Raw genomic sequence first — 56572 nt, 5'->3', positions numbered from 1 at the left:
ATTTCGGGAGACAGTCTGTTCTCTGTTAAACTTTAAATCTTTCAATTAATACTTGCAACTCTTCAGCCATTTGAGAAAGCGTACCAGCCGCAGAACCAATTTCCTCCATTGAAGCTAGTTGCTCTTCTGCTGACGCTGCAACGTTTTGTGTACTTGTTGCATTATTCTGTGCTGTCATTGCAATTTGGCTTACAGAAATAGATACTTCATTCGCACCTTTTGACATTCCATTTGCCGTTTCAACCATCGTCTTAATTTGATCGGCTATTTCATTTGTAGATTTTAAAATTTCTGCAAAATTTTTCTTCGTTTCATTTGCGATAACTAGTCCGGAATGAACTTCTTCATTTACATGATTCATAGATTTTACTGTCTTACTCATATCATCTTGTATTTCACCTATTAATTTACCAATTTCACTGGAAGATACGCTAGATTGCTCTGCCAATTTACGTACTTCATCTGCAACAATTGCAAATCCTCTTCCGTGTTCACCAGCTCTCGCAGCTTCAATTGCAGCATTTAAAGCTAGTAAATTTGTTTGATCTGCAATATTTTGGATCACTTCTAATATATCACCAATTTGCTTTGATTTATTATTTAACAACTGTATAACTGCATCTGATTGCGAAACAGATTCTACAATAGACTGCATTTGATTTACTGTTTTCCCTACTAACTTTCCACCATCTTCTGCTTTTTCACGAGTATGAGTAGAAGCCGTATTAATAGATGAGGAACTATTTGCTATATGCTGAATACCTTCTGTTACACTAAACAATAACATAGCACCATTCTCCACGCTTGATGTTTGCGTTGTTGCCCCACTTGAGATTTCATCCATTGCCATTGTAATTTGCTCCGTTGCCTCACTCGCTTGTCTTACGCTTGCAGTTAACTCTTCTGATGCCGCTGCAACATGCCCAGCTGAATCATTAATTCTTCCAATTAACGTTCGTAACGAATTTGTCATCTCATTAAAACCTTTTGCAAGTTGACCAATTTCATCATTAGAGTGAATCTCAATTGTTTGCGTTAAATCTCCCTCACTTATCTCTTTAGACGTGACAACTAATCTCTTTAAAGGTTTTGTAATAGAAAGTGTCACGAAATAAATAAGTGCTCCTCCGACAACTAGTGAAATACTCATAACAATTAACATATTATAAAATACAGGTTGAGCAGCTTCAATTACTTCATTAGAGTACATCGTTCCAGCAATTTTCCAACCCGTTTTTACGTTTGTAGCAAATACCATTTTCTTTTCACTATTGTCATATGTGTATGAAAAAGTACCGTGATTATCTTCATAAATTTTCTTCGCCCAAGAATCAGCTGCTCTCTCCCCCGATTTTTCTTGGGGATGTGCAATTATTTTTTGTTTTCCGTCTAAAATGAACGCATATCCTTTTTTACCAATATTGATTAACTTTGTTGTTTTCAATAAATTATCTAAGCTTAAATCTACCCCAACAACGCCACTTTTATCTTCTGTTTGTTTTGCAATCGTTACGACAAAATGTCCATTTCCTTGCGCCTTATACGGTTCAGTAATTACAATACCACCTTGTTTTGCAACTGCATCTTTATACCAAGAACGCTCTGTTGGGTCATAATCTGCTGCCATTTGTATATTTGGTTCTTGTACAAACTTTTTATCATTCCCAGCAACATATACTTGTTCAACATCTTTATTTAAATTGGTATATTGTGATAACGTTTCCCTTAGCTCATCTTGATTATCTCCTTGATACATATTACCTTGAATTATCCGTGCAAAACTATTCACATCATTAAATTTCGCTTCAATCATTTGATTAATCAAATTATCTAATATCTTTATATTATCTTGAGCACTGCTCATTATTTGTGTTTCAAAATTCTTTTTAGCCGTTTGATAAGACATGCCTCCAATAATAGAAACAGCCGCAATTAAAATAACCAAAAATGAAATCAATAGCTTTTTGGCTACTTTCATATTACGAAACCAATTTAATAGTTTCCCCATTCCGTACCTCCTACTTGTAAAATTCAATTGATTAAATTGTTAATTCATCCCAATCTCTAGTTACTATTTTTATATCCTATTACGATGAACACTTTGTAAAGTTTAAACAATTAATTTCTCTTTGTCCATATATACGAATAATATTATTATAAAATTTACAAATACAAAAAAAACCAAAGGAACAATCCTTTGGTTTTTCACATTTTTTTATACTGTTTAGAAAGTTTTTTCCACTTATCACGCTCTGCCCTTGCAAGAATCGCATCTTGTTTTCTTATAAAATACGCCAATTCTCTTTGCAACTTTTTATAACTTTGCAAACGCTCTATCGTAATAAGTCCGTTATTTATTGCATGATGTACCGCACATCCTGGTTCATTCTCATGTTTACAATCCCGGAAACGGCATGTTGTTGCTAGTTCTTCAATATCAGAAAATGTTGTTTGAATTGCATCGCTTCCTTCCCAAAGCTGTAACTCCCTCATACCAGGAGTATCAATTACGAGAGCACCACTTGGCAATTGAAATAACTCTCTATGAGTTGTCGTATGTCTTCCTTTACTATCTTCTTCACGAATATCTCCCGTTTTTGCTACTTCAAGTCCTATAAGTGCATTTAACAAAGTGGACTTTCCAACCCCAGATGATCCGACTAAAGCAATTGTTTTTCCTGAAGCAACAAATTGTCGCAACGACTGAATACCTATATGTTCTAAACTATCAACAACGAAGATCGGAACACCAATTGCAACAGCTTCCGTTTCTACAATTTTCTGTTCCACATCATTACATAAACCACTCTTCGTTAAAACAATAACAGGCATTGCACCACTTTCATATGCTAATAATAAATAACGTTCCATCCTTCTTACGTTAAAATCATGGTTAAGTGCATTTACTAAAAATAGATAGTCTACATTTGCTGCTATAATCTGTTCTTCCGTTCGGTTACCAGCTTCTTGTCTTGAGAAAGAGCTTCTTCGCGGAAAAATACGATGAATAATCGCTTTCTTTTCATTCTCTATTTTCTTTATATATACCCAATCACCAACTGCTGGATAATCTCCCTTCGTTAACGCTTCATGACGAAACTTTCCAGACAGTTCTGCCATATATTCACCATCGTTACAAATCATGCGATATATATGCTTGTGTTCAAGTAAAATACGACCTACTTCAAAGTTCTCTACAGCTTGTTCTTCAAAAAAAGAATCCCAGCCGAACGATTCTAAAATATTTTGATTCAAATTGACATCCTCCCTAGTTTAAGCAGAGTGGAAGGATAGTGCGCTCATTTATATCGTATCTCCCTTTCCATCCACCTCTGTATTTTGTTTATGATTCATATAAGTCAAATTCACCATAATACATCACCCCGATCTTATTTTAATTACTCTCATTATATGGAATATCTCATTAAAAAGCTACTTTATTTAATGTAATTTTCAAACAATTTATCAACATTCTAATTTGTCCACGATGACTAATCTCATCTTCTAGTACATAAAACCAAATATAGTGTTGGTTAATAGTAAAAGCGCTTCATATAATATAACTAAAATGTATCGGAATCTTCCGTTATAATTAAATTGAATGCGTAATATACCCAAACAAACTTTCTCAATATGGTTATATGAAATATGAAAAGGAATCAATATGTAAAAATCGAATCTTATTCACTAAAAGGAGTGGATTCGATGGAAATGTATCAATGGCTAACTGCTGTTCTCGTTGGTGGCATTACCGGCTTCGTTTCCCATCTAATCAATAACCAAGGTAAGTTATTGCTTCCACGCCGTTTGAAAACTTTTTTTCATTTTGGTTTTTTAACTGATATTTTTACCGGCTGCCTAGCTGCACTTCTCGGACTCGTTTTATTCGATGCCACCTTAATAAAAGAAATAATCAAGGTGTCCATTGTGACTGCTATTTCTGGCCAAACGTTCTTACTTCACCAGGCTCTTGGTGGTGAGCAGGCTAAAAATACGCAAATTGGAAAAGCTGATGAGAAGATTCAAGAAATTGACAAATTATTGCGACGTTAGTATATACTTTCTTTTTAAATTATTGTTATAATGAAAAATAAATATTTTCTATTGCGTCGTTTGTCAGAAGAAAGGGTGTTTCGTATGACAAAAAAGAAAATAGAAGATTTCTTAACAAACTCCGAAAAAGAGGAACTGCTAGAAAACTATAAATGTTTACGAGAAGCCCGCACAAAAAGCGAAGCGAACTATTTCGGCGAATCAGTAAACCACCTATTAAATAAAGCAAAACAACGAATTATTAAAGAAGCAGGCATACATGATGAAAATGCAGCAACTGTACAATCAAAGAGAAAAGCACTGTTTTAGTTAATGTAACTAAAACAGTGCTTTTTATTTACCAGAATTTTCACCATAATCATTTTTCACATTAGTTTCACATCTATTTCACAAATACTTATATTTCAATATGGTAAACTAAGTACATCCTTTTCCAAGGAACGATATGCCGATATATAAATCCCTATCTCTATAGGGATTTTTTATTTGTTCGAAATTCCCGTTTTAACTCTCCTCCAAGTGAACGGACCATTTTTTCTAATCGCTACGCTCGTAAAATACGTCAATTAATATTTTTTATACTATATGCTATTTATAGAGTATAAAAAAGGGAGTTTAGCATCTCCCCCTCTTTCTGACTATACTTCTAATATCGATTCAATCTGTTTCATGTCCTGTTCATTCAATGAAACATCCATCGCTCTTACACTTTCTCTTATTTGCTCTGCCCGCTTTCCTCCAGGAATAACAGTATCAATTCCTTGTTTGTTTAATAACCACGCTAAAGCTAAATGCGATACTTCGATATTCTTTTCTTCAGCTAACCCTTTTAACTCTTCCACTTTCTTAAAGTTATTCTTATATGTATTTTCTTCAAATAGATTTACACTTTTGCGCCAATCACCTTCATTTAATTTAAAATCTTCTGTATATTTACCACCTAGTATTCCAAAGGCAAGAGGTCCATACGGAATAAATGAAATACCAGCTTCTATACAATACGGCAATAGTTCTTCCCCAGCAGTACGATCTAACATGTTGTAAGGCGATTGTACTACATCTATATAACCATGTTGATTCGCTTCTTTTAATTGTTCTATGTTTACGTTTGATATTCCAATTGAACGAATTTTACCTTCTTCTTTTAGACGAGTAAGCTCACCGATTGAATCTATGTAACTTGTTTCAGAATTTGTAAAGTGTAAATAATATAAATCAATATAGTCAGTCTGTAATCTTCTTAAACTATTTTCCACAGCATTTCTTAAATAGCTTGGTTCATTATTAATATACGTTTCTCCATTTAATAACGGCTGAATTCCACCTTTTGTAGCAAGTACAAAATCGTGGCGTTTTCCCTTCAATACCTCACCTACTAATTCTTCTGATCTACCAAAACCGTATGAATCCGCTGTATCAAAAAATGTTATTCCTTGCTGAATAGCTTCTTTTATTAATCGTTTTCCTTCTTCCTCATTCACATCAGCATATAAATTATGTCCCCCTACAGCATTCGTTCCTAACCCCAACTTAGAAATATTTAGTCCTGCCTTTTGCAATTTTGTATACTTCATTTATTCTCCCCCTATATTTCTATTGTTCGAATATAATCGAACAATAGAAATATACCATTTTATATGTTATAGTGCAAATAACTTAACTTATACAAGCAGGTGAAAAAATGCGTACACTCTATCATCCAAATCGAGAAGAAATTCAATTCTCTTCTGTCTTATATGCACTTAGTGATCAAATTCGTTTACAAATTGTAAATATGTTATTAGAGAAAAATGAACAATCTTGTGGTTCGTTAAACATTCCAATTGCGAAATCAACTTTATCTCACCATTTTAAAGTTTTACGTGAGTCAGGTGTTATGTATACACGTCTTGAAGGAACACAACGTTTTATTTCAATTCGCGAAGAAGATTTAAATACTAGATTCCCTGGTTTGTTACAAGTTGTATTACATGCGACAGAGCCATACTAAAAAACTTCCCATATTCATATGAGAAGTTTTTTAGTATGGCTATTCTTTTAATAAATCTATTAATCCGTTCCCTTCAGATGTACGCTCATACCCTAAAGGTACAGTTCTTTTTATTAGTTGTGCATATATTTCTGGCTCTGATAACTTTCTACCATATTCTCTCTCGCACTGCTTAATAAGAAGTGCTAATGCTCCAGCAATATGTGGTGTCGCCATTGAAGTTCCACTTAATACAGCATATTTCCCCTCTGGATACGTAGATAATATTTCATCACCTGGCGCTACTAAATCAATTTCTTGATTTGAATTACTAAAACAAGCAATTTTCCGCTCTAAATTGACTGCACCAACTTCAATTACCTCAGAGTAAGCACCTGGGAAGTCAAGTTCCTCTGTGTCATCATCACAATCCCCATTATTTCCAGCAGCACATACAACGAGAACATCTTGCCTTACCGCATTTTGAATTGCTTCATGTAATTCCGGAACGTCTTGCGGACCACCAAGTGACATTGAAATGATTCTCACTCTCTCTTTATTCGGCCCTCTCCAATTTACAGCATACTGAATAGCCTCAATAATTTGCTCATAACTTCCAGAACCATCTCCCGCTAAAACTTTTAATACTAACATTTTAGCATGTGGTGCCACACCTAACACACCGACACCATTTTCAGTCGCTGCAATCGTTCCAGCTACATGAGTACCGTGTCCGTTATTATCAAGATAAATATTTGGATTACCTTCATAATCTTTCGTGAAATTCTTTCCACCAATAATACGATCTTTTAAATCTATATGGTTGATATCACACCCTGTATCTAAAACGGCAACGACAATATCTTTTCCTTTCGCACTCTTCTCCCATACTTGTGGAGCGTGAATTAGTTGTACACCTGGTGGAATTTCATTTACTTGTTCAACCACCTTGTTTACGGTAAAAGGAATCAACTGTATACCTTTTTGTTTATTCGCTGTACTATTGTTCATCGTAATCCCTCCTGAAAATGTATTATTTTCATTTCAGACCACTTTTGAATACGTTTAAACGTAACATTCGTTTTATCCGTTCTCTTCTCCTTTATTTCAAATATTTCTCAATATTACTTACTAACTTTTTACTACTTTTTATTTCTCTTGTGATTCAACTACTAGCAAAAATAAAAGGACCAATTTATGGTCCTTTCATAGTCTTTTAAAAGAATACAATTTGATCTTTTAAAATAATATAATTGAAGACTAAACCTCACTCTTGTTTAAAAATTTCTCTATCTCTTTTATTACATGTTTCGCTCCATCTATACTAACAGTAATGTTTCCATTTGCTAATGAAATGTTCTGGTCTGAAACATCACCTGTTATTTGACAAGCATTGTAAGGTTGATATTTTTGTAAAATGACTTTGTCTTCTTCTACGAAAATTTCAAGTGGTGATTTGATTTGTATCCCTAATACATCTCGTAATTCTTTAGGAATAACAATTCTTCCTAGTTCGTCTACTTTTCGAATAACTCCTGTTGCTTTCATATTACTCCCCCCTTACTCTCTATTAATTTTCCCACCTCGCTATTTCCATTTTATCACCATTTGGTAATGCTTGTCTCTTTTTATAAATTTTTGTACTCAAGTCAAAAAAACACAGTTATCGCATACGTAATCTCTCTTTCAATTGTTTTAAATAACGAGATCTTATAAGTAAGAAGTATGCAACTTGGATCCCTATGAAAATACTTAATACAATCGCATTTTCTTTAAACAGTGAGTACTCAAACATATGCCCTAGCGCAGTTAACGCCACTGCTCCATGTAATGTTGCAACGCCGATTGGTACGAAGAATAAAAGTGCTAAACGGATTGTGACTACTTTCGATAATTCCCCGCCCGTTAACCCCACTTTTCGAATCATTTCGAACAAGCGAGTATCGTCCTCTAAATCGGAGAATAAACGAAAATAAAGAAAGCTTCCTGCACAAATGAAAAATACAATTCCGATAAAGAAACCTACAAATAAAATAGGTCCTGCAATTTGTAAACTTTGGTTTTGTTCGTACTCTTCTGCACTAAACATTATATGTTCTTCATAAGGCTTCATCTGATTAGTGAGTTCTTTACCAACCTCAATTTCATCTTTCGTTCCTTCTGTTTTGTATACATAATCTCTTGCCTCTTTAAATTCATCTTGTAATGCATCATACTGTTTGTTAGAGATTACATAAACGTTTCCTCTCAGTATTTTACTTAATGAAGAAGTATTAACTTTTTTCACTTTTAAAGATTCATTCATATTTGGTAATGTAATTTCATTTCTTTCTTTCATCGGAGGTCCTGGTATATCGACTGACAAAAATAAAGCTTCTTTATTTGATACCGTATTAATGGTTTCTCCTGTTAACTTTGCATATTCCTTATAGTCTGATTCCTTTATAAAGGTGGCGCTTCTTAACGACTGCTCCTCCGTTTTTTTCGTTGAAATATTCGTTTTTGAAGCTGCTATATTATATTTCTTTAATCCTTCGTCAATCATTTGTATATGCTGTGATTCATTACTATTTCCTTGCTTAGAATGATAGTGAAACGCAATCGGTCTCTCCATAATTTCTTTCGTCATTGAAGCAAAGCCAACTAATGTACCTATTGCTGAAAATGCTACAGTTGAAATAATCGTCACAATAAAGAACATTCTTGCATTATCTCTCATCCGGTACGCTAAATCTGATAAAGTAATAATATTTGTCTGTGTCCAGTAGAAACGTTTACTTTTTTTACATAGTCGAATAATAAATACGCTCAACTGCTTGTACAGTAAATATGTGCCAATGATGACTACCGTTGTAACTGGAATCATCATAAAAAATACCATCGCACCGTGTGACATAAGCGCTCCTGTATATCCCGCACTAAGCAGTATGACTGCTAATATAGAAGAAATAATGGATGCTTTCGGTTCCGGCTTCGCTTCTGCTGACCCTCTAAACAATTTCATAATTTTATTCTTCCGAATCATTCCTGCACTAAACAATGAAATGATCATAAATAATACGAAAAACATAATACTCGTTACAACAATGGCTTTCATTGGTATGTAATAGGCTAAGGAAATATCTAGCTTTAATATCATCGGGGCTACAAATATTAATATTCCGGAAAATAACATTCCTGCAAAAATCCCAAAAATAATTGCCCCTATCCCAATCATAATATTTTCAAAAAAGATAAGACGCTTTAATTGATATTTCGTCATACCTAACATCATTAATATTCCTAGTTCACGCTTTCTCGTTTTTAAAAACATTCCCATTGAATATAAAATAAAGAAGAATGTAAATAAGTAAATAATAGACTGTGCAAAAGACATACTTACGAAGACGTACTGACCCAATTCTCCTGCACTTAATGCGGGATGAAACGCAAAAAATGAATACACAAAAAAGGCCATAATAGCAAATGCGCTACTCAAAAAATAGGCTGAATATGTCCGTCTATTTCGCGTTACATTCCGGTATGCTAGTTCTCTAATGTTCATATTACTTCTCCGCCCTTCTACTAACTATGTTCTTATATTAGTAAAGTACGGAAATACCTTCCATCGATTCAAATGACAAAAACCTTACAGTTTTGAAAGGTTTAAAAAATTGCTTATACGTTGCACTTTCATTATAATGACTACATTCATATTCATACACGCATCCTATTGTATATTCGTTAGTTTTGCGAAATAATAAAGGATAGAAGTATGTACCAATATATACATAAAAATTTTAACAGCTTTAATATGAATAGGAGGAAAATATAATGACATTACAAGAACAGATTATGAAAGCATTACATGTTCAGCCTGTAATTGATGCGAAAGTAGAAATTCGTAAACGCGTCGATTTCTTAAAAGATTATGTAAAAAAAACAGGTGCAAAAGGATTTGTACTTGGAATTAGTGGCGGACAAGACTCTACATTAGCAGGACGCTTAGCACAGCTTGCAGTTGAAGAAATTCGTAACGAAGGTGGTAACGCAACATTTATCGCTGTACGTCTTCCTTACAAAGTGCAAAAAGATGAAGATGATGCGCAATTAGCATTACAATTTATTCAAGCTGATCAATCAACTGCCTTTGATATTGCTTCAACAGTTGATGCCTTTTCAAATCAATACGAAAACTTATTAGGTGAATCGTTAACTGATTTCAATAAAGGTAATGTGAAAGCGCGTATTCGCATGGTTACACAGTATGCAATCGGTGGACAAAACGGCCTTCTTGTTATCGGAACAGATCATGCTGCAGAAGCTGTAACAGGATTCTTTACAAAATTCGGGGATGGTGGTGCAGATTTATTACCATTAACAGGATTAACGAAGCGCCAAGGACGTGCTTTACTACAAGAATTAGGTGCAGACGAGCGACTTTATTTAAAAATGCCAACAGCTGATTTATTAGATGAAAAACCAGGTCAAGCTGATGAAACAGAGTTAGGTATTACATATGATCAATTAGATGACTATCTAGAAGGTAAAGTAGTTCCAGCTGACGTTGCTGAAAAAATCGAAAAACGTTACACAGTGAGCGAACATAAAAGACAAGTACCAGCGTCAATGTTTGATGATTGGTGGAAATAAAACATAAAAAAGAAGCTAATCTCATTTAGCTTCTTTTTATGTTTTAACGATATACCCCGATTCTTTTCTCCAGTAAATCTTGTAAGCAATCTTCATGTTGTTTATTGAACAATGGGGGCATTTCGTCCAACGGGAAAAACTTCAAATCCAACGTTTCATCACCGTCTATTTTTTTCTCTCCTCCGGCAATTGAGCATGTAAAGACTATCACAATTGACTGGGCTTTGTCTCCATTTGGATATGTTTGAAAATATTTTGTATATACTCCAACAAGCTCATTTATTTCTACATCATAACCTGTTTCTTCTTTTATTTCTCGAATCGCCGTTTCTGCGGCAGATTCTCCGATTTCCATTGCACCACCAGGAAACCCCCAAGCGTTAAAGTCACCTCTTTTTTGCAGTAATACTTCTCCCTCTTTATTAAATACACAACCACCCGCAAAGTTTAAAAAAACATAATCATGCCCTACTTTTTCACGTAATTCTTTTATATAATTAGCCATCCTCTTCCCCATTTCATACATCTTTTATCGCTACTTCTTATCTTTTTCAAGCAATTCAATAATTCGATCTAGCTTCTGGTTCATATTCATCACATGCTGTTTCTTTGCGGCGTTGTTTTGCAATAATCTTTTTATAAACAAAGTAAATGATAGGAAAAACAAAACGATAATTCCAATTACTAAACAAGTATATATCAATGTAAATATATTATTCTCGAACAAATTCATTTAGATTCCACATCCTTCCACTTTTATTTTATCACATAATTCTGTTTTTTGAAGTAATGCATAATAAAAGAGCATCTTTTACAGATGCTCTTTTTCATTCCTTAATACGTAAATGTAATTGTCGCTAATGAATAACCTGTCATTGCACTATAAGGCGCCACTTGATAAGATACACGCTTGGCACCTTTTGGCCAATTTATCTCATTTAACACTTTCTTTATATCTTGCATTGTTCCATCCATAGACTGCTTATATCGTACTTCTACCTTTTCTGGCTTAGAAGCGAATTGTTGCTGTAATTTTTTCTTAAATTCACTGTAATTTTCTGCCCCATATTGTGCAGACAAATATTTTAAATTTGTTTCTTTTAACATTTGTTCATATGCAGCAGTCTTTGAACTACCCGTATTTATTTTGTTTGTTAATTCACTAAAGTAACTTGTAGTTGCTGCTGGATATTTACTACGATCCCATTCATGATCTTTACTTAATTGCTCATCAGACATATTAAAATATGAATATGTTACGTGCCCAGCTTTATCAGGTACTGGATCATCGAATGTCGTATCAAGGTGGTACCACTTATTTTCAATGTTCACTAAATTCCAGGCGTGAGCTTGTCCATTTCCTGTACCTGTTACAATATGATTTTGAATACCCGCTTCTTTTAGTAACTCATATGTTAATAATGCATATCCTTGGCAAACGGCAGAACGATTCGCTAACGCTTCATATGCTGTATATGCTTGATAAGACGTGTCATACGATACATGTTTTACAACGTAATCATGAATAACTTTCACTTTCTCATGATCATCCATTCCCGGTTTTACAATTGATCCTATAATCGATTTCACCTGAGATTTTACATATTGCGTTTGTTCCTTCGATTCACGATATTTCACTTGCAGTGTAAACGTATAGTTTCCTGGTAGCCCTTTAATAGAGTATTTAGTAGAGGCTACATTATATTTTATATACTCATCTGCATCTACAATTTTATTAAACTCGCCATACAATTGGTCCATAATATTTCTAGCATTTTTATTTTTTGTTTTATATGTGATTTTAATATTTTCTTCTCGATTATCAATTTGTTTTTTTAATTCTTTTCTAAAATCATTTAACAACTTTGCATCTGATTGTGCAGTCGCTACAGTTGAATTCGTAGCTGCATATGATACAGATGACGCGTGTAAGCCTCCCATTACGATAGTTGAACAAAGTAGGGTAGCTGCCACATACTTACTTGTCTTTCCCATTTTGTCACTCCTTACATTCTATAACTATACGAAAAAGTATCGTATAGTTTCAGAGTATACAATACTTTTTCGTATAGGTCATATGAGATTATGCATATTTAACATTATAAAAAGGTTGTTCTTTTTACAAGAACAACCTTTTTCATTAACAAGTTTGTAATACGCAGCATGCATTTTCAAAACGTTGTTTTTTCAAATCTTCATTTCCAATACAGAAATAAAGCATTCCTAAATCTCCCCACATCATATTACAATTTTTAGTATCTGAATCAATTTGGAATAAAAGTGTCATTTGTTGTGGGTCTATCCCCATATAGTCTCCTGTTTCATGTAATACTTCTTCTTGTACAGAGAATGGCTCCCCAAACATTTGGTGATTATCGTAGTTGTCTGGAATTAACTCTTCAAGTAATTGCAAGAAACGATCTGAATCAGCCTCATCTTCAATGAAAAGCTCTGGCAATTTATACGTTAATTCAAATGAAATTGCACATTGGTTAAATTCCCCCTGAACTTCATCTACTCTTCGTAAATGCTCTACAGGGATATCATAATAAAGTACACGCCCGGCCTCGTTTGGATTTACATCTTCTTCAAAATAATTTTCAATACTAAAGAAGTATAACATTCCTGCCTTAGGAAGATTGTGCTCCATACCAACATTTTGTAAATCATTTAAATTAAATTGAGCGATAAACTGTAACGGATTTCCTTTATATGTTGGATATTCAAATGAATCCGGTAAATCCGGAACTCCCCCCATTTTCGAACTACCTATCGCAACTGTTTCCTCCTGCTTTGGCACAACTTTTACACAAGGAAATACAGTATTAATAAGTTCCTCTTTTAAATGTGTCAGTCCATATTTATCAATTAATACTTCAATTTGTTTATTCATAAATTCTCCTTATATTCACATACTTATTTGTATCATTGCACAAAAATTATACTCCATTCTTTGTAAAAACAACAAGCCTTCAAAAAACGGGCTCTTCCTCCATACGCGAACAAGTTTAAAAAAGCATAGTATACATTGTTCCTACAAACATGATAGTTCATTATTTCTTCCAGTACATTTTCCCCTCGTTCATTTTCATTTTTAATTTAAGGAGGAATTCCACATGGGTTACGGATATAGTTGCGGCGGTTACGGCGGTTACGGTTACGGCGGTAGTTGTGGTGGATGTGGTTATGGAGGTTTCGCTTTATTAATCGTTTTATTTATCCTTCTAATCATCATCGGAGCTAGCTGTTGGGGCGGCTTTGTAGGCTGCTAGTAAACTTAAAAACTATTGTAAAAAAGCACGTACAATACGTGCTTTTTTGCCATTTTCAAATCTTTTATTCGAAAGGAAGTATGATTGATGAAGATTGATGGTGTTTTTGAAGGAGGCGGTGTACGCGGAATTGCGCATGTAGGGGCAATTTGTGCGTTAGCTGAAAAAGGCTATGAATGGGAGCGTGTAGCTGGAACATCAGCTGGTTCCATTATCGCTGCGCTCCTAGCAGCAGGATATTCTTGTTCAGAGTTAAAAACGATTATAACTGATATTGATTATAATAAATTTACGAAGAGAACCTTTATTGACAGAATCCCGTTTATCGGAAAGGGGTTAAGCGCATGGACTACTCTTGGTATTTACTCTAATATCTTTATAGAAGAATGGATTGAAGAATTACTTCGAAAAAAAGGCGTTCACTTATTTACAGATTTACCTGATTTAAATAAGCTTAAAATTATCGCTTCTGATATAAGTAACGGTAAAATGGTCATCTTTCCTGATGACTTACCAAACTACGGATTTTTAAATTATCGCTTCTCTATTGCTAAAGCTGTAAGAATGAGCAGTACAATCCCCTTCTTCTTTGAACCAGTAAAATGGAGAACCCCAAAATGGAAGCAACCTTGTTATATGGTTGATGGAGGGATTTTAAGCAATTACCCAATTTGGATTTTTGACTCCCCTACCTCTCCTCGCTGGCCAACTTTTGGGTTTCATTTTGTAAAAGATGAAATTCAAGCTGATCCTGCCCACTATACCGAGCCTATCTCCATGTTCAAAGGACTATTTAAAACAATGATGCAAGCTCATGATTTACGTCATTTAGACAAGGAGTCAAAAGCAAGAACAATTACAATTCCAACAGGGTCCATTACAAGTACAAACTTTGAGTTAACAAAGGAAGAAAAAGAGTGGCTTTACAATTCTGGTTATAACGCCGCGAATAAATTTTTACAATCTTGGAACTTCAGTCAATATATTGATGAATATAGAAACGGAAATCAGGATCGAAAAACAAATCGGTATTTCCGTCAACTTGACTCATAATACTATTATTTTTCATACGCGAACACGTAACGCTTTCAAAAAAAATAAGCCTAGTAATATTATATATTACTAGGCTTATTTACTTCCTACATAATTATTATACGTTGCTTAAGGATATGTTAGCCCTTCAGCTTCCTCCGCAGTAATAACGGTGTATCGATTTCCCGTTCGTAATCCTAACAATTCTGCTTTTTCAATTGCTTCCTGCTTCGTATCCGCATAAGCAGCTAAATATTTATCTCCATTAATAATTTGGCAAATTACATATTGTTTCATTATTTTCTCCTCTTACTTTTTCATTAGTTGTGCAAGCTTCTTTATACCTACTTCAATTTCTTCTAACGTTGCGTATGAATATGATAGACGCAAAAATTGGTTTGCACTTCTATCATACAAAGTACCCGGATTTAATAAAATCTTTTCTTTCAAAGCTTTGTCAAATAAACTACGATTTGAAATCGGAACACTCATATGTAACCAAATATAAAAACCACCTGCCGGTTCATACCATGTCGCTATTTCACTACAATACTTCTTTAACATACTCACCATAAAGTCCCTACGTTTTTTAAGCTCACCTCTTACAAACTGTAAATGTTCTTCATACAATCCATCTTTAAACCACTCTGTGGCAATTTGCTGAGATATAGAACTCGATCCATAATCTGTTTGCATTTTTATGTCTGCCAATCTTTGAATGACTGGCTCAGGTCCAACAATCCATCCAATTCTTAATCCAGGACTAATTACTTTAGACATGCTTCCAATATGTAGTACGATTCCATTTTTATCATATGCTTTTAAAGGTTTCGAAATAGGGGCATCAAACCATAAGTCTTGATACACTGCGTCCTCTATAATAGGCAATCCAATTTCATTGCATATCTCCATCACTTCTGTCCGCTTCTTCGTATCCATGCTAAAATTCGTTGGATTATGAAAAGACGGAATTGTATATAAAATAGAAGCATTAAATTGCTTCTTATATTTCGCAATATATGACACATCTAGCCCACTCTCATCCAATGGCATTCCAATTAAACGTATTCCTGCTGATTGAAAAACATTGAGAGAGTATAAATATGATGGTTTTTCTAATAAAATGGATGCTCCTTTCGGAAGAAGCCCAATAGAAATGAGTTGAAGCGCTTGGATTGCTCCTGAAACAATCAATATAGAGTCAGGAGATACATATATACCATGTCCTTTTAAATAGTCCGCAATTTGCCTCCTTAAATTAAGATTACCTTTTGGCTGTTCATACCCAAGTATCACGTTTGATTTTAAAAGCTTATTCATTACTACTTTCGTCTTTTTTTCAGGTAAAAGACTTGGCGCGAGCTCACCTGTTCCTAAACGAATTACATACGGATAAAACTCAGCTTGATTAATCTCTTGAATAGCAGGCAGATTCGGATAATGAAGTCCTGTTTCTACATAAGACTGCCAATTAGGCGGGGGTGCGTATGTTGAAGCATTCTCATTATTATTTACAACAATTGTTCCTTTCCTGCCATTCCCTTCAATGTATCCCCTTGCGACTAGTTCATCAAAAGCCATGACAATCGTACTTCGATTCACACCAAATGTATGTGCCAAATCTCTTTGGGAAGGTAATCTCGTTCCAATAGTCCATTCTCCATTAACAATTTTTTCTTTTATATACGTTTCTATTTGTTTATACAAAGGAGTCGCTAGAGACGTATTCGGTTTCCAAACGAATCTTTCCATCATATCACCTTACATTCTTTTTGGTTGGCGACCTCCCCAACCATATGGATGGATACAAATTTTCATTTCTTCTATACAATATACACTATCATAATGAATTTAAGTAGGAGGTAATATGATGGGTGAAGCAATTATTCATGGTATCATTCTTGCATTTGGTCTTATCATTCCATTAGGCGTCCAAAATGTGTTCGTCTTTAACCAAGGTGCGAGCCAACCAAACATTTGGAGAGCAGCTCCTGTAGTATTAACTGCCTCTATGTGCGATACGTTACTAATATTAATTGCAGTACAAGGTGTCTCCCTTATACTCCTTACTTTTTCCTGGTTGACTAACACGTTATATGTGATTGGATTTTTCTTTCTCATATATATGGGCCTTGTTATTTGGAGAAGTAACCCTTCCAATGATGCAAAACAAGAAGAAAGCATTCCAGTAAAAAAACAAATACTTTTCGCTGCATCCGTTTCGTTATTAAATCCACATGCAATTTTAGATACGATCGGTGTAATTGGAACAAATTCGATTCAATACATAGGAAGTGACAAATGGGCTTTTACAATTGCCACAATTATTGTTTCTTGGATTTGGTTTATTTGCTTAGCTTTAGCTGGTAAATTTTTAAAAAGGCTAGATTCAACTGGAAAAACACTTGCATTATTAAATAAAGTTTCAGGAGTCATCATTTGGGGCGTCGCACTTTATATGTTAAAACAAGTTATTTTTTAACTAAATAAAGAGAATGGCATGTTAATTACACATCATGCCATTCTCTTTGTAATTATGAAAGCGGTTCCGCGTTCTATGTTACCATCTTTGTATCTTTTGCTGGTTTAATCCAAATCATTGCTATAACAGCACCAATAATAGCGAAAATACTTGTCAAATAAAACACTTCATGGTCCGCCCCTTTCATGAAAAAAGAATATAGAGGCGGTCCAGCTGCTACACCGATAAATCGCATTGAACTATAAAATGACGTAACCGTTCCTCTCTGCTCCTTTTCAATCCCTTGTGTAATTAAGGCATCTAAACATGGGAGTGCCATACCAATACCTATTCCCATAATAACGAGACAAAGAAGTAGTAAATAAATCCCTTTCACAAATAAAGGCATTACGACTGATGTAGCCGCTAGTAAAAAACCAATATAAATACACTTCTTCATAACATTTTGATTATCTCCAATTTTTTTACCAGCCAAATAGGAACTAAGAGATAAGACAAGCAAAGGAATGGCAATTACACATCCTTTCCATATACCATGAATGTCATACTTTGACTCCAGTATAGTAGATAAATAAAAGAGAATTCCGAATAAAATAAGCATAATAATTGCACCTAGTATAAAAATGGCAATTAACCATCTTCCCTTTTCTCGAAACGTGGAGATAATAGATTGAATAAATTCCTTTAATGGCGGTACTTCCCCTTCTTGTTTTTTTGCCTTTACTAGTACGAGTAATAAAACAATCGATACTACACATAAAACAGGAATGGCCCAAAACGGTAAAAACCATACAATGGCAGCCAGAGCAGATCCTAAAATAGGGCTGAGTACTTTTCCAAATGTATTGGATGTCTCAATGATTCCTAAACCTGTACTAACTTGTTTTTCATCTTTGTATAAATCACCAACACACGGTATAACAACTGGCATAGCACCAGCAGCGCCAATGCCTTGAATCGCTCTACCGATAAGTATCCAAGTGTACGGATTATCAACTTTCCATGATACCCAGCCAGTTACCGCACCTCCGATAGCTGCAATCAATAAACTCGGAACCATTACCATCTTCCGTCCCCATCTGTCTGATAAATAACCAGCAATCGGAATAAGCACAATTGCAATGATAGAATAAATTGTTATAATCATGGATACTTGAAACGATGAAATATGTAATTTCTTTTCAATAGTCGGCAAGATTGGAATGAGCATGGAATTCCCTAATGTCATAACAAGCGGAACTGATGCAAGCGCAATTAAACAACAGTTTTCTTTTTTTAACATGTTGATTTCTAAACCTTTCATCATATATTTCTTACCATGTAATAACCCTGGTGGAACGTAATGTTCATTCCACCAGGGCTATTACATGGTTACTACCTTCCATTCACAACAAAAGAAATAGGCTAAAATATAGCATTATTTTTATTCTTTGAATCCAGTTCGTTTTATATCCATACCAATTAATTGAAAATAAAAAAGAAAGGAAGGATCCTTCCTTTCTCCTATAACCTTCTACACTTAGCGAGTATATCCGCCACCAAGCTGTTGTTCTGCCATCGCTACAAGACGTTTTGTGATTTCACCGCCTACAGAACCGTTTGCACGAGAAGAAGTATCAGCTCCAAGTTGTACACCGAACTCTTGTGCAATTTCATATTTCATTTGATCTAGAGCTGCTTGTGCTCCATGTGATGCTAATTGATTAGAAGTACGATTTCTAGCCATTACCAATCACCTCCTTATTTATATATAAATTGTGTCAAAATCGAATTTAAATACATGGTAATTTTTGGTTATTTTTTTCACATAAAAAAAGAGTCTCCTAAACGAGACTCTTTCATCATTTCACTTTATGAAGTTACTACTTCTAATTCTCTATTTGTTAATAGCTTTATTTCTTCTTTCAGTATATCTTTCGTATTATGGCCAAACCACTCCAGTGAAGCAAAATAGTTAGTATCTTTCACTTCTTGGATGATCTCATCATAATTTACGATACCTTCAAATAATGGGACCATACCAATTCGGCTTCCTGCTGCTGCATATACATTATTAGGTTCAAACACATGTAAATAATCCGCTGAAGATATATTCTTAAAGTGGTAATGTTGGATCCATGGCCTTAACCGCTGGAAACTGTCTATTGGATCTGCACCAGACTCCCATATATGAAGAAAATCAAGGTTTATTTTCAAATTCGGATGATTTACTTCTTCCAATAATTCCATAGTAGAAGGCAATGTGTCCGTTAACGTATTTGGATGTGTTTCTAACAGTACATACATATTATGCTGAGCAAATAAATCACAAATTTTGCGAATTCGCTTCACATACTCTTTCCTCTCTTGAACCGAAAAGTCTTTGCTCCCTTTTTGACCGGCAAACGTACGAATCTTGTTTGTATGAAACCAATTCGCTAACGTTATGAGCTGTTTACACTTCTCTATCGTTTTTTCAAAATTTGCTGATAAGGATATGTCTAAATAATCACTAATCATCGTAACTTCTAAATTTTTATCCTTTAAAAAAGCCAATTCTCGTTCTGTCGTTTCACGCTCTTGCATATACAAATTTTGTGCATGAGTCCCCCATAATTCAATTCCTTCAAAACCGTTTTCGTATGCAAATTGAACAATATCAGTAAATGAAATTAATTGATGGCGAAATGAAATGGTACATAGTGAATATTTCATAGCTTTAAACTCCCTTATCTTAAATTCAGTAAACTTTTTAAAGAGTTACGACAGACTGATTTATTCTTATAGCTTTCCACGCTAGAAATTGTTTCTCTAACTCTTCCTTAATTTGCAGTTCAATTGCATTCATTTCATCCAGTTTTTCAACAATCGATACTAGCATACCTTTATTATTCGTCATTGCCATTTTAATTGCACGATACTGTACATTTGTAAATCCTTGTACAATATCTTCTACTCGATCACACCAATAATCAAATTCTTGCTCTGAATATTGTAACGTTTCACGGAAGTATGCAAAGGCATGCTCATAACTATATTTACGAATCGCAAGTACTGGAATTTGTTTTACTGCCGCTACAAGCCTAGAAAGCTCATACCCCTCTTCCTCATTTGCCATTTTTATAATTAAGTTTTTCAGCTCCATAGTTAATTCATTTTCCTTCTTTTTGAATGTTTCCGTGAAATAACTAGCTACCATTTCTTGTGTCGGCTCCCCAATTCCTTCTATATCAATGAAATATCCTCCACCAAAAGGGTTATCTTGAACAGAGTGAAGCACTTTTTCTCTTTCCATATTCCCTTCCCAGCGAAAATCAGGATCTAACATGAACCATTCTTCTTCTTTCTCTGTCTTCGATATCATTAAATAATGTGGAAACGGTTTTTGATGGAATTTATTTTCCCTCTCAGGTAATAAGGACATATCAACCATTACAATTACATAGCGATTCTCTGGCTTGTTTTCTACTAATTCTAAAAATGTTTCTACATTACTACTTTTATCTCTTTCATGATCATACCATTCGCTCACTTTAATACCGTACAATTTTTCATACCAAAGTAAGTAATGATCATGGTTAATATTTTCGGAGTGATATGAAATAATTCCGCCATCTGTTATATCAAAATCTCCATCCCATAGTCCAAAATAAAATGGACGAAAATCTATATCACTACGCCTTTTTATAATTTCACAAAAACAACTCACTAAGCAGTGCACTTTTATTGAAGTCATACTCTCATCCACTTTCTCCAAGGTTAGTTATTCATATTTACTTCTTGTAACGGCTGTAAATCCTCCATAAAATCAAGTAAAGATCCTACAGTAAGAAATGCCTTTGGATCCACCTCATCCTCTGGGACACATAACTTCAAATCCATTTCTATGTATACGATGAGCTGTAACATCATGACCGAATCTATATATAAATCTTGATTTAAGCGCATTATTTCTTCTAAATGCGTTACATTTTTCAGTTCCATTTTTCCTGTCATAATTTTCAACACTGCATTCTTTAACGTTTCACGTCTCATACTGTAACCTCTCTCATCTCTAGTAACTTTCTACTTACTTTTCCAGTCTTATTTTTCGGAATTTCAGTTACACTTTCAATTTCATGCGGAACTTTATAAGACGGTAAGTGCTTCATACACCATTCCCTGATTTGCACGGGATCTATTTGAGAGATCACTTTCGCTTTCACAATTTCGCCCATCACGGGATGTTTTCCTCGATATACTATCACCTCTTGGACACCTTCTAATCGAAGCATCATTTCTTCTACCTCTATAGGAAAGACTTTTAATCCTGAAACATTAATAACATCATCCATGCGCCCTATAAAATGAAGGCCATGCTCAGATTGATATCCCAAATCTTTCGTAAAAATTTCCTTATCGTTCATTTTCACTACGATTTCTTCAGGCGTATTTTCATCTGAACCTATGCTTATACTCACATGAGGTAGTGGATTTCCTAGATCTAAATGGCTTTTCATATCATGACATACACTAATACAACCTGCTTCAGAACAACCGTATTGCTGCATCATATATGTTGTCATTTCTTTTAGTTTATGAAATAGTGCTTCTGGCAAAGGTGCTCCAGATGTCATAATTTTATGAAACTGAAACGTCCCCTGAGGGAAACTCCCCATAATATGCAGCATAAGTGGTACTGCATATATGATATGTTTTTCTGTATTGCGAACTATATTTAATGCGAATTTAGGATTTTTATTCGTAATGATGATAGGCTTGCTTCCCCTCGTAATTGCAGATAACGTACCACATATTAGCCCATATGAATGTGAAACAGGAGCCATAACGATCGGCACTTCATCCACTTCACAGTTTAAAGCTTCATTATAAGCAGTAATTTCCGCTTCAACTTCCGTCCAGGCTCTACGAATCAGTTTCGGTTCTCCTGTTGTTCCAGAACTATATTGCAATAAAGAAGGCTCTTCTAGTAAAGCGTTCACTACTTCTAATTTCGTAAAACTGCCATATTCTCCACATAAAATCCCGATACAATTTGCACGTTTTGCCATTTCAATAGCCGTTTCTTTTGGCGTATCTTCGTGTATAAGTAATACTGATGATTTCTTTTCTTTTAAGAACAACACAAGCGTAATAATATCAAATGGATCTTTCAGACAAAGCGCAAATCTATTTCCTTCTGCTTCTTGAAATTGTTCCATTTCCTCATAAACTTGTAATCTCAAGTCAAAATCACTTTTGCTATACTCTTGTTTATTAACGATTAGCATAATTTCCCCCTGTAACAACTGATTTTTGTATGATAAGTTGCCTTGCTTTATATAATGGGTTTGGGACTTCATGAACAAGTGATTCCACGTCCAAATATAAACGACGCTTCGTTAATTGTTCGGCATAGAATGTAGGAGTGTATAATTGAATGTTTTCAAACCTATCTTGCAAATGTGGATATTTTCTTAAATGATTTTCAATTTCTTCAACAACCATCATCCAAAAACTTTCTTCTTTCCATTCATATTCATCCGCAAGTACGAAAGCTAATTCTCCTAAGTTAAATAAGAAAAGTGCATCTAATACCATCTCTTGCAAACATTCGATACGATCCATTTCAAAGAAATCATTCATTTTTCCATTTGCATACGTTTTATGCATTTTAGTAAAGTCCGGACATTTGTCAATTTCTTTCAAGAATGGACGATAAAACTCAATTCCTTCATGAAAGTCCTTTAATGCAATACGGACAGGGACTCCTTCTTTATGAACGAAAATCATATTTTGCCCGTGTGATTCTAATGCAATTCCATGCTCTACAACAAGATGTAAAACCGGTATTATCGCTTTTTGAATGAGTAATTGTAGCCAATTTTCTATTCCATATTTCTTTAACCATGCATCAATAATTGGTGTACCATCTTTCTCTTTTGCATATAAGCCGTTAAAGGGCACTGCGTCCTCTTGTTCATCTAAATGTTTGTGAACGCTTTCGCGCCAAATACATCCTAATGAACCATATACAGATTTCTTATTCGTATCATACGTTACACTCGAAAACTCATTTAACAAAATGATGCGTGATTCATCTCGTAAATACGAATCATGACTTACCACCTCATGTAACCAATTCGATATAGCTGGTGCACTCACAACAGAATATGGTTTTAACGTACGGAGTGTTGAAGTGTTGAGTATATTCAACGATAACTTTACATACGGTTTCTTTGGATTCGTAACATTTCTTAACGTCCTCATAGATTGTTGTGCACAATAATCATCTTCTGATTTTCCTAAATAAATAATACATTTATCCTGTATATGATCAGCATAATGCGGAATGATGAAATTCTCCCACTGCCAAGGATGAATAGGTATAAACACGTACTGTTTTGGATTACATCCCGCACTGTAAATTCGTTCCATAAACTCTTCTAATTTACGCTCGCCAATCTCATCTATTAAAATTTTGTTATAAATTACTTCATTCTCATAACCTACACTTGTGTATTTTTTATGAGCTGCAATCCATATGAGTTTCATTGGCTGCATAAACTCATATCCGTATTGAAAATTATCACGATATTGAAAGCCAATACGTGCTTTATAGCTAGGATGATAGGGATGGCCATCTATTAAATGACTTTCAAACTCATCGTAAGATTTTCGAGTGTATTCTTCCTTATTATTTCTTTCATATTGTGCAATCGTGTCTTTAAATATCGTTTGTTCTAATTCGTAAATAAAAGAATCTAATTTAGTTCGTTCCACGTTAACAACTCGAAAAACTTCTTCCAAAAATTGCGACACAGATTGTATTTCTTGTTGTTCATCTTGGACTCTTACTATTAATGAGTCTAAAGAGATACGTCCGAATGTCACTCTTTCTCTTCCGTAGCATTGGTACGAAACACTTTTGTTTTCTTCATCAAGTCCTTGTATAATAAACAGAATTTTTTCTTCCTTCTCTACACGAACTGGCGTTATAATCCCCTCATAAATTAACGATTCTACTAATTGACGTAACACTCTTCTTCGCACTGAAATGTAATCTTCTGATTCCAGCGCCTTCAATATTTTCGTGTGATACATATCCACTCTCATAAATCCCTCCACCTTATGACAAAACATCAAATTCCATTATTTGTATTGCGTGAAATTTTATCGTTACTTATGAACGAACTGCCACTGCTCTTACAAGTGGATTATGTACTTGTACATAAATTGCTTGTTCTAACGGATTGCTTAACTCATCGACATCGAAAAATCTCGTTAATAAATTTGCTTTACATGCCAACTTATCCTCTTCCAACAATTCTCTTAAAAAGGTAGAAGGTTCACGGTTATAAGGAAGAAACGATTCAAGTACAGATCTTAATTCCGAGAGAAGAACTTCCTCCTTAATTAATCCTGCTGTACCAAAACCATTAATGAGTCCAAACATATGATTAAAAATTAAATAGTAACGAAATCTTTCATCTACAATATAATCGTCATATAAATTTCCAGTACATTCGCCAATACCAGCCAACTCATTATTCAGCATCTCTTTCATTGAATTACAGAAATAAAACCCTTGATTATCACGGAAATAATATTTTACCGGATAACCATCCTTCAGCTGAACAACACTATTTTGCTGATGAGCTTCTAATGCAACACCATACTGTAAATACATCCATACCATCGGTTTTAAAGAAATATTTATATATCGTCTAAACCACTCTAAACTTACTTCTTCACAGCTTTTACTTTCTAAATCTGCTAGGTGATGAATGATGTTTGATAAGCGTGTACGTTCTCCAGGGATAGCATCTTGAACTAATCCAGCTATTAAAGTAACATCATTTGCTTGCTCATTATAAAAAGGATTCTCTCGTATAATCACTTCAAATCCAGACTCTTCTGTTCCGTAATGTAGTGTAATAAATGCCGGATCACAAATAAAATCGAAACCTGGGAACTTTTCTAGCACTTCACCAATTGCCGTATTTAGCATTTCTTTCCCTTCAATACCACTCTCTAGTTCCTTCAATTTATTAATGCGCATTGAATTTGTTACTTTCACTGGAAATGAAAACTTAAACATATATTTTGAATGGGGATGATATAGCGTCCTAAGTGAGGATGTTGCCATATAATACTTTCCTGCAGGACCGATAGATTCAAGTACCCCTTGTTCTATCCACTCTTGTACGTATGGTTGGTGTAATAGCCATTCTGCCTGAAGCGGATGAATTGGAATTAATGAATATTCATCTTTCTTACAATACTTCAATTTAAATTCCTTACTCACCATCTCATCATTACTTAATTCTTTTTTTATAATCGTTGTAGTAGAGTCTAATAATAATGATCTTTCATTTACTATATTTTTATGTGCCCGAAAATAATGAAGCTGGCATTCTCCTTTTAATTCTGGAGAATACATTGCACTTTTCCAATCCAATATACCTTGTCTACTTTTTGGTGTAGGATGAGTTAAATGCCCAAATAATAAAGACTGCTCCGCCTCTATAAAGGTTGTATGGAAACTATATAATGCAGACGTATCTTCTATTCTCTCCTTCATAAATTCCTCAATATTTTGACAACTACGAATAACTCGAAGCATCAGTTCAGCAGGATTCGTTCCTTCCCCGTAGTTGATAGACATCTCTTTTATTAAAAACATAATAACTGTAACGTAATCTGCCTTTATAACAGTTTTACTTTCTCCAATTTGATAATAAAACTGTTCTCCAAACAAATGACGATCTGTTGATGATTTATATATAACTTCTCCAAACAAAGTAACATTCTGTGCCGATAGCCTACAACATAAATATGTGGGAACTGTATTTCTATTCATCGTATTACTGAAGATATTTTCCATTCTTTCATCCCCTGTAATCCATTCTCCACTTCCTGTTTCTCTTAAATAACAGTTTAAAAAACTTTGTATTGTTGCATGTTCTGCGATTTTTTTCGCATGCTGCATACTTCTCCTCCTCTTTATATGAACACTAGCGGAATCTCATATTACAACTTATAATTGAATATCGTTATCAATTATAAATTGTAAATGATTATCATTATCAATTCAATAGTTTATTTCAGAATTTTTAAATCTTAATAAATATGTATTTTTTTAGCCTTTCTTTAATCTAATTAAAAATACACAAGAAAAATTCTTATTTCCAAACTATATACTTACTATTCTCATTAGTAACCCATCCAAAATAGTTAAACAAAAGAGGTATACCTAAATTGGTATACCTCTTTCAAACATTAAGTTTACATAATAATATTATTTATATTTCTCCAACAATACGCTGTTTCTTCTACCTGTAATCTCTCTAAAAATTTCGTATCAATTTTTTCAGGATTAAATTTTTCATAAAACTTTTTAGAAGGATTATTTGTAACGACCCAAACTAAAAGAGATTGTATATCATGTTTTATACATTCCGATAGTAACGCTTGAAATAACTTTTGTCCTATTTTCATTCCTTGATACTGTTGTAAAAGGTATATCGCATATAATTCCCCATCGCAATTATATGTACCTGTTCTTTCTATACCTCCATCGATGAATCCAACTATTTCTCCATTTAATGTCTCTGCTACAAATCTATATTGGTGATCACCTTCTTTTTGAAAAATGTTTTTCCATTGTTTTTCTCGTTGTTCATATGTTATACTTTCTAAAATTTCGTTAGCGAATATCCCTTTGTACGTTGTTTTCCAGCTATCAGTGTGTACCTTCGCTATACCTGATATATCATCTTTTATCGCTTTTCTAATATGTATCTCCATCATTTTCTCCCCCTTGTTTACTCATCATTATATCAATTCCCCTCCTTAAAATTCCAAATAAAAAAGAGTGAATTCACTTCACTCTTTTTTCCTTACAATTATCTACTCTCCACTTCAACTGAAACAACACGATCAATTTCTTTTAGTGAACTATATAACTCAGTTGTATATAAATCTTCTGGAGCTAAAATAACCATCTCTAGTTGCTGGAATGCTCCGCTATCTATATCTTTAATTTTCACTCGTTTCACATGCATGCCTAATTTTTTAATCTGCTTAAATATACGATCTAATTCTTGATGCTCTTTTACAGTAATTTTTATAGATAGGTCCTTTTGTCTTAATGAATACGGGCCGGCAATTTTCACAAGATGAGGAAGTACGTTAATCGCTAAAATAATTAAAATCATAGCAACCGTCGCTTGTATATAAAATCCCGCCCCAATTGCAATACCTAAAGCTGAAGCAGCCCACACCATAGAGGCTGTCGTTAATCCAGAAATAACGTCATTACTTCTTCGTAAAATAACACCTGCACCAAGAAAACCAATCCCACTAACAATTTGAGCAGCAAGACGCATTGGATCCATATTTGTATGTCCTGGCACTGAATATACATGTACTGATTCAATTGAAACTATCGTAATTAAACAACTTGCTACAGAAATAACCATACTTGTTTTCACACCAAGTGGTTTATTCTTTAGCTGCCTATCTATCCCGATGAATAATCCTAAAAAGAGTGCTAAACCTAATTTGAGTAAAAATTCATATGACATATTTCATTCTCCTTACTTTCCAATGATTCCCTTCGAATAACTCACTATAACTCTTTTATGATATCAATTCCAGCCTTTTCTATTCATTTAACGTAAAAAACCGAAAAAACATTTGTAACGATGTTTCTCCGGCTTTTTATTACACTTAAGGTTCTTCTTTATTTCTGATCTTTAATCTTAATCTCTGCATCTTTGTAGAATGCTAATTTACTGTCATTATACTCTTTTGTGAAATTGTTAAATTGCTCTTTTGATTTTTGTGCTTCCTCAGTTAATTCATTAACAACTTTAACTTTTTCATCAATCTCTTTTAATTTCGTTTCTTTTACTTTTAATTTTTCATACAGTTCTTTTTCAGTTGCTAACGCCTTCGTATAATTTTCATTCATCTTTTGGAATGCATCATAACGATTTTTATACGACTCTTCTACTGCTTTCGCTTGTTTTTGTAACTTCTTATCTTCAAGCTTCTCTATATTTTCTTGAACAGATTTCGTTTCCTTCTGTGCTTTTTCAAGCATTTCTTTCTCATTTTTCAATACTTTTTCACGGTCATCTACATTTGCAGTAGCTTGCTCTATTTTCTTCATAACAGCTTCATTATGCTCTTTACCTTCTTGTAAAATTTGAGAATATAGTTCTTGACCTTCTTTCTCTAACTTCTCTAACTTCTTCGCTTCATCAACTAATGTTTTTTCTTGTGTCGCCGCTGTTTCGAAAGCTGTATATAGATTTTCTTCTGGTTTTTCACCGAAACAACCTGTTAATAGTCCTACTGATAGTGCTCCCACTACTGCTACTTTTCCATACTTCAACGTTCATTCCTCCATTACATACGGTTATCATGCCAGAAATTCACTGGGAAGTGACTCTCTTCATGATAAGCTTCAAACTCATAACCCTTTTCCTTTAACCCTTTTAAAATTGCTGGCACAGCAGCAACTGATTGCGGATGTATGTCATGCATTAAAATGACTTCCTGTGGTTTTGTTGCATTTGTTATTACATTTTGAGCAATTTGTGCTGCAGCTGCATCAACTTGCATTTTGTTATATTTCCAATCTAATGAATCAATTGTCCAATCCCATACTTTAAAACCGTCCTCTACCACTTTATTTCGAAGGCCTTCATTTAATCCAGGCATCGAACCGTATGGTGGACGTGTTAATTTAGGTGATTTCCCAATAATATTTGCGATTAAGCTTTGATCTTCTTTCATCTCATTTACATACTCGCCATTTTTATATAACTTCGCAAAACTATGTGTCATACTATGCATACCTACATAATGACCCTCTGCATTTTCACGTTTTACTAAATCCGGAAACTCTTTTACATTCGCTCCGATTAAAAAGAATGTCGCCTTCGCATCATGTTGTTTTAACGTATTTAATAATTCAGCCGTATATTTCCCAGGACCATCATCAAATGTCAAATAAGCAACTTTTCTTTCTTTTCCATTAAAACGACTCGGTGCCGTTTTATTCATTTCGACTTTCGGTTGTTCACTTGCAAGCTGAACTACATTTTCTTGTTTCGCAACAGCTTTTGCTGGTGAAGTAATAGATTGAAACATGAAATACCCAATAGCTACTGCTGCAATCGCTATTAAAACGACTACTACTCGTTTAATTTTAAAAGCTTTTCCCATTCTATCGAATCCCTCTCCCTATTAATCTTATATATAAATCGCCCAATATAATTATACATCTATTTACTTTATTTCACTATATGAATAGACTACATATGTATTATAATGGGAGTTTTATCAAAATTGTTGTTCCTATTCTTCTTTATTTACAATAATGAAATGAATTTTCTTTTTTTCCTCTTTAGGAGTCAATTACCAAATCATCTTCTCTAGTATATCGTACAATTGCACCTTTTGTTTATATAAATTAAAATGATTTAACTATTATTTTTCTAAAATCAAAAAACGTTACAGAAAAGTTACAAATCCATTCCGATAAAAAAAGATTGGCAAAGGCCAATCTTTTTTTATACTATTCATTACGAACTGGTTGTGGTGTTACACCTAAATGCTGATTCAACTTATTTGAAATATCTTTCACATTTTTTTCATTTGGAATGTAATAATAAATACCACCGATACGTTTATCTGTACCTTCAATTTGCATTTTTTCCATTTGCAGATCAGATCCAGCCATATTTTTCGTAATAGCAAGCATATCATCAAACGTTAAATTTGTTTTCATATTGTTATCCACTGCATCAAGTAACGAGCCCATTTTGCTAATTGATTGAACAGACATAGCTTTTTTCGCAATTGCTTCAATTACAAGTTGTTGTCTTTGCCCACGCATTGCGTCACTATCAATTTTACGTGTTCTTGCAAGTGCAAGTGCTTGTTCACCATTTAAATGTTGATAACCTTTTTCTAAATGAATCATACCTGCTTGGTCTTTACTATCTTGCTCTGTGAAAGTAACAGGTACATCAATATCAATACCGCCTAGTGAATCTACAATTTGAACAAATGACTCAAAGTTAAACTTCACATAGTAATCAACTGGAACATTTAAAAATCTTTCCACAGTATCTCGCGTACTTTCAACACCACCAAATACGTGTGCATGAGTAATTTTATCTAATTTTTTTCTAGATGGAATATACACACGTGAATCACGCGGAATACTAACTAATTTAACAGATTTATCCTCTTTATTAATTGTTGCTAATAAAAGTGCATCTGTTCGAACTGCATCACCATATTGGCTTTTTCTCATGTCACTTCCATCTACACCCATAATTAAAATTGAGATGTTATCCTTTAATGGTTCAACTTCTTTATCACGTTTTGATGACTTATCAATTTCTGCATATGAAGCACTTACAACCGCTTTTGCTTTGTTATATATGAACGATCCATATCCTACTCCTCCAAAAATAAGTAGGAAAAATGGAATTATAATGAACCATTTTATTGACTTTCTTTTAGAACGTTTTTTATTACTTCTCGTGTTTTGTTCTAATTCAGAGCTCATATCCATTCGCCTCGCTTTCTCTTTCCCTAGTATAATGTAAGTCTATTTATCTTCATATTGAATTTCCTTTCAATTACCTTACATTTTTGTAAGGTTACTTTATGAATCCAATATGTATTCCATTTCACATTATACTCTTGTGTTTATTTTTGGCAAGAGACTATTTATACAAAAACATTAAATTCATATATATTAATTTAATTAATTCAGTTTATACATGATTTGCTTCCCATTATTAATAATTAACGTGGATTTTGCTTTAACTTTCTTTTTCTATTTCCACATCATCGTTAGAGAATTTCACAATGATTTTAATATCTTTTCTATATGAAGAAAATTGCACTAATATATCCTCTGACAAATATGCAAAATGACATCGTTGTAAGAAGACATATCACTATCATTTTTTCATCTTCTGCACCTCCACTAATGAATATACAGGTGCTTTGTTACAGGAATATGGAAAAAAACAATAGAGCTAACGTATAGCTAGCTCTATTGTGAATATTAAAAATAAGTTTATATGGACAACTATAACCTGCTTAAAATATATGTAGTACAATAACCGTTTTTTTTATCCTCACTAATTATTAAAGCAAATAATTCAAAGTTTTAACATGCATTTCTTAACTAAAAAAATAAGTGTATATAATATACCCTAAAACTAGCACTAATATTACTAGCGCTGTACCTTTCCAATTCATACCACCCGTCATATCAACTGGACTACCCGTTTCCGCTCTATTGAGCCCATCATGTAAAGAACCGGTAGGATTATTGTTCAATTCACTTTGCCTTATACGTTCTCTTTTTTCTTCTGGTGACTCTTTACTCATATAATCACCTCTAAAACAATGAATTTTTCACTAAATTATACAATATTAGTGTTCATTTTATATGCCCATTAAAAAAATATTTACAACATAAAGAAAGCTAACGATGCTAACTCTCTTTATAATTCAATATGTTCTTCCTTATTTACAGTAATCCCTGTATGATCGATTTCAAGCTCCCATACTTTCATAGCTGAAAATACTCTTGCTAATTGCTCAGCAATTTCTTGACGTTTCTCATACGGCGTTAGTATAAAAATAGATGGTCCTGCGCCGCTAAGCGCTGTGCCATATGCACCGAATTCTTTCGCACATTTACGTATAGATGGTAATAACGGTACGAGTTCTAAACGATATGGCTCGTGAAAATGATCTCTTTCCATCATTTCACCTACAACTTCCCACCGCTTTTGACATAATGCAGCTACTAATACATTGCTTATCGCACTAGCCTTAACTGCTTCATGAAACGGAAACACATCTGGTAATACAGATCGGCTTTCATCCGTATTTAACTCTGCATTGGGAATAAGAGAAATTACGCCTAATTCCTTACTCTCAATTCTTACAAGCGAAACATTCTTTCCATCTAAGGCTCCAATTACTGTTCCGCCTAAAATAGAAGCTGCAACATTATCTGGATGCCCTTCAAAATTTGTAGCAATTTGAACTTTTTGATCAGTTGTTAAATGTAAATTGCCAAGTTGATTCGCAAGCTCTATTCCGGCTACAATCGCTGATGCGCTACTTCCTAAACCCCTTGTTAGCGGAATATTACTAGTAACTTCTATTATATAGGGTGACAAAGAAGGACACACTTTACATGCCGTACTAACAATTAAATTTTTATCGTCTGTCGGAATTGAATCTTCAAAGGAATGGATGACTTGCCACTTATCAGCTGTCTCCTTTACAATGACCTCTAAATATAATGATAATGCTATTCCTACTGAATCAAATCCAGGTCCAACATTCGCTGTACTAGCAGGAACACGAATACTTAATGGTATCACGACATAATCACCCCTTTTATATGCTCTTTAATTTGTTCTATATTATTTGAAACATTTGCAATGTCTAATTGATTAGAAGAAATTGCGATATCAGGATCTTTCAAACCGTTTCCAGTTAAAACTGCAACAACTGTTTCTCCCTTTTTGATTTTTCCAGATTGAACATGTTTCATTACACCCGCTAATGAAGCATTTGATCCTGGCTCAGCAAAAACGCCTTCTGTTTTTGCTAATAATCTATACGCATGTAATATTTCTTCATCTGATACCATATCTATTTCACCGTGAGACTGCTTAGCAGCCTCTACTGCATATGACCAACTTGCTGGGTTACCGATGCGAATCGCTGTTGCAATTGTTTCAGGTTCTTCAATTACGTGTCCTTTAACAATTGCAGCTGCTCCTTCCGCTTCAAAGCCGTGAATTCTTGGCTTCTTATAGCCTTTTTCTTTTTCATATTCACAGAAGCCCTTCCAGTATGCTGTAATATTTCCTGCATTCCCAACAGGGATAGCTAGAACATCTGGTGCGCTTTGCAACTGGTCACAAATTTCGAACGCTGCTGTTTTTTGCCCTTCAATTCGGTAAGGATTTACCGAGTTAACTAATGTAATTGGCTCTTCTGCAGCAATCTTTCTTACAGCCTTAAGTGCATCATCGAAATTCCCTTCTATTGAAATAATTTCCGCTCCATATGCGACCGCTTGTGCTAATTTCCCATGCGCAATTTTTCCTTCTGGGATTACGATAATACATTTCATTCCGAGGCGTGCCGCATATGCGGCAGCCGATGCGGATGTATTACCTGTTGATGCACAAATGATTGCCTCCGAACCTTCTTCTTTCGCCTTTGCAACGGCCATTACCATACCACGATCTTTAAAAGAGCCTGTCGGATTCGCTCCTTCATACTTCCCGTATAACTGAATCCCTAATTGTTTTGATATATTTAATAATGGAATAAGAGGTGTATTCCCTTCCATTAAGCTCACATCAGGTGTATTTTCATTCACTGGTAAATACGAAGCATATTGTTTTAATAATCCTTTATACATATTGTTTTTCCTCCTCAATAATGTAGTAACTATTTATTTCACTTGCGACATCTTCTATCGCTCCCAACACTCGTTCGAATTGATACTTTGAAGTTTGATGTGTCACAACAACGACTTCTGCAAGCTCACGATTCAAAGGTAATTGAATTACCTCCTTTAAACTTACAGAATAACTAACGAAACATTCTGTTATTTTTTGCAACATCCCAGGTTCATCTCGTAATGAAATACGTAAGAAATATTTCGAAACGACTTCTTCATCTCCCTGTAATTCATACGGCACTGGTTCTTTTAACACACTTTTATTTTTCGGAACTTGATTCATATTTTTAACGATTGAAATAATATCACTTACTACTGCAGAACCAGTCGGTAACTTCCCAGCTCCAGGGCCATAAAACATCACTTCTCCTACTGCTTGACCGTGAACATACACTGCATTGAACTCATTATTTACATTCGATAACGGATGATGACTTGGTAAAAGCGTCGGTTCTACACTTAAATGAATGGCTGATCCTTGTTTCTCCGCCTTACCAATTAATTTCATAGTAAATCCTAACTTTTCAGCCATTTGTAAATCTTCTTTTTCGATCTTTCGAATCCCTCTTACTTGCACATCATCTAAAGAAACATTCATCGAAAATCCTAAGTTCGCAAGGATTGCTACTTTTCTCGCCGCATCTAGTCCATCTACATCCGCTGTCGGATCTGATTCTGCAAATCCTAATTTTTGCGCCTCTTGTAAAGCCTCTTCATACGACCATCCGTTTTGACTCATCTTTGTTAACATGTAATTTGTTGTTCCATTTACAATTCCCATTATTTTTTCAATTTGATCTGAAGCTAACCCATCTGTTAACCCTCTTAACACTGGAATACCGCCCGCTACACTTGCTTCATAACATAAATCACAATCATTTTCGTTCGCTAATTTGAGAAGCTCTGCACCGTATACAGCCATTAAATCTTTATTTGCTGTTACGACATGCTTCTTATTTCGTAAAGCCTTAACGATATGCTGTTTTGCTTCTTCAATCCCGCCCATTACCTCTACTACAATATCAATATTTGGATCATTTAGAACTTCATCGACATTACTTGTTACTACGATTCCATCAATACAAACATCACGTTCTTTTTCTAAGTCACGTACAACGACTGCCTTTACCATTACTTCATACCCTGTATCAAGAGCGATTTTTTTATAATGCTCTTTCAAAATATGAACAACACCACTTCCGACCGTACCTAAACCGATTACCCCAACATTAATAACATTATTCATCTTCTAATCTCCTCCTACAATTTTATTATTTATCCCTATCAATCACCTTGCTCTGCTTTTTAATCATGCAGGTGGTGGTTATTTCCGTACGAACAAATCGTTTCATGTTACAGCACCTCCTTTCAAAGTAATAAAAAAACACACTCATCCCTAGGAAAGGGACGAATGTGTTTTCGTGGTTCCACCCTTGTTCCAACCTAGACGTATTTTCTTCTAGATTGCTCAAGTTCAGATAACGGCTGATACCGTCAATAATTACTAGATTGCTCGTTCACTATTGAAGTTCAAAGGTGGTAAAATCATTTCTCGTGTTAGGAAGCTCACACCCTTGACTTCCCTCTCTGTAAACCGTAAAAATGATTTCGTGTCCTTATCGTTACTTTTTTCGTTCATGTTTATTTGTTAACTCATTATACTCGCATAAAAAACAAAATCAATACTATTTTTTAATTATTTAAAATTTTCATTTTTTAATTCTGTAAAAAAACACACTCATCCCTAGGAAAGGGACGAATGTGTTTTCGTGGTTCCACCCTTGTTCCAACCTAGACGTATTTTCTTCTAGATTGCTCAAGTTCAGATAACGGCTGATACCGTCAATAATTACTAGATTGCTCGTTCACTATTGAAGTTCAAAGGTGGTAAAATCATTTCTCGTGTTAGGAAGCTCACACCCTTGACTTCCCTCTCTGTAAACCGTAAAAATGATTTCGTGTCCTTATCGTTACTTTTTCGTTCATGTCTATTTGTTAACTTATTATAGTTATCAATTTTTTAAAAAGCAAGCCTATTTTTCTCCACTATTTTTAAGAGTCTGAATTATTATATTTTAAAATAACAAATCATCTCATACAGATTTCTACTCTTACATATCTATTCATTACATACAAACTAACAATATTCATATTACAGTCTCACTCTAAAACGTTTAGCATTTCATACTCCAACACTATATTTAAAAAGTAATTTTTAATACAATCTTTCCCTATAACTTTCTTCTAAAGAACGTGCAATGTCTTCTTCTGAAGCAGTTACTTTCGCATGCTCCCGTAACATTTTTGTAGCTGAAGGTAACTCTTTTTTATTTAACCATGACTCTGACTCCCACATTTTCGAACGAATAAAAGCTTTTGCGCAATGAATATAGCATTCTTCTATTTCAACAACAATTCCAAGTAACGGATTACGTCCATTCGCCTGCATTTCTTTCAAAACTTCTTCATCGTTTGTAATATATGCTTTACCATTTATTCGGAGTGTTTCCCCAAGACCAGGAATAAAAAAGATTAATCCTACGTGCGGATTCGAAATAATATTTAAAATAGAGTCTATGCGACGATTACCCGTTCTTTCAGGGATGATAATTTTATTTTGATTTAATACATATACAAATCCAGGCGCATCCCCTCTCGGCGAAGCATCACACTCTCCTAATTTATTTGCAGTAGACAATACTAGAAAAGGAGATTTAGACAGAAAATCTACGCAATGGTGGTCTAGTGATGAAATAACTTTTTTTAATGCTCGCTCACTTGGTTGCCCCAATATTTTCCGTAACTCTTCCTCTGTTGAAATAATCGATTTTATTTCTTTACTCTCTATCCCCACTTATACCCTCTCCTTTTTCTTTATTTCCCCAAAATTCAATACGAATATTGTATAATAAAATTTGCAGAAAGGGGAATTAAAATGACAGAGTGGTTAACGATATTTGATTCTGAAAGAAATACACTTGGGAAGAAATTACGTGATGAAGTGCACCGTGACGGTGATTGGCACGAAACATTTCATTGTTGGTTTGTAGAAAAAGATGCTGAAGATATGTTCTTATATTTCCAATTGCGCTCTAAAAATAAAAAAGAAGCTCCAAATATATGGGATATCACTTCAGCTGGACATATTATGCATGATGAAGATGTACAAATTGGTGGCCTACGTGAAATTGAAGAAGAATTGGGGCTTTCCTTCCAAACCACTGATTTAGCATACAAGGGCATCTTTAAAATAGATTATGAAATTTCGAACCTCACTGATCGTGAATTTTGCCATATGTATTTTCACAATGTCATCACCTCACTTCCATTCGTACCAGGTGAAGAAGTAGATGATGTAATGAAAGTACATGCAACTTCTGTTCTTCAACTATTAAAAAGAGAGGTTCCATCTTTTACGGCCATTTCTGTTTTAAACAATAAACCGATAACGATAACATTTACAGATATTTATCCGTATGATCTTGCATACTATGAATTTGTAATTGAAAAAGGAAAAGAATTGCTAAAGAATGATAGTTTGTAAATAAAGTAGGACTCCTAGCTTATATTACCCAGGAGTCCTACTTTATTTATCATTATTGTTCAAGTATCTTCAATCTTTTCTCTACTTGTATAAATAAGCGAATAATTAATAATAGCATAACAATCATAACCGCTATCATTGCATGCGAATATCTAAACAATATACTAATAACACTTCCAATTAACATCATGATGAAACCATTTTGTTTCATCACTTCTGCACTATACCTATTACCCGCATCCCATAGTTCCTTACTTTTCATAGATCGTTTCGTACGATAACCATATGCCGCGTTAATATCTGTCGGTGGATTTTTTTGAAGTATAAGTGCCCCAAGTATAAATATAATACCAATCAATATGCTTATTCCTATGTTTATTAGTGCATCAATCAATTATATCCCCCCTTAACTTACACTTTCATTATACGACACATCCCTATTTTTCCCAATTCATAACATATTCATTTTCTTTCTTTCGATGTCTGAAACATGCTTGGAAGTGTTACAAAGCGTGCACCTTTCGTTTTTAACTGCGGAATGATTTTGTCTAGCGCATCAACAGATCCTTGTAAGTGCCCACCCGGAGTTGAATGCTGCAGTATGACACTACCTGGAAATGAATTCCCTAACACATTATTTGTAATCGTATCGGCACTTACACCTTTCCAATCAACTGTATCAACACTCCACTGTACAATCATAAAATTTTGCTCAGTCGCCCACTTCAATTGATTTTCAAGTATTTCACCATACGGCGGACGTATAAACTTCGGCGCATAACCCGCTAAACGATTTAATATTTCTTCTGTTTTTACAATTTGATTACGGTACTCATCCTCATTTACTTTCGCTAAATTCGGATGACTATACGTATGATTACCAATTACATGCCCTTCATTCGCGATGCGCTTCACTACGTTCGGATACCTTTCTGCGTTTTCCCCTAGCAGAAAGAAAGTGGCTTTTACATTATGTTGTTTTAACTTATCTAATATTTTTGGCGTAAATACTAAATCTGGTCCATCATCAAATGTAAGAGCTACTTCCGCTTTATTGTATGGCCCTGAAAATGCATACGCATATTTTTCAACCCATGAAAATGGAGTCCATGATCCACGATCTTCTTTTATTTGGACTTCATAATTTTGAGGAACATGTAAAGCGTATGGCAATGAGCTTATATAGTCTCCATAATAAAATGGAGGATACGGCATATAAGCATACGAAATATCTCGTTCTAGCCCCGATTGAAATGGAACGAACATCTCTGGTGAATAAAAATAATACATGATAAAAACCTCCCTAAAATTTCATATGTGATTCGTCTGCACTTTGTTAGAAAAATTGTTATTCATGAACAAAAATAAGACTGTCCATAATTAGGACAGTCTTACTGCTTTATATAATTAATATATCGATGTACTATCTTTCGGCAAAGTGTTCACATGTTTTAAATAACTCGTCACTTTATCATCGTCATCTTGCGGATATTGATAACCATAAGTGTCAGCAATTTCATTCGCAACTTCTCTAAATAAATCACCCATTACAAAGAATGACTCCCAAACATTTTCATAGTCTGCATTTGAAAATGTTTGTTTAAATTGCTCCCACATATCTTTTTCAAAATACTGTTCGAAATGCTTCCCAAACTTCCCTGTATTAACTGTAAAGTCTGTTTTCATACCAATATGCCATTCTAGCATTACGATGAACATATCTCGCACCGGACCATCAAACATTCCTTTTGCATAAGAGAGTTCCTCTCTCCATAGCCCTTTTGCGACATTCGTACTACACCACCAAAATTCATTACAGCAATCTAAAAACTCTTTTTCTGTAGGCTTTTTTATTAAGTAATCCCTATCGCTTGCTGCTGAAAATTCATCCATACAATTATCTTTATCAAGAAGCAGCTTACTTAAACTGTCTTGTCCAACAAATGTATGTATTAAATCAACTGGAATTAATGTTAAATCAATTCGGTTCCCATCCATAAACTGCATTAAATACGGAAATTTCCCGTCTTCGTCCGCTGGAACTAATGACATTTCTTCTGGCATTTGTACAATCATTATTTCTCCGAATCTACGTATCCAATTATGATTAGACGTAAAAGATTGTATATCTTTTACAACATACATAATATCATAGTCTTGAAAACAATCTTTTTTCACATTTGGATTTACACGCGATCCATTCATGATAACTACTCGGATTCTTTCATCCTCTTTTGCTGTATTAATAATTAAGTCTAACATTTCCTTTTCAGTTCTCATCTACTTATACCTCCAATTTTTGAATATACAATATAACGCTATATCTAATGGAGGTCCACGAGCTAGCTGTGTCGTACACGATACACGTTATAATTTTTGAAACTTCTTTTTCATCCCTTTTTCCTCCTCACATCACTCATATATTGCAATCGTGCTCATTGAAATACTATCTCTTAAAGTTATTAATGCTTTTCTACTATGCACTTTTAATTATACAGAATTTCCCGTTTTTCACACAAACAGAAAAAAGGACATCCATTCCATCACAGAATAGATGTCCCTACCTTATTTTTAAACTTAGCCCTTACGGATTAGTAGACCAAAGTCCAGCCGATTTAATAAATGTGCGTTTATTTAATTTCAGCTGCGCTACGATAAACTCTGCAATATCTTCTGCTTGCATAACTTTATCAGGATTTCCATCAGTTAATCCTAAATCTACAGCCATATCCGTTGCTACTGTACTTGGTGTTAAAGCAGTTACACGAATGTTATGTTTACGAACTTCCATCGCTAACGATTCTGTTAAGCCAAGAACACCGAATTTAGAAGCACTATACGCACTTGTTACAGGCGCACCTTTTTGTCCTGCTGTAGATGAAATATTAATGATATCACCAGATTGCTGTTCAATCATGCTTGGTAAAGCTGCACGAGTTGCATAGTATACACCCATTAAGTTTACTTGAATGATTTTTTCCCAATCAGCAACGTCTAGTTCTAAAAACTTACCGAACTTAGAAATACCAGCGTTATTAATTAAAATATCGATAGATCCTAAACCGTTCTTTAACGTTTCAATCGCAGTTGTTACCTCTTCATATGAAGATACATCAGCAGTCGCAATAACAGCTTTTACACCTTCTGCTTCTACTTCTTTCGCAACTGCTTTTAAGTTTTCTTCTGAACGTGCTAAAAGACCTACATTTACGCCTTCTTTCGCTAACGCGATTGCTACAGCACGACCAATCCCTCTACCTGCTCCTGTAATTAAAGCATTTTTTCCTTGTAATAATTCTGCCAAGTATAACACTCCTTAATCATCTCAGTTATGTATTATATTAAAATTGTATCTATGTTTATGTAAAAAGGCAATGATGCACTTTCATGTGCGTAGGTTACTTGTAGGTAACTATAGTAGTTATACATACATTTTTTAAAGAAAATTAGTGTTAGAAAGCTTTCCTCCTAACACTAATTTCCTTCATATTTAGGAATACGCACAATAAATTCCGTACCATTCCCTTCCTCACTCTCGACTTTTATTTCTCCTTGATGAAGGTCGAGTACTTTTTTTACGATGGCTAAACCTAAGCCACTTCCTCCATACGTACGATTTCGTGAAGAATCCGCTTTATAAAAACGTTCAAAAATATGTTGTTTCTGTTCTTCGGATATCCCAATTCCCGTGTCATGAATACGTATTTCTACGAACTTCTCATGTTCTTGTAACTGAATTGTAATTGTGCCACCACTTGGAGTAAATTTAATACTGTTATGAATTAAATTAATCCATACTTGACTCATACTTTCTTGGTCGGCAGTAATGTGTACTTTCTCTAAATTAAGTTCTAACTCAATTTCTTTTTCAACCCAGAGCGGCTCACTAGTTAATACAATTTGCTTTAACTGTTGATCTAATCGATAGGTCACTCTTTCTGGTGTATATTCTTCTGATTCTAAAAGGGTTAACTTCAGTAAGTTTTGACTCAGTTTAGATAATCTCGTTGTTTCCGTTTCAATAATGGTAAGATAATGCTTTCTTTTTTCCTCAGAAAGATTGTTATCTTGTAGCGCTCTAGCAAACCCTTTTATGGAAGTTAATGGTGACTGTATTTCATGCGAAACATTCGATACAAATTCTTGTCTCATTTTTTCCATTGCATTCAGTTCATCTGTCATATCATTTATACTTTTTACGAGTACACCAATTTCACCATCATACTTTTCTTCATTTCGTATTTTTACAGAGAAGTCCCCTTTTGCAATTTTTTGTATCGGTTCAATAATAGTCCAAATCATTGCCTCTCGCTTCGGTCTCATTAACACTCCGATCAATACCCAAATAAGAACAATAAATACAAAGCCGACCATATCACTAATTAAAAAAGTAACAAACGGCGATACGTTTATTTCAAAAGCATCTAATATGCTAGATGCCACATAAAATGCGATAGACCAAATTATAGTGAGAAAAGAAAAGAGCGCTATTACCGCCCCAATTACTTTCAACATCTTCAACTTACTCATTCGTTCTCTTCTTCTCATTTACTTACCTCTAAGCGATAGCCTAAGCCTCTTATCGTTTTAATACTAAACTTCGACTTTTCTTCTTGAAACTTTTCACGTAACCGATTAATATGAACGTCTAATGTGCGTTCATTCCCTTCAAAATCATACCCCCATACGTCTTCAATTAATTGCTCTCTCGAACAAGTTCTTCCTGCTTTAGATCCTAATGTAAAGAGCAATTCAAATTCTTTTAACGGCAGTGTAACCGTTTGCTCTCCGAGTGTCACTTCAAATGTTTTACGATTCAACAATACATGCCCAACTTGAATTGATTGCGATACTGTAATTTGGTAACGTTTCAATAACGCCTTTACTCTCACTACTAATTCTATAGGATCAAATGGTTTTACAAGATAATCATCTGTTCCAAGGTGAAATCCTTTTACTTTTTGAGACGTTTCTCCTTTAGCAGTTAGCATCAGAATCGGGATATCATAGTATTTTCTTAATTCAAAACATACATCAAATCCATCCATATTCGGCATCATAATATCAAGAATAACCATATCAACTTTCACTTCATCTATTTTCTGAAGTGCATCTAGTCCATCAATTGCTTCATATGTTTGAAAACCTTCTCTTTCTAAAAATACAGACACAAGTTCTCTAATATGCGGATCATCGTCTACTATTAAAATGTTAAGTATCAAAGGAACCATTTCCTTTCTAATTAGCATCCTTGGTAAAACTTTTAAAAATGAATCATCAGCGGAGTACAACCCCACTGATGATTCATTTTATAATGCACCCTCTTTAATTTTCAATTGTTGCGTTGCAAATTCACGATACATGTCATGTGTGCGTAACAATTCATCATGCGTACCGCTACCAGTAAGATTCCCTTTTTCTATAAAGATAATTTTATCTGCATCTACTACAGTAGAAAGTCTATGTGCAATAACTAACGTTGTTCTGCCTTTCATTAAATTATTTAATGCCTTTTGAACGACAGATTCTGATTTACTATCTAGACTTGAAGTTGCTTCATCTAACATAAGAATTTGTGGATTTCGAAGTAACGCTCGGGCAATGGCAATTCGCTGTCTTTGTCCTCCAGAAAGCTTCACACCACGCTCTCCAACTTCTGTTGCATATCCGTTTGGCAAATCATGAATAAATGCATCAACATATGCCATCGCTGCTACTTTTTCAATTTCTTCATCTGTCACTTCGCCCTCAACACCGTAACAAATATTATCACGAATCGTTCCATCAATTAACGGACTATCTTGTGAAACGTAACCAATTTGACGTCGCCATGACTGTAATGAATAGTTCGTAATTGAATCTTTCCCTAATTTAATAGCACCGCTAGTTGGCTCATAAAAACGTTCTAATAGTGAGAATAACGTCGTTTTCCCGCTACCACTTGGCCCTACGATTGCTGTTACTTTTCCTGATTCAATTGTGAAATCAATATTTTTTAACACTTGCTCTTCTTCGTTATACTCGAAATGTACATTTTCAAGAACTATCGATTGCTTAGCATTTGTAACTTTCATACCAGTTTCATGGTCTTCTACCTCATATTCTAAAATCGTATTAATTCTTTCTGTTGCACCAATTGCCTTTTGAAATTGTGTAAAGAACATAGATAATTGACTCATCGGCATAATAATTTGAACTAAATATAAAATAAATGCTACCAGTTCTCCTGTTGTTAAAGCACCGCTAGAAACGCGCATTCCACCATATCCTACGATGATAACAAGTAGTGCCATTAAAACAAACGACATAACTGGTGAAATCAGCGCTTGCACTTTTCCTTCTTTCAAGCCAAATTGCAATAACTTTTGTATACCTGTATTACCTGTTTCATATTCTCTTTTTTCTGTATTTGAAGATTTCACTAAACGGATTTCTGATAATACTTGCGTTAACACACTTGTAAAAGAAGCTGTTTCATCTTGAAGTGCTTTTGAAATCTTATACATTTTCCGTCCAAGCGGCACTAAAATTAGCACAGACAATGGAATAACCGTTAATAGTAAAGCTGTCATTTTCCAATCTAAAACAAATAATACAATTAACGATCCAATTATTGAAATACCGCCAGTTAATAAGTTTGATAAGTGCTCAGAAATCAACGTCTTCACAACACCTGTATCATTTGTCATACGACTAATTGTATCACCTGTTCTATTTTTATCGTAATAGGATACCGGCAAAATAAGCACCTTTTTCCATAATCGTTCCCTCAGTCCCGCAACAATCTTCTGTCCAATATAATTTAATAAATATATAGACAATCCTGCAGCGATAGTTTGCATAATGAAGAAGGCAACTAATCCAACAATTTGTCCTGTACTAATTGACGACAGCGAAAAATTATCTACTAATCCTTTTGTTAACATCGGAATAAATAGGCTCGCTCCCGTAGAAAGCAAACTCATTAATAATGCAAAAACAAGAATCCCTTTCGGAGGATTTGTATCTTGAATAAGGCGTAAAAACTGCCTCCAATTCCCTTTTTTCTTCACTTCATTTCTAACTTCCATTCATGTTCATCTCCTCGTGTTAAACCAAACTGTTCTTTCTAAAACTAGAATACAATACAAATGTAAACTGAATGTAAACACACTTTTTCTATTTTTACAAAATATACATAAAAACTCATCTTTACAACATATATAAATATCTGATATTATTACCTGGTACTTAATATTATTCTATGTGGATTATAGATAGCTAATTAAAACACTATATACATCTCCAGTTATTGAAAGGAGTATCCTTTTTGCAAACAAATATACATTCCGAAAAGGAAACAATCATTTTTATTCATGGATTAGTTGGCAATCGTCGCGCCTTCAAAAAAGAGCATAAACGATTTTCTGCCTCCTACAACATTATTACTTATGACTTATTAGGTCACGGTGACGATAAAGGAGAAGCTATCGATTTTTCATTACAGCGCCTCGTTGATCAATTATTGAGCTTATACGAAAAAGAAGGCATTAAAAAGGCTCATATTTGCGCTTTAAGCTATGGTTGTTATATCTCTACAATTTTTGCACAAATGCACCCCGAAAAAGTATTAAGCATTTGTCATATTGGTGGACATTATAATAACCCTTCTCGTTTATATAGCGTATTTCAAAATTTTTGGGAGAAACGAGGAGATGAATACTCTAAATGGCTCTCTCAATACGCAAATACTATTTTTCCGAGCGGCATACTAAAAGCGAATCCATTCGCAGTTATTTCTAGAAATATTTATTACCGTTTCGGATTACAATTACATTCTTCAATTATTGCCCAATCATTACGACACCGGTTAGAATTCGATTTAAAATCTAAATTAAAATCACTTCCCCACCCTATACTATGGGTAATGGGCGAACATGATCATCTCTATAAATCTTGTCTTTTTGATTTAAAGTCTATCTTGCCAAATGTTCTATATAAAGAAATACCTTTAGCAGGACATGCAGCAAACTTATTTCGTCCTAACTACTTCCATGACCTATACGATCGATTTTTAAATGGGAAGTTAAAGTAAAAACTACTACACTCCCAATTTATTCAACTATAAAAAGGCTTCCCAAGTTTCCCTGGAAAGCCTTTTCTCTATACGAAAAGTATATAAAACTACTTTTTCTTAGTATGCTTTTGTATAACCTAATAGGTGCTTGCTCCAGTAAGAGTTGTTTACAGAACTAATACGTACACCAGTTGCATCAGTTTCTGCACTAATGAACTGACCGTTTCCTAAGTAAACACCCATGTGAGAAGGACCTGATTTATAAGTATTTTGGAAGTATACTAAATCACCTGGTTGTGGATTGCTAGTTTTTGTTTTAGAGCTCCAGTATCCAGCAACTGTTTGACGAGCGCCTGTATGACCAGTTTGATTTAATACGTAGTGAATGAATCCACTGCAGTCAAAACCAGCAGGTGTTGTACCAGCAGTTCTGTATGGTGAACCATTTAATGATCTAGCGAATCCAGCGATTGAAGATGTATCTCCACCTGTTGGCGCTGTTGGTTTTTGTACTTGGTTAGAACCTTGATTAGAACCTTGGTTACCACCAGTAACTACATTGTTCACTCCGCCTTTTACAAACTTAACAAAGTCTGCACTTACGTAACCTGTGCGGCCGTTATGGTTAATTTTATACCAACCATTTTCAGCGCCAGTAACGTTTAATACTGTACCGTTCGTTACTCCACCGATTACAGCGTTATATGTAGCTGGGCCTGTACGTACTTTTAAAGCACCAGTGTTAACAACATAAGAACCACCAGTTTGAACTGTAGTAGTATTGTTGTTTGTAGTTGGTTGTTGTGTTTGGTTAGATACAGCAGAACCACCTTTTGTTACGAAGTCTTTGCTTACGTATCCAGTTCCACCATTGAAGTTGATTTTAAACCAATCTTGTACTTCACCTACAACTTGTACTGTTTTACCTTTATTTACAGAGCCTAATACTGTATGAGATGTACTTGGGCCTGTACGTACGTTAAGTGAAGAAACGTTTACTGTGTAAGTACCTGTTCCTTGTTGAACAGTAGTTCCTGTTTTGCCACCAGTCGTTACGAAGTCACCACTTACATAACCAGTTTGACCGTTTACATTAACTTTGAACCAACCGTTTTCTTGTCCAATTACTTGTAGTACTTGACCTGATTTCACTTTAGAAATAACGTTATGTCCTGTGCCAGCACCTGAACGAACATTTAATACATCAGCAGTTACTGTGTATTTTAAATCAGAGTTTGTTTCTACAGTTTTTGTTTCAGTTACAGTCGTTTGAGTTTGTGTTTGAGTTTGTCCATTAATTTCTTTTAGCGCTTCGTTTGAAACTTGTGCATGAGCAGAATCCATACCTGGAACTGCAACACCTGCTACTGAAGCTGCTGCTAAACCTGCAATTATTTTTTTCATAAGTTGTCTTTACTTCCTTTCCCTACTATCCTCTTAAAAAAAACTTACAAACTTAATACTTTACAATATTATCAAAGTAAAATATTCATCAAGTTCCATTTTTTAACAAGAGTTTTATTTTTCACACAGAGTTCATTTTAAACGAACGAAGTGAAATCCGTGTGAACTTCATGTGAACTTTACCATTAAACACACTGTTTTTGCAACGGTTTTTTCAAATTTCTTATGTATTGCATTAAAATTCGACATTTCATTTGATATTTTAATATAGAATTTTCATTGTCTATCCACTACAAAAAATTCTATTAACCTAATACAAAATAAAGTATGTGTTTCCTTATAAAGTTACTTACATGAAGTGTACTCTTATCATGACAAAAAAGACTTTATTTATCAATAGTATAATATTTTTAGAAAACTAATTCCCTATACTATATACAATTCCGAAACAATTTGACGAATTGTAAGATTTAGTTCACAAAACCTCATTTCTACTTTAACGAAAACACATACCTACCAACTACACATTTTTTCTAACTATGGAATTCCCAGGATAATTCTAGTATTATATACACATCCAAATAAAACGAAATTTTAGCGGATTGATTTTTTTAATGAGATTCTTATTTGAATAAAAAGGGGAGGTGTATTTGTGAAAAATATAATAGATAACCCTATAAATAAAAATATAGAACTGTACTATGCAGTTATTCAATTCGCCTCATTTATAACATCACAAAAAATATCGACTATTGAAACGCTTAAAAACGAATTAAAAAATCAGATGAAAAATGCAGAGCAAAAAAATCCTTATTACGTATAAAAAGGTGAACAGGTTATATTCCTGTTCACCTTTTATAATTTCTACATTATTTATAAATTTTCACACGAGTTTCTAATGGTTGAAATTCTTTTTGACCAGCAGGTGCTACTGGTTTACCAAACGGCATTTGTGCAGTTAGTTTCCAATTCCCTGGAACATCCCATTCTTTTCTTACTTCTTCATCAATTAACGGATTATAATGTTGCAATGTAGCACCAAATCCTTCAATTTCTAAAGTTGTCCAAATTGCAAATTGTAACATACCTGAAGATTGCTGAGACCAAATCGGGAAATTTTCTTTATATAATGCAAAGTTTTGTTGCAGTTCTTCCACTACTTGACTATCTTCAAAGAATAAAACCGTTCCATAACCACTTTTAAATGCATTCATTTTTTCTTCAGTAGGCGCAAAGTTATTTTCAGGTACAATTTTTCGTAGCGTTTCTTTCGTAATATCCCATAATTTATCATGTTGTTCTCCTAGCAAAACAACAACACGAGCACTTTGAGAGTTAAAAGCTGAAGGTGTATGTTTTACAGCATGATAAATCACTTCTTGAATTTTTTCATCAGAAACTACTTGCTCTTTGCTTATTGCGTAAATAGATCTTCTGTCTTCAATTGCTGCGTAAAAATCTTTTGCCATCATAATTCCCTCCAATTTTCATTTGAGGCCATTTCATATGTATACATCATATTACGCCCCTCAAACTTATTATTAATAAGTTTATAACTTTATAATATCAATATGAGGATGCAAACTCAAACGATTACACTTATTTTTAGCATATTTCCCCTTTTTACAATGAAAATAAAAAGACTGTTTATTGTTATCTAAAATAAGTAACAACAAACAATCTTGCTTATGTAGCAATTTACAACGATATTTTACTTAATTAACTAATCCAAATGCATACGACATTAACTTATTCGTCTCTGAAAAACGTTTTGTTTTACTCGATGTCCCCATCACAACTGTAATAATTCGATTATCACCTTGTTTTGCAGTACCTGTAAAACAATACCCAGCACTATCTGTAAATCCTGTTTTTAGCCCGTCCATTCCTTCTATATGTAAACTTTTATTATTTTCATTTAACATTTCATTTGTATTTGTAACTGTAGTATTATTAAATGCTAACTGACTCTGTCTTAAATGCGTTACTTCTAATATTTCAGGATAATCTTTTATAAGGTGATACGCTAATTTTCCAACATCAGCAGCCGTCATCTTCGTTTCACTTCCATCAGGCTCTTGTAGCCCTGAAGCATTTGCGAATTTAGCATGTTCCGACATTTCCAACTGTTTCGCTTTCGCGTTCATAATCTGAACAAAATCTTTCTCCGTCTTTGCCAGATGCTCAGCTAAAGCAACTGCTGAATTGTTAGCTGACTCAATCATTAACGCATGGTATAAATCTTTTACAGTTAACGTATCATTAACTTGTACTGGAATTCTCGCACCTTCGGTTTGTGCCGCTTTTGCACTTATTTTCACAGGATCTTCCCAGCGAACTTTCCCATTATGTACACTTTCTAATAGAAGATATGCTGTCATCATCTTAGACATACTAGCTGGCGCAAAAGCCTCATTCTCGTTATTTTGATAAATAACATCACCATCACTCGCATCAATAACGATAGCCGCCTTCGCATTAATTTCTGGTGGAATATACTTTTGTGGAACTTCCTTGTCAGAGAGCCCTATTTTAGGTAACTCAGCTACCTGTAAAGGTTGAGCATCTACGCTGTCCCCACTCTTTTGAGCTCCTTGGAAAAAGAACCAACATATACCCAAAATTACTACTGATAGGATTGCCATTATTCCCCATTTCAACTGCTTCATTTTAAAACTCCTTTTGTAACCTTTTATACACTCAAATTTAACCTTAACAACAATTACTTTATATCGTCAAGATAAAAAGTATATTTATTTAGCTACAACAATTATTATTTCAGCTATGTTAAACTTACAATAACGAAATATGAGAAAATTCAATTATATCAAAACCCAAAAAAACTATATAATAGAAAGGATTCATACAAATGATACTTCCAAAACCATTGAAATATGGAGATACAATCGGCATATACTCGCCCTCTTCACCAATTACCTACACTTCTCCAAAAAGATTTGCACGAGCAAAATCTTACTTACAACAGAAAGGATTTCGTATATTAGAAGGTTCCCTAACAGGCCGACATGATTACTATCGTTCTGGCAGTATACAGGAGCGTGCTGAGGAACTAAATGACTTGATAAGAAATCCTAATGTCTCTTGCATTATGTCAACAATTGGCGGCATGAATTCTAATTCATTATTACCTTATATTGATTATGGTGCTTTTCAAAATAACCCTAAAATAATGATTGGTTATTCAGATGCGACCGCTTTATTACTAGGTATTTATGCAAAAACAGGAATCCCTACATTTTATGGTCCCGCACTTGTTCCTTCCTTTGGAGAATTTGAACCTTTTGTAGATTATACATATAAATATTTTGCAGAAACGTTACTGCATAATCAACCTCTTCCTTATCATATAAAACAACCGTTATTTTGGTCAGATGAATATATGAATTGGGAAGAGAAGACGAAAGAAAAAGAACTGAGGCCAAATAATTGGATTTCTGTAACGAATGGACGTGCTACTGGGCGCATTATTGGCGGGAACTTAAATACAATACAAGGAATTTGGGGCAGCCCCTATATGCCTCATATTCAAGAAGGAGATATTCTATTTATTGAAGATAGCTCAAAAGATGCAGCTACTATTGAAAGAAGCTTTTCCTTACTTAAGATTAACGGCATATTTGATAAAGTTTCAGGTATCATTCTTGGAAAACATGAGCAATTTGATGATTGCGGCACAAATCGAAAGCCTTACGAAATACTATTAGAAGTGCTACAAAATCAAAAAATCCCTTTTTTAGCTGACTTTGATTGTTGTCATACCCATCCAATGATCACTATGCCTATCGGTATTAAAATAGAAATGGATGCAACCAATAAGACAATACATATTTTAGACAAATGGAACGTCTAATAACACTTATATTATAGGAAGAAAATATGGTGAGCTTTTCTTTTAGAAAACATTAAAAAGCTCTGTTTATTAAAAACAGAGCTTTTTATTATTGTCCTAAATTTTGCACCTTATCTTTCAAATCTCGCACTTGATCTATCGTCTGCATAAGCTCAGAGTTTTTAAATTGCTCTACATCCATTTTTCCTTCCTCTATCTTTTTCATAGATGTATCAATCAATTCACTTAACTTCTCATTATAGCCAACAATTTGCTCATGAAGATCCTTCGCTACATCTGGTGGTGTTAATTCATTGAAAGCAGGTATATCTTGCTTAATTTCATTCAGCTTCGTTTCCAATTCTTTACGAGCTTCACCATCATTAATAGCCTTTTCAACTAATGCTGGTGCTTCATTTGCAAATGCACTGACTTCATTCACATAGTCTGTTGCTTTTTGAGCATAATCTAATGAGTTCTTCCCTTCCTCTACCATCGAACAACCTATTAAACCCATTGAAACTATAAATACTAATAAAATGGATTTTATTTTCACATTATACTCCCTTCGTCTTTATAATTCCCTATATGCTTCCCTTCATAACTTCTAGCTAAATTGCTTATAACCTTTTTCAAATTACTACTTATCCTCTTACATGTCCTATTATCGTTACAACATCTATTTCTATATGTACGCTAATAATGTCTTCAATTATATCCATATATCCTTGTCCTATAGCTGTTCCGTAGTGTAATGAAAGTCCCTTCTTTTCGTAAACTGACTTTGGTACTGTAAAAATAAATCTCCTCATGTTCAGTTCATCAGCAGGTTCCATAATTAAAACAATCCCATCCTCATCAAACATATACTCTCGCCCTCCAACTTTACATTCACTATGGCTCAGTATTGCCTTAGACAGATAGATTTTAAACACCATCTTCAATGAAACCATTCGAATCTTACAAAAAAACACAAACCTTGAGCTATCAAGAATTTGTGTTTTTTATGACATATTTAAATGCCTTTATCAAGTTCATAAAGCATACGATACTTTTCGTTTTCTTTAAGAAGTTGTTCATGACTGCCTTGCATTACAATTTGACCACAATCAAGGAATATAACTTCATCTACATGTTCTATTCCTACAAGATGGTGTGTAATCCAAATAACGGTCTTTTCTTCAGTTGCAGAAAACATTGTTTCGATTAAAGACAATTCTGTTTTTGGATCTAAACCGATAGTCGGTTCATCAAGTACAACGATTGGTGTTTCTTGCATAAGGGTTCTAGCAAAAGCAACCCTTTGTCTTTCCCCACCAGAAAACCGCTTTCCCATTTCATGCATTTTTGTTTGTAACCCATCTGGAAGAGAAGTAATATGCGAAGCTAATTGTGCTTTCTCTAAAGCTTTCCATATCTCTTTATCAGCCGCCTCTGGTTTACCGATTCGTACATTATTTCCAATTGTCGTATCGAACAAATGCGGTTTTTGATTTAATACAGAAATGTATTTGGATAAAAGATTCGTATGAGCTTGTTCACCATTTAATAAAACTTCGCCATTTACCGGGCGTAACGCCCCTGTTAACAATTTTAGTAAAGTAGATTTCCCTGTCCCACTTCTGCCTAAAATAGCAATTTTCTTTCCTGCTTTTATTTGTAATGATACATCTTTTAATATCATCTCATTACTATCGGGATACATATATGATACATGATTCAATTCAATATCTACATGTTTTGGTGCAACGTAATCTTTATCTCCATGCAAATCCATTTCATCATGTAACATACTATCACTTTCTACGCGCTTAAGACGATGAGTAGATTCTACATACGATGGAATTCGATCGACGGCATCTGCAATTGGAATAAGCGCATTTGTTACAGATAATGTCATTAATACGAAAGCTGCGATAACTGTAGGAGCAATCTGTGCACTTGCGGCTTCATTCCCAGTCCATATAATCATTGAAATCACTACAATCCCTACTACTAACTGAATGAGGCTGTCTCGAATATGATACCAGCGTTTCACTCTCTTTTCCGTTTTTAACAACTGAGCATTTTGCTCTACATACTCATTAATAAATTCATCTTTTCTACCACTTGCCTGCCAATCTGATAGTCCAAAAACAGCATCTGTTAATTGTTGATACAAGCGGTTTCTTCCTTGCTTCAAAGTAACATGATGTCGCTTCATTAATAGTAATGATACAAATGGGAGCAGAAAAACGATAATAGCCAACATACACCCTGTAATGAATGCAAACACAACATCAAATGCACCAATAACAAGTACGAATATACTATATACAACTAGTGCCAATATACTAGGGAATATTGTACGTAAATATAGGTTTTGCAAATGCTCTATATCTTCGGATAGTACACCTAACACATCACCTGTTTGAAATCGTGAACGGAAAAATAACGCCTGTGGTTCTACTATTCTGTATAATTTCGTTCTCATTCTTTCCAATATTCGTAGTACGACATCATGTCCCACTAACCGCTCTATATAATGAAAAACAGCTTGCCCTATACTAAACGCACGCGTTGCAACAATAGGAACATATACAACCATTACATTTTCTGGTCTGAGAGCAGATTTAGAGATTAAATAACCTGAAATGAAAAGTAACATCGCACCTGAACTAACTCCGAGAAGCCCAAGAAATATAGTCAAAGTCATTCTACCTTTATTTTGCTTTATATAAGGTTTAATCCAGCTACTCATCTCTACTCCCTCCCTTTCCTATGAAAATGTAATGTCTCATTTTCTAAAAGTTCTTCATATGTTCCACTTTCTTCAATCTTTCCTTTATTTAAAATGAGAATATGGTCCATTTGTTTCATCCAATGCAGACGATGTGTTGCGAGAAATACTAATTTACCTTTAAATAGACGTAACATTGCTTGCTTTATTTCAAATTCAGTTTCAATATCAAGATGCGCCGTAGGCTCGTCTAATAAAATAATTGGTTTTTTACTTAAAAGTGCACGTGCCATAGCAACACGCTGTTCTTGTCCGCCGCTAAGCATACGTCCACCTTCTCCAATTCTCTCATTCATCCCATTTGGAAGTGATGCAACGAGTGAACGGAGACCCACTTCGTTAATAACTCTTTCCACTTCTTCATCAGTTGTATTTGTTTCATAGAAACAAATGTTATCTTTTAATGAAAGCGGAAAAATATAAGGTTGCTGCGGAATATAAGCAATGTTTTTTTGCCAAGCCGCACGAGTAGTTCCGTCCATGTTCACACCATTTACTAGCATCTTCCCTTTAGATGGAGCTAAAAATCCAGCCAACACATCAATTATCGTCGATTTTCCAGCTCCACTTTCACCAATGATGCCAATAGCACCGTTACCTTTCCAAGTAAAATCAATTCCTTCTAATATCGCCTTATCAGATTCATCGTTATTTACTTTTATAGCTTGTAACTTTAAGCTACTCGAAGAATCCCATGTAACCTCTACATTTGAATCCTTTATTTCCATTGCCTTTTGTCGCTGTAAAATCCCTTCAATTTGCTCCATAGCCAGTTGTCCATCTAAAGTAGCATGATAATTCGCTCCAACTTGCTTGATGGGAAGAAAATATTCCGGAGCTAAAATTAATATAGTAAGAGCAGGCAATAAAAGAATCGTTCCGTCTATTAAACGAATTCCTAAGCCTACTGCTACAAATGCGATTGATAAACTCGTAAAGAAATCTAATGCAAAAGAAGAAAGAAAAGCAACTCGCAAAGTTCGCATCGTCGCTTTTCTATATCTTTTACTTACTTTTTCAATCTTTCCTTCGTGCTGTTTACTTTTTCCTAAATACTTTAATGTTTCTAATCCTTTTAACGTATCTACAAAATGATTAGAAAGTACACGATACGTCTCATATTGACTATCAGCCATTTTCTGCGCTGCTAATCCTAGAAGAATCATAAATATGATCACAATCGGAATCGTTACAACTAAAATGATTCCAGATTCAATATCTAGCGTAAAAACATATAAAACAATTAGGGCTGGAACGATACTACTTCTAATCATTTTAGGAATTGTTAATTCAATATATGTTTTAAATTTCTCAATCCCTTCAATCGACAAGGTAACCAGATGACCTGTTCCGACCGTTTGAACATACCTTGGACCTAATGTGAAATATGCCTCTATTAACTGTTTTCTTAGTAACGCCCCTGTTTTTTCAGCAAAACGTTCCACTACTATTTGTGATATTCGAACTAATATTTGACGCGCTACAAACGAGATACCAAAATAAACAATTTCACTTAACACTGTTTGTACTGTCTCTCCATGAAATAAAAATGTAATAGCGCGCGCTAAAAAGGTTGTTAATGCAAGAATACTAAAAGCTTCTAAAATACTAATAATCGTTAACGCTACATATAAAATACGGCTACCGGGATAAGACGGAAGTCCTCTTTTTCTTTTCATTAGTACTCCAAATCGTTGTCTGACTTAACAGGTTGTCTAAATACATAATAACTCCATATTTGACTTCCGATAACGAAAGGTAAAATAGCAATCGCAAAGTAAGTCATAAGTTTTAATGCATAAGCCCCTGATGCTGCATTGTAAATTGTCAAATCATTCATCGCTCCTAAAGAGCTAATCATAACACGTGGGAACATACCGATAAATACACTCGCACTTAGTAAAATGATTGTTAAACTCGTCATAAAGAAAGCCCAACCATCTCTTCTTCTTTTATTTAATACAGTAGACATTAATAGTGCTACAAAAGCTCCAATTGGCACCATAATCCATTCTGTTCCATGAGCAGTGAAAATATCGGTTTTCCACAACCCTATACCAGCAAAAATAAGAAGCGTAATTAATGAAAATGGTGCAATTTTTATTGCAGCAATTCGTGCACGTTCTCTCAATTTACCAGTTGTACGTATTGTAAGGAATTGTAATCCGTGAACAATACATAGTAGAAGGAACATCACTCCTCCAAGTAACGCAAATGGATGAAGTAATTGCAGGAATCCCCCTACAACATTTTTACTCTCATCAATAGGTACACCTACCATAAAGTTTGCAATTGCAACTCCCCAAAGGATAGGAGGTAACATACTTCCTATAAACATCCCCCAATCCCATGCACTCTTCCATTTATGATTATCTATTTTTGCACGGAACTTAAAGGAAACCCCTCTTAAAATTAAGGCAAGTAGCATAAAGACAAATGGAATATAAAAACCACTAAATAAAGTTGCGTACCAGTGCGGAAATGCCGCAAACATAGCGCCACCAGCACAAACAAGCCATACTTCATTCGCGTGCCAGAACGGTCCAATTGTATTTAAATACACTCGTTTTTCAAAATCATTTTCCCCTAAAAACCTCGAAACCATTCCTACACCAAAATCAAAACCTTCCAGTACGAAAAATCCTACAAATAAGATTGCAATAACTATAAACCACAACTCATTAAGAGATAACATACTCTTCCTCCTTATCAAATGGATCATGGCTTTGATTATCCTTTTTCGTTTTCTTATTCGTATGACCTTTAATGATACGAACGAATAAGTAAACACAAATTCCACCCATAATTAAATACATTGATGTGAATGAAATAAGTGAGAATAACACTTCACCGAATGTTACATTTGGTGATACAGCATCTTCTGTTTTCATGACACCAAATACTACCCATGGCTGACGACCCATTTCAGTCATAACCCATCCGACAGTATTACCGATAAACGGTAGTGAAATTGCATACACCATTAATTTTAAATACCACGTTT

The 56572-nt window shown here is 34.3% G+C and carries 57 protein-coding genes, 1 pseudogene and 2 other annotated features (1 of these 60 running past the window's edge); of the genes and pseudogenes, 11 read left to right on the top strand and 47 right to left on the bottom strand.

Translation table 11 applies throughout. The features are described 5' to 3' along the window. Positions 1-25 precede the first annotated feature (25 nt). Both COE49_RS10050 and rsgA read right to left on the bottom strand, forming a co-directional pair. Complete coding sequence (locus COE49_RS10050) at positions 26-2008, bottom strand: HAMP domain-containing methyl-accepting chemotaxis protein (protein WP_098252254.1); 1983 nt, start codon at positions 2006-2008, stop codon at positions 26-28. 197 nt (positions 2009-2205) lie between these two features. Further along, positions 2206-3255 (bottom strand): ribosome small subunit-dependent GTPase A, encoded by a 1050-nt coding sequence (rsgA, locus tag COE49_RS10045; RefSeq protein ID WP_088230537.1) that lies wholly within the window; start codon positions 3253-3255, stop codon positions 2206-2208. Between the two features lie 450 nt (positions 3256-3705). Here rsgA and COE49_RS10040 point away from each other — a divergent pair, with 450 nt between their 5' ends. Then, the gene (locus COE49_RS10040; RefSeq protein WP_002118502.1) at positions 3706-4053 is read left to right on the top strand and encodes a DUF4257 domain-containing protein; all 348 of its coding nucleotides are present in this window, start codon (positions 3706-3708) and stop codon (positions 4051-4053) included. 84 nt (positions 4054-4137) lie between these two features. Further along, positions 4138-4362 carry a hypothetical protein gene (locus tag COE49_RS10035; protein WP_140417343.1) on the top strand — a complete coding sequence of 75 codons (225 nt, stop codon included), beginning with the start codon at positions 4138-4140 and terminating at the stop codon, positions 4360-4362. Between the two features lie 329 nt (positions 4363-4691). Here COE49_RS10035 and COE49_RS10030 read toward each other — a convergent pair whose 3' ends face one another. After that, positions 4692-5627 (bottom strand): aldo/keto reductase, encoded by a 936-nt coding sequence (locus COE49_RS10030; protein WP_088230539.1) that lies wholly within the window; start codon positions 5625-5627, stop codon positions 4692-4694. 107 nt (positions 5628-5734) lie between these two features. Here COE49_RS10030 and COE49_RS10025 point away from each other — a divergent pair, with 107 nt between their 5' ends. Then, on the top strand, positions 5735-6043 hold the full coding sequence (locus COE49_RS10025) for an ArsR/SmtB family transcription factor (protein ID WP_088230540.1): 309 nt from the start codon (positions 5735-5737) through the stop codon (positions 6041-6043). Between the two features lie 39 nt (positions 6044-6082). Here the strand turns inward: COE49_RS10025 and COE49_RS10020 are convergent, their stop codons facing one another. The 3 genes from COE49_RS10020 to COE49_RS10010 form a co-directional block, all read right to left on the bottom strand. After that, positions 6083-7033: a serine protease gene (locus tag COE49_RS10020; RefSeq protein ID WP_088230541.1), complete on the bottom strand. Its 951-nt coding sequence runs from the start codon at positions 7031-7033 to the stop codon at positions 6083-6085. Positions 7034-7282: 249 nt separating this feature from the next. Then, positions 7283-7570: an AbrB/MazE/SpoVT family DNA-binding domain-containing protein gene (locus tag COE49_RS10015; RefSeq protein WP_088230542.1), complete on the bottom strand. Its 288-nt coding sequence runs from the start codon at positions 7568-7570 to the stop codon at positions 7283-7285. A gap of 115 nt (positions 7571-7685) precedes the next feature. Further along, a complete protein-coding gene (locus tag COE49_RS10010) occupies positions 7686-9566 on the bottom strand; it encodes an ABC transporter permease (RefSeq protein ID WP_088230543.1) in 1881 nt (626 codons plus the stop codon). Between the two features lie 269 nt (positions 9567-9835). On the opposite strand from COE49_RS10010, the gene nadE reads away from it, so the two are divergent. Further along, a complete protein-coding gene (gene nadE, locus COE49_RS10005) occupies positions 9836-10654 on the top strand; it encodes an ammonia-dependent NAD(+) synthetase (RefSeq protein ID WP_088230544.1) in 819 nt (272 codons plus the stop codon). A gap of 43 nt (positions 10655-10697) precedes the next feature. On the opposite strand, the gene COE49_RS10000 is transcribed toward nadE, so the two are convergent. From COE49_RS10000 to COE49_RS09985, 4 genes are all read right to left on the bottom strand, one after another. Beyond that, positions 10698-11159, bottom strand: coding sequence for an NUDIX hydrolase (locus COE49_RS10000; RefSeq protein WP_088230545.1), 462 nt, complete (start codon positions 11157-11159; stop codon positions 10698-10700). A 30-nt stretch (positions 11160-11189) separates the two neighbouring features. Further along, entirely contained in the window at positions 11190-11387 is a 198-nt protein-coding gene (locus tag COE49_RS09995) for a DUF4083 domain-containing protein (RefSeq protein ID WP_088230546.1), read from the bottom strand. Between the two features lie 101 nt (positions 11388-11488). Continuing rightward, positions 11489-12649: a transglutaminase domain-containing protein gene (locus tag COE49_RS09990; RefSeq protein WP_088230547.1), complete on the bottom strand. Its 1161-nt coding sequence runs from the start codon at positions 12647-12649 to the stop codon at positions 11489-11491. Between the two features lie 145 nt (positions 12650-12794). Beyond that, positions 12795-13547, bottom strand: coding sequence for a YwqG family protein (locus tag COE49_RS09985; RefSeq protein ID WP_088230548.1), 753 nt, complete (start codon positions 13545-13547; stop codon positions 12795-12797). Positions 13548-13770: 223 nt separating this feature from the next. Between COE49_RS09985 and COE49_RS09980 the strand changes: the two genes are divergently transcribed. Together COE49_RS09980 and COE49_RS09975 are read left to right on the top strand one after the other, a co-directional pair. Beyond that, positions 13771-13926 carry a YjcZ family sporulation protein gene (locus tag COE49_RS09980; RefSeq protein WP_000540424.1) on the top strand — a complete coding sequence of 52 codons (156 nt, stop codon included), beginning with the start codon at positions 13771-13773 and terminating at the stop codon, positions 13924-13926. Positions 13927-14013: 87 nt separating this feature from the next. Beyond that, a complete protein-coding gene (locus COE49_RS09975) occupies positions 14014-14979 on the top strand; it encodes a patatin-like phospholipase family protein (protein WP_088230549.1) in 966 nt (321 codons plus the stop codon). Between the two features lie 108 nt (positions 14980-15087). Here the strand turns inward: COE49_RS09975 and COE49_RS09970 are convergent, their stop codons facing one another. Together COE49_RS09970 and COE49_RS09965 are read right to left on the bottom strand one after the other, a co-directional pair. After that, the gene (locus tag COE49_RS09970) at positions 15088-15255 is read right to left on the bottom strand and encodes a DUF3933 family protein (RefSeq protein ID WP_000816374.1); all 168 of its coding nucleotides are present in this window, start codon (positions 15253-15255) and stop codon (positions 15088-15090) included. A 12-nt stretch (positions 15256-15267) separates the two neighbouring features. Continuing rightward, positions 15268-16710, bottom strand: coding sequence for an aminotransferase-like domain-containing protein (locus COE49_RS09965; protein ID WP_098945895.1), 1443 nt, complete (start codon positions 16708-16710; stop codon positions 15268-15270). Positions 16711-16828: 118 nt separating this feature from the next. Here COE49_RS09965 and COE49_RS09960 point away from each other — a divergent pair, with 118 nt between their 5' ends. After that, the gene (locus COE49_RS09960; RefSeq protein ID WP_088230550.1) at positions 16829-17440 is read left to right on the top strand and encodes a LysE/ArgO family amino acid transporter; all 612 of its coding nucleotides are present in this window, start codon (positions 16829-16831) and stop codon (positions 17438-17440) included. A gap of 73 nt (positions 17441-17513) precedes the next feature. On the opposite strand, the gene bcbE is transcribed toward COE49_RS09960, so the two are convergent. The 19 genes and pseudogenes from bcbE to COE49_RS09865 form a co-directional block, all read right to left on the bottom strand. Beyond that, complete coding sequence (gene bcbE, locus COE49_RS09955; protein WP_140417351.1) at positions 17514-18722, bottom strand: bacillibactin exporter BcbE; 1209 nt, start codon at positions 18720-18722, stop codon at positions 17514-17516. 237 nt (positions 18723-18959) lie between these two features. After that, on the bottom strand, positions 18960-19166 hold the full coding sequence (locus COE49_RS09950) for an alpha/beta-type small acid-soluble spore protein (protein ID WP_088230552.1): 207 nt from the start codon (positions 19164-19166) through the stop codon (positions 18960-18962). A gap of 125 nt (positions 19167-19291) precedes the next feature. Then, positions 19292-20134, bottom strand: a complete 843-nt coding sequence (locus COE49_RS09945; protein WP_088230553.1) for a sugar phosphate isomerase/epimerase family protein — start codon at positions 20132-20134, stop codon at positions 19292-19294. A gap of 37 nt (positions 20135-20171) precedes the next feature. Next, positions 20172-21155 carry a DUF6005 family protein gene (locus COE49_RS09940; RefSeq protein WP_141524731.1) on the bottom strand — a complete coding sequence of 328 codons (984 nt, stop codon included), beginning with the start codon at positions 21153-21155 and terminating at the stop codon, positions 20172-20174. 23 nt (positions 21156-21178) lie between these two features. After that, positions 21179-21454, bottom strand: coding sequence for a petrobactin biosynthesis protein AsbD (gene asbD / locus COE49_RS09935; protein ID WP_088230555.1), 276 nt, complete (start codon positions 21452-21454; stop codon positions 21179-21181). Next, the gene (locus COE49_RS09930; protein WP_088230556.1) at positions 21451-22689 is read right to left on the bottom strand and encodes an AMP-binding protein; all 1239 of its coding nucleotides are present in this window, start codon (positions 22687-22689) and stop codon (positions 21451-21453) included. The genes asbD and COE49_RS09930 overlap by 4 nt, the downstream gene beginning before the upstream one ends. Next, a complete protein-coding gene (locus tag COE49_RS09925) occupies positions 22676-24514 on the bottom strand; it encodes an IucA/IucC family protein (RefSeq protein ID WP_098252251.1) in 1839 nt (612 codons plus the stop codon). Before COE49_RS09925 ends, COE49_RS09930 begins: the two co-directional genes overlap by 14 nt. Before the next feature lie 67 nt (positions 24515-24581). Then, positions 24582-26390, bottom strand: a complete 1809-nt coding sequence (locus COE49_RS09920) for an IucA/IucC family protein (protein WP_088230557.1) — start codon at positions 26388-26390, stop codon at positions 24582-24584. A 296-nt stretch (positions 26391-26686) separates the two neighbouring features. After that, a complete protein-coding gene (locus tag COE49_RS09915; protein ID WP_088230558.1) occupies positions 26687-27211 on the bottom strand; it encodes a GNAT family N-acetyltransferase in 525 nt (174 codons plus the stop codon). Positions 27212-27306: 95 nt separating this feature from the next. Further along, on the bottom strand, positions 27307-27987 hold the full coding sequence (locus COE49_RS09910) for an MgtC/SapB family protein (protein WP_088230559.1): 681 nt from the start codon (positions 27985-27987) through the stop codon (positions 27307-27309). 158 nt (positions 27988-28145) lie between these two features. Further along, complete coding sequence (locus COE49_RS09905) at positions 28146-28802, bottom strand: YkyA family protein (RefSeq protein WP_088230560.1); 657 nt, start codon at positions 28800-28802, stop codon at positions 28146-28148. Positions 28803-28816: 14 nt separating this feature from the next. Then, complete coding sequence (locus COE49_RS09900; RefSeq protein WP_088230561.1) at positions 28817-29638, bottom strand: peptidoglycan-N-acetylglucosamine deacetylase; 822 nt, start codon at positions 29636-29638, stop codon at positions 28817-28819. 195 nt (positions 29639-29833) lie between these two features. After that, positions 29834-29896: pseudogene (locus tag COE49_RS28005) on the bottom strand (sensor histidine kinase); the annotation flags it as partial. A gap of 94 nt (positions 29897-29990) precedes the next feature. Beyond that, positions 29991-30992: an LCP family protein gene (locus COE49_RS09890; protein ID WP_088230629.1), complete on the bottom strand. Its 1002-nt coding sequence runs from the start codon at positions 30990-30992 to the stop codon at positions 29991-29993. A 626-nt stretch (positions 30993-31618) separates the two neighbouring features. After that, on the bottom strand, positions 31619-31828 hold the full coding sequence (locus COE49_RS09885) for a DUF6366 family protein (RefSeq protein ID WP_088230562.1): 210 nt from the start codon (positions 31826-31828) through the stop codon (positions 31619-31621). Between the two features lie 116 nt (positions 31829-31944). Beyond that, positions 31945-32838 (bottom strand): homoserine kinase, encoded by an 894-nt coding sequence (thrB, locus tag COE49_RS09880; RefSeq protein WP_098252250.1) that lies wholly within the window; start codon positions 32836-32838, stop codon positions 31945-31947. Then, positions 32835-33893: a threonine synthase gene (gene thrC, locus COE49_RS09875; RefSeq protein ID WP_098945894.1), complete on the bottom strand. Its 1059-nt coding sequence runs from the start codon at positions 33891-33893 to the stop codon at positions 32835-32837. Before thrC ends, thrB begins: the two co-directional genes overlap by 4 nt. Beyond that, entirely contained in the window at positions 33886-35181 is a 1296-nt protein-coding gene (locus COE49_RS09870) for a homoserine dehydrogenase (RefSeq protein WP_088230565.1), read from the bottom strand. Before COE49_RS09870 ends, thrC begins: the two co-directional genes overlap by 8 nt. Positions 35182-35335: 154 nt before the next feature. Beyond that, positions 35336-35567: a binding site (T-box leader), on the bottom strand. A gap of 116 nt (positions 35568-35683) precedes the next feature. Next, positions 35684-35915 (bottom strand) — a binding site (T-box leader). A 235-nt stretch (positions 35916-36150) separates the two neighbouring features. Further along, positions 36151-36789, bottom strand: coding sequence for a pyridoxamine 5'-phosphate oxidase family protein (locus COE49_RS09865; RefSeq protein WP_098945893.1), 639 nt, complete (start codon positions 36787-36789; stop codon positions 36151-36153). Positions 36790-36870: 81 nt separating this feature from the next. On the opposite strand from COE49_RS09865, the gene COE49_RS09860 reads away from it, so the two are divergent. Then, positions 36871-37479, top strand: a complete 609-nt coding sequence (locus tag COE49_RS09860) for an NUDIX hydrolase (RefSeq protein WP_098945892.1) — start codon at positions 36871-36873, stop codon at positions 37477-37479. Between the two features lie 52 nt (positions 37480-37531). On the opposite strand, the gene COE49_RS09855 is transcribed toward COE49_RS09860, so the two are convergent. From COE49_RS09855 to COE49_RS09825, 7 genes are all read right to left on the bottom strand, one after another. Continuing rightward, on the bottom strand, positions 37532-37870 hold the full coding sequence (locus COE49_RS09855) for an SdpI family protein (protein ID WP_141556627.1): 339 nt from the start codon (positions 37868-37870) through the stop codon (positions 37532-37534). A gap of 71 nt (positions 37871-37941) precedes the next feature. Continuing rightward, complete coding sequence (locus tag COE49_RS09850; RefSeq protein ID WP_098945890.1) at positions 37942-38769, bottom strand: peptidoglycan-N-acetylglucosamine deacetylase; 828 nt, start codon at positions 38767-38769, stop codon at positions 37942-37944. A 117-nt stretch (positions 38770-38886) separates the two neighbouring features. Continuing rightward, on the bottom strand, positions 38887-39759 hold the full coding sequence (locus COE49_RS09845) for an aminoglycoside 6-adenylyltransferase (RefSeq protein WP_098945889.1): 873 nt from the start codon (positions 39757-39759) through the stop codon (positions 38887-38889). Positions 39760-40063: 304 nt separating this feature from the next. Beyond that, positions 40064-40783, bottom strand: a complete 720-nt coding sequence (locus tag COE49_RS09840; RefSeq protein WP_000818985.1) for a 3-ketoacyl-ACP reductase — start codon at positions 40781-40783, stop codon at positions 40064-40066. 170 nt (positions 40784-40953) lie between these two features. Next, positions 40954-42027, bottom strand: a complete 1074-nt coding sequence (gene hitS, locus COE49_RS09835) for an envelope stress sensor histidine kinase HitS (RefSeq protein WP_098945888.1) — start codon at positions 42025-42027, stop codon at positions 40954-40956. Then, positions 42024-42701 carry a response regulator transcription factor gene (gene hitR / locus COE49_RS09830; RefSeq protein WP_218012486.1) on the bottom strand — a complete coding sequence of 226 codons (678 nt, stop codon included), beginning with the start codon at positions 42699-42701 and terminating at the stop codon, positions 42024-42026. The genes hitS and hitR overlap by 4 nt, the downstream gene beginning before the upstream one ends. Before the next feature lie 87 nt (positions 42702-42788). Further along, on the bottom strand, positions 42789-44549 hold the full coding sequence (locus COE49_RS09825) for an ABC transporter ATP-binding protein (protein WP_088230572.1): 1761 nt from the start codon (positions 44547-44549) through the stop codon (positions 42789-42791). A gap of 239 nt (positions 44550-44788) precedes the next feature. Here COE49_RS09825 and COE49_RS09820 point away from each other — a divergent pair, with 239 nt between their 5' ends. Continuing rightward, a complete protein-coding gene (locus tag COE49_RS09820) occupies positions 44789-45553 on the top strand; it encodes an alpha/beta fold hydrolase (RefSeq protein ID WP_088230573.1) in 765 nt (254 codons plus the stop codon). 99 nt (positions 45554-45652) lie between these two features. Here the strand turns inward: COE49_RS09820 and entFM are convergent, their stop codons facing one another. Further along, a complete protein-coding gene (gene entFM, locus COE49_RS09815) occupies positions 45653-46939 on the bottom strand; it encodes an enterotoxin EntFM (protein WP_088230574.1) in 1287 nt (428 codons plus the stop codon). Positions 46940-47570: 631 nt separating this feature from the next. Between entFM and COE49_RS09810 the strand changes: the two genes are divergently transcribed. Beyond that, positions 47571-47762, top strand: a complete 192-nt coding sequence (locus COE49_RS09810; protein ID WP_088230575.1) for a DNA mismatch repair protein MutT — start codon at positions 47571-47573, stop codon at positions 47760-47762. A gap of 46 nt (positions 47763-47808) precedes the next feature. On the opposite strand, the gene COE49_RS09805 is transcribed toward COE49_RS09810, so the two are convergent. Both COE49_RS09805 and COE49_RS09800 read right to left on the bottom strand, forming a co-directional pair. After that, positions 47809-48411 carry a nitroreductase family protein gene (locus COE49_RS09805; protein WP_170933760.1) on the bottom strand — a complete coding sequence of 201 codons (603 nt, stop codon included), beginning with the start codon at positions 48409-48411 and terminating at the stop codon, positions 47809-47811. Between the two features lie 243 nt (positions 48412-48654). Continuing rightward, positions 48655-49608, bottom strand: coding sequence for a D-alanyl-D-alanine carboxypeptidase family protein (locus COE49_RS09800; protein WP_088230577.1), 954 nt, complete (start codon positions 49606-49608; stop codon positions 48655-48657). Positions 49609-49808: 200 nt separating this feature from the next. On the opposite strand from COE49_RS09800, the gene COE49_RS09795 reads away from it, so the two are divergent. Continuing rightward, positions 49809-50810 (top strand): S66 family peptidase, encoded by a 1002-nt coding sequence (locus COE49_RS09795; RefSeq protein WP_098252246.1) that lies wholly within the window; start codon positions 49809-49811, stop codon positions 50808-50810. Between the two features lie 88 nt (positions 50811-50898). On the opposite strand, the gene COE49_RS09790 is transcribed toward COE49_RS09795, so the two are convergent. The 6 genes from COE49_RS09790 to cydA form a co-directional block, all read right to left on the bottom strand. Then, positions 50899-51345, bottom strand: coding sequence for a DUF6376 family protein (locus tag COE49_RS09790; RefSeq protein ID WP_088230579.1), 447 nt, complete (start codon positions 51343-51345; stop codon positions 50899-50901). 88 nt (positions 51346-51433) lie between these two features. Next, entirely contained in the window at positions 51434-51655 is a 222-nt protein-coding gene (locus COE49_RS09785) for a hypothetical protein (protein ID WP_140417346.1), read from the bottom strand. Between the two features lie 149 nt (positions 51656-51804). Further along, positions 51805-53529 carry a thiol reductant ABC exporter subunit CydC gene (cydC, locus tag COE49_RS09780; protein ID WP_088230581.1) on the bottom strand — a complete coding sequence of 575 codons (1725 nt, stop codon included), beginning with the start codon at positions 53527-53529 and terminating at the stop codon, positions 51805-51807. Positions 53530-53531: 2 nt separating this feature from the next. Beyond that, the gene (gene cydD, locus COE49_RS09775) at positions 53532-55247 is read right to left on the bottom strand and encodes a thiol reductant ABC exporter subunit CydD (RefSeq protein ID WP_088230582.1); all 1716 of its coding nucleotides are present in this window, start codon (positions 55245-55247) and stop codon (positions 53532-53534) included. Further along, a complete protein-coding gene (gene cydB, locus COE49_RS09770) occupies positions 55247-56263 on the bottom strand; it encodes a cytochrome d ubiquinol oxidase subunit II (protein ID WP_088230583.1) in 1017 nt (338 codons plus the stop codon). The genes cydD and cydB overlap by 1 nt, the downstream gene beginning before the upstream one ends. Next, positions 56250-56572, bottom strand: partial view of a cytochrome ubiquinol oxidase subunit I gene (cydA, locus tag COE49_RS09765; RefSeq protein WP_088230584.1) — the end only. Its footprint extends 1081 nt past the window's final position; 323 of the gene's 1404 nt are visible here — the last part of the coding sequence; its start codon lies off the right edge, out of view; its stop codon occupies positions 56250-56252. The genes cydB and cydA overlap by 14 nt, the downstream gene beginning before the upstream one ends.

Origin of the sequence: Bacillus sp. AFS029637 (assembly GCF_002584985.1) — a bacterium.
Classification (GTDB): Bacteria; Bacillota; Bacilli; order Bacillales; family Bacillaceae_G; genus Bacillus_A.
The sequence above is the reverse complement of the archived record's forward strand: the minus strand, read 5'-3'. Positions and strand labels throughout refer to the sequence as shown.

Coding starts and splice junctions, on each gene's coding strand:
- COE49_RS10050 (WP_098252254.1), bottom strand. CDS start 2,008: ATGGGGAAACTATTAAATTGGTTTCGTAATATGAAAGTAGCCAAAAAG.
- COE49_RS10040 (WP_002118502.1), top strand. CDS start 3,706: ATGGAAATGTATCAATGGCTAACTGCTGTTCTCGTTGGTGGCATTACC.
- COE49_RS10035 (WP_140417343.1), top strand. CDS start 4,138: ATGACAAAAAAGAAAATAGAAGATTTCTTAACAAACTCCGAAAAAGAG.
- COE49_RS10030 (WP_088230539.1), bottom strand. CDS start 5,627: ATGAAGTATACAAAATTGCAAAAGGCAGGACTAAATATTTCTAAGTTG.
- COE49_RS10025 (WP_088230540.1), top strand. CDS start 5,735: ATGCGTACACTCTATCATCCAAATCGAGAAGAAATTCAATTCTCTTCT.
- COE49_RS10020 (WP_088230541.1), bottom strand. CDS start 7,033: ATGAACAATAGTACAGCGAATAAACAAAAAGGTATACAGTTGATTCCT.
- COE49_RS10015 (WP_088230542.1), bottom strand. CDS start 7,570: ATGAAAGCAACAGGAGTTATTCGAAAAGTAGACGAACTAGGAAGAATT.
- COE49_RS10010 (WP_088230543.1), bottom strand. CDS start 9,566: ATGAACATTAGAGAACTAGCATACCGGAATGTAACGCGAAATAGACGG.
- nadE (WP_088230544.1), top strand. CDS start 9,836: ATGACATTACAAGAACAGATTATGAAAGCATTACATGTTCAGCCTGTA.
- COE49_RS10000 (WP_088230545.1), bottom strand. CDS start 11,159: ATGGCTAATTATATAAAAGAATTACGTGAAAAAGTAGGGCATGATTAT.
- COE49_RS09995 (WP_088230546.1), bottom strand. CDS start 11,387: ATGAATTTGTTCGAGAATAATATATTTACATTGATATATACTTGTTTA.
- COE49_RS09990 (WP_088230547.1), bottom strand. CDS start 12,649: ATGGGAAAGACAAGTAAGTATGTGGCAGCTACCCTACTTTGTTCAACT.
- COE49_RS09985 (WP_088230548.1), bottom strand. CDS start 13,547: ATGAATAAACAAATTGAAGTATTAATTGATAAATATGGACTGACACAT.
- COE49_RS09980 (WP_000540424.1), top strand. CDS start 13,771: ATGGGTTACGGATATAGTTGCGGCGGTTACGGCGGTTACGGTTACGGC.
- COE49_RS09975 (WP_088230549.1), top strand. CDS start 14,014: ATGAAGATTGATGGTGTTTTTGAAGGAGGCGGTGTACGCGGAATTGCG.
- COE49_RS09970 (WP_000816374.1), bottom strand. CDS start 15,255: ATGAAACAATATGTAATTTGCCAAATTATTAATGGAGATAAATATTTA.
- COE49_RS09965 (WP_098945895.1), bottom strand. CDS start 16,710: ATGGAAAGATTCGTTTGGAAACCGAATACGTCTCTAGCGACTCCTTTG.
- COE49_RS09960 (WP_088230550.1), top strand. CDS start 16,829: ATGGGTGAAGCAATTATTCATGGTATCATTCTTGCATTTGGTCTTATC.
- bcbE (WP_140417351.1), bottom strand. CDS start 18,722: ATGTTAAAAAAAGAAAACTGTTGTTTAATTGCGCTTGCATCAGTTCCG.
- COE49_RS09950 (WP_088230552.1), bottom strand. CDS start 19,166: ATGGCTAGAAATCGTACTTCTAATCAATTAGCATCACATGGAGCACAA.
- COE49_RS09945 (WP_088230553.1), bottom strand. CDS start 20,134: ATGAAATATTCACTATGTACCATTTCATTTCGCCATCAATTAATTTCA.
- COE49_RS09940 (WP_141524731.1), bottom strand. CDS start 21,155: ATGACTTCAATAAAAGTGCACTGCTTAGTGAGTTGTTTTTGTGAAATT.
- asbD (WP_088230555.1), bottom strand. CDS start 21,454: ATGAGACGTGAAACGTTAAAGAATGCAGTGTTGAAAATTATGACAGGA.
- COE49_RS09930 (WP_088230556.1), bottom strand. CDS start 22,689: ATGCTAATCGTTAATAAACAAGAGTATAGCAAAAGTGATTTTGACTTG.
- COE49_RS09925 (WP_098252251.1), bottom strand. CDS start 24,514: ATGAGAGTGGATATGTATCACACGAAAATATTGAAGGCGCTGGAATCA.
- COE49_RS09920 (WP_088230557.1), bottom strand. CDS start 26,390: ATGCAGCATGCGAAAAAAATCGCAGAACATGCAACAATACAAAGTTTT.
- COE49_RS09915 (WP_088230558.1), bottom strand. CDS start 27,211: ATGATGGAGATACATATTAGAAAAGCGATAAAAGATGATATATCAGGT.
- COE49_RS09910 (WP_088230559.1), bottom strand. CDS start 27,987: ATGTCATATGAATTTTTACTCAAATTAGGTTTAGCACTCTTTTTAGGA.
- COE49_RS09900 (WP_088230561.1), bottom strand. CDS start 29,638: ATGGGAAAAGCTTTTAAAATTAAACGAGTAGTAGTCGTTTTAATAGCG.
- COE49_RS09890 (WP_088230629.1), bottom strand. CDS start 30,992: ATGAGCTCTGAATTAGAACAAAACACGAGAAGTAATAAAAAACGTTCT.
- COE49_RS09885 (WP_088230562.1), bottom strand. CDS start 31,828: ATGAGTAAAGAGTCACCAGAAGAAAAAAGAGAACGTATAAGGCAAAGT.
- thrC (WP_098945894.1), bottom strand. CDS start 33,893: ATGTATAAAGGATTATTAAAACAATATGCTTCGTATTTACCAGTGAAT.
- COE49_RS09870 (WP_088230565.1), bottom strand. CDS start 35,181: ATGAATAATGTTATTAATGTTGGGGTAATCGGTTTAGGTACGGTCGGA.
- COE49_RS09860 (WP_098945892.1), top strand. CDS start 36,871: ATGACAGAGTGGTTAACGATATTTGATTCTGAAAGAAATACACTTGGG.
- COE49_RS09850 (WP_098945890.1), bottom strand. CDS start 38,769: ATGTATTATTTTTATTCACCAGAGATGTTCGTTCCATTTCAATCGGGG.
- COE49_RS09845 (WP_098945889.1), bottom strand. CDS start 39,759: ATGAGAACTGAAAAGGAAATGTTAGACTTAATTATTAATACAGCAAAA.
- hitS (WP_098945888.1), bottom strand. CDS start 42,027: ATGAGAAGAAGAGAACGAATGAGTAAGTTGAAGATGTTGAAAGTAATT.
- COE49_RS09825 (WP_088230572.1), bottom strand. CDS start 44,549: ATGGAAGTTAGAAATGAAGTGAAGAAAAAAGGGAATTGGAGGCAGTTT.
- entFM (WP_088230574.1), bottom strand. CDS start 46,939: ATGAAAAAAATAATTGCAGGTTTAGCAGCAGCTTCAGTAGCAGGTGTT.
- COE49_RS09805 (WP_170933760.1), bottom strand. CDS start 48,411: ATGATGGCAAAAGATTTTTACGCAGCAATTGAAGACAGAAGATCTATT.
- COE49_RS09800 (WP_088230577.1), bottom strand. CDS start 49,608: ATGAAGCAGTTGAAATGGGGAATAATGGCAATCCTATCAGTAGTAATT.
- COE49_RS09795 (WP_098252246.1), top strand. CDS start 49,809: ATGATACTTCCAAAACCATTGAAATATGGAGATACAATCGGCATATAC.
- COE49_RS09785 (WP_140417346.1), bottom strand. CDS start 51,655: ATGTTTGATGAGGATGGGATTGTTTTAATTATGGAACCTGCTGATGAA.
- cydC (WP_088230581.1), bottom strand. CDS start 53,529: ATGAGTAGCTGGATTAAACCTTATATAAAGCAAAATAAAGGTAGAATG.
- cydD (WP_088230582.1), bottom strand. CDS start 55,247: ATGAAAAGAAAAAGAGGACTTCCGTCTTATCCCGGTAGCCGTATTTTA.
- cydB (WP_088230583.1), bottom strand. CDS start 56,263: ATGTTATCTCTTAATGAGTTGTGGTTTATAGTTATTGCAATCTTATTT.